A 55,528-nucleotide genomic window follows, 5' to 3' on the forward strand; every position below is an offset into this window, starting at 1 on the left:
GCATCAGCCTGCTGGCCGCCAGTCGGCCGCGACTGGCGGTGGCCAGCGACGCGATCTGCGCGCTGGTGGCGACTACCGTGGCCATCGTGGTGAGTGCGTTCGTGGTGCCGCTGGCGATCAAGTCGGTGGTGCTGGCCAGCCTTATCATCCTGATACCGGGCATGTCGCTGACCACGGCGGTGCGTGAGATCTCCGCCCAGCACCTGGTTTCCGGCATGGCGCGGATGGGTGGCGCGATGGCCACTCTGCTCAAGCTCACCTTCGGCACCATCGCGGCGACCCAGCTGTGCCGGGCACTGGGTATTACCGCGCGTGACTTTGCCTTGCCCGCGTTGCCGGGCTGGACCGACTACCCGGCGTTGCTGGTGGCCGCGGTAGCTTTCGCGATCCTGTTCCGCGCGGCGAAACGCGACTGGCCGGTGGTGATCGTGGCGGTGGTGGTGGGCTATCTGGCCACGCGTTGGGGCGGTCAGATTTCCAGTTCGCTGCCCGGTGCGCCGGTCGGTGTATTCGTCGGTGGCCTGTTGCTGGGCGGGCTGGCCAACGTGTACGCCCGCTATGCGCAACGGCCCGGTGCAGTCATCCGCGAGCCGGGCATCCTGCTGCTGGTACCCGGCAGCGTGGGTTTCCGCAGCGTGTCGTTCCTGCTGGAGCGCGATACCACGCTGAGCCTGGATACCGGCCTGCTGCTGATCACCCTGCTGGTGTCGCTGGTGGCAGGGCTGATGTTCGGCGACCTGCTGATTTCGCCACGACGATCCCTGTAAAACAAACGTGGCCGAAGTCGCAGACATCGAAGTGCCTGCGACCGACCCTGAAGACAAACCCGCACGGCACGATCGCCTCCTCCCCTGCAAGGCAAGGCAGGGTAGGGTTGGGGTGGGGTCGCTCTCAAAAGATGGAGCCGCCCGAAGTCCGCGGCCTCAAGCCCCGCCGACCCTCTCCGAAGACAAACCCGCACGGCACCATCGCCTCCTCTCCTGCAAGGCAGGGGAGGATTGAGGAGGGGTCGCTCTTGATCTGACCCCGCCAAGATCAAGAGCCACCCCCTCCCGACCTGTATTCGGGCCATCCATGGCCCTCACCCTACGGGCGGCTGTCGCCGCACAAATCGGCAATCCTGCCGATTTGTCCCTTGGCTTTGCAGGGGGAGAAGTCCCGTATCCCGAACAAAAAAACGCCGACCCAAGGCCGGCGTTTCCATTACCCGATGAAACCAGCGATCAAATCGCCAGGTCCTTTTCCTTCTTGCCGGCTTTCAATGCGTCATTGAACCAATGCGGACGCTTGCCGCGGCCTGACCAGGTCTGCGCGGGGTTGGCAGGGTTGCGATACTTCGGCGCCACCGTGCCGGTGGTGCGCTTGGCCTTGCCGCGCGCGCTGCCGAAGATGTCCTCGAAGGCATAACCTTCGGCCTTGATCATCGCATGCACTTTCTCGCGCAGCTTGACGACCTTTTCCTTGCGCAGTTCGTTCTGGCGGACCTGCGCCTTGGAGATGAGGTCGTTGAGCTGGTTGTGATTGAGGTTCTTGATATCGACGGCCATGCGTGACTCCCGGGTGGATGTCGTGAATAAATGATCTGGTTATGTTCCGGCCATTATGGAGAGCGGCGCCGGAGGCCTTGAATAGGTTGCGATTCTTATTCTCGCTGATTCACCGAATCCTTGTAAAGCACGTTATCCCCGTGAAGTCTTTCTTCACATTAAAAATTAATCATGCGGCGCGTCTCGAATGGACTGCCCAAAACAGAAACGGCCGCACTGGGCGGCCGTTTCGTTTAATGCGCAGTCGCTGGTTTCAGCCGAGCAGGGCAAACAGGTCAGCTTCACCCAGTGCGCGGCTGTCGCTGTCTTCGCGGCCGCGATATTCCAGCGTGCCGGCGGTCAGGCCGCGTTCGCTGACCACCACGCGGTGGGGAATGCCGATCAGTTCCATGTCCGCAAACATGCTGCCGGCACGCACGCCGCGGTCATCCAGCACCGCTTCGATGCCGCGCTCGCCCAATGCCTGGTACAACGCCTCGGCAGCTGCGGCGACTTCCGGCGAGTGCTTTGGGTTGATCACGCAGACCGCCACGCGCCAAGGCGCCATGGCTTCCGGCCAGACGATGCCGGCTTCGTCGTGCCGCTGCTCGATCGCCGCAGCCACGATGCGGCTGACGCCGATGCCGTAGCAGCCCATGGTCATCACCTGCAGTTTGCCGGCTTCATCGACCACCGTGGCATTCAGCGCTTCGGCGTACTTGCTGCCCAACTGGAAGACGTGTCCCACCTCGATGCCGCGGGCGATATGCAGCACGCCATTGCCGTCCGGCGAAAGGTCGCCGTCGACCACGTTGCGCAGGTCGGCAATGCGGGTGACACGCGCATCGCGCTCCCAGTTGGCGCCGGTGCAGTGCGTGCGATCGGCATTGCCGCCGCAGACGAAGTCGGCAAGCACGGCGGCGTCACGGTCGACGATCACCGGAATCGAAGCGGGCAGACCCACCGGTCCGATGAAGCCCGGACGGGTGCCGGTGGCGGCGAGGATTTCCTCTTCGCTGGCCAGCACCGATTCGTCGGGTAGCTCGGCCAGCTTGCCGGCCTTGACCTCGTTGATCTCGTGATCGCCGCGCAGGCACAGCGCCACCAGGCCGTGGCGCCCGCGCACCAGCAGGGTTTTCACGCATTGCTGCGGGCTGACCTTGAGGAAAGCGGAAACGTCGTCGATGGTCTTCTGGGTGGGCGTGTCCACGCGCTGCAATTCAGCTGCCGGTGCCGGGCGCGCGATGGTCGGCGCCAGCGCTTCGGCCTTCTCCAGATTGGCCGCATAGTCCGAACCGTCGGAGAACGCGATGGCGTCCTCGCCGGATTCGGCCAGCACCTGGAATTCATGACTGGCATTGCCGCCAATGGCGCCGGTGTCTGCCTGCACGGCGCGGAAGGTCAGGCCGAGCCGGGTGAAGATGCGCGAGTACGCCTGGTACATCGCCGCATAGGTTTCGGCCAGCGACTCCTGGGTCAGGTGGAAGGAATAGGCATCCTTCATCAGGAACTCGCGCGCACGCATCACGCCGAAACGCGGGCGGATCTCGTCGCGGAACTTGGTCTGGATCTGGTAGAAGTTGACCGGCAGCTGCTTGTAGCTTTTCAGCTCGTTGCGGGCGAAGTCGGTGACCACTTCCTCATGGGTCGGGCCGTAGCAGAATTCCTGGCCCTTGCGGTCCTTGATCTTCAGCAGCTGCCCGCCGAATTTCTGCCAGCGCCCGGTTTCTTCCCACAGTTCCTTCGGCTGCACCGACGGCATCAGCATTTCGATGGCGCCGGCACGATCCATTTCCTCGCGGACGATGCCCTCGACCTTGCGCAGCACGCGCAGTCCCAGCGGGCTCCAGCTGTAGAGCCCCGAAGCAAGCTTGCGGATCATGCCCGCACGCAGCATCAGCCGATGACTGGCGATTTCGGCGTCGGCAGGGACTTCCTTGACAGTGGCCAGGTGGAATTGGCTGAGGCGCATGCGGGTGATTCCGGCGTGGTGGAAACGCCTAGTGTAGCGGCGGGCCCATGCTCACGCCCGCCGCCTTGCGCCCACCCGATCGCCTCCCGGGGCGATGGCGGGCGGGGCGTCGCTCATCGGGCCTGCTGGCAGAACTGGTCGTACTGCGCCTGGGCCGAGGCGACCTGTTGCTTGCGCTGGGCGTCATCGAGAGCCACCGCCTTGCCGTTCTGCTGCATCACCACCGGGCCGCCGCCCTGCAGTGCGCTGATGTTGGACTTCAGCGTGGTGCACAGGCTGGCGCGATTTTCCGGCGTATCGGCGACGGGGCGGGCTGGCTGGGCCGGGGCCTGCCGACTTTCAGTCGGCTCGCTGGACGGCGGCGGCGCCAGCGGTTCCACGCTGCCGGTGGTGGTCACCTTCTCGAACTTCGTCCCCTGCGCCGGCGGCGCCTCGGAGTAGTGCACGGTGCCGCTGCCATCGGTCCATTTGTAGACCTGGGCGGTGGCCAGCGGTGCCAGCAGCAACAGCGCCACGGCGATCAGCGAACGACGCATGGTGTTCTCCATTTTCAGGGAATAATCAGGTTTACCTTGTTAACACTCCGCCGGTCCGGACTCAAGCGCCTGATGGTTTACACTGCGCGCATCCTGTCACGGTCCTGATTCATGAGCGAGCTTTCGCCCGTCCGACCGCCCCGTCACCGGGGTATTTACCTGCTGCCGAACCTGTTTACCACGGGTGCGATGTTCGCCGGCTTCTACGCGATCATCGCCAGCATTGGCGGTCGCTACTCCGAAGCGGCCGTGGCGGTTTTCATCGCCGCCGTGCTGGATGGCATGGATGGCCGGGTCGCGCGGATGACCGGCACCCAGACGGAATTCGGCGTGCAGTACGACTCGCTCTCCGACCTGGTCAGTTTCGGCCTGGCGCCGGCGCTGGTCATGTATACGTGGTCGCTGTCGGCCTTGCGCGAGGTTGGCCCGCTGTGGGGCAAGCTGGGCTGGGCCGCCGCATTCATCTACGCCGCCTGCGCCGCGTTGCGGCTGGCACGCTTCAATACCCAGGTCGGCGTGGCCGACAAGCGCTATTTCCAGGGGCTGGCCAGCCCGGCCGCGGCGGGAGTCTGCATGTCGTTCGTGTGGAGCGTGGACAAGTTCGGCCTGGCCGGCAGTGATTTCTGCTTCATCACGCCGGTGATCGCGATCGTGGTCGGCCTGCTGATGGTCAGCCGGTTCCGCTACTTCAGCTTCAAGTCGCTGCCGATGGGCGAGCGGCAGCGGGTGCCGTTCGGCTGGATGGTCGCGGCGGTGCTGCTGCTTGCCCTGCTGATCCTGGACACCGCACGGGTGCTGTTTGCCGGCTTCACGATCTACATGCTGTCGGGGCCGGTGCTGACCATCTGGGGCCTGGCCACGCATCGTCGTCGCGCGCGGCGCAACGCGGCATGAATCCGTCGGCGCAAGCACGGCAGCCGGGGAGTCATCGCGATCGTGTATTGCGCGCGCTGGGCGTGACGCCATGGGTGCGGCGATCCACGCCGGTTGCGACCGCTGACGCCGCAGCGGATCTCGCGTCGGCACTCGCCGACGGAGCGTCCCGCGTGGCCTGCGTGGTAGTCTTGCCGCAAGGCTGTGGCACGCGCGAACTGGACCTGATCGGCCGGGCGCTCAACGCCTGCGGGGCAGTGCTGGCGCGCGCGGCACGGGTCATCGTGCAAGATGGCCAGTTGTCCGACGATGTACCGGAGGCACAGGCCTACCTGGTGTTCGGCGAGGCGCAGGCGCATGCGCTGGGCCGTGCGTTGCCGGCGGCGGTGATGAACCAGGCGCAGATCGTGCTGGCCGATGAACCGGTCCTGGTGCTGACCCGCGCGGACGCCAAGCGACGCCTGTGGAATGCGCTGCGCAGCGTGCGCCGCGCGCTGGCCACGGCAGGCGGCTGAGCGTCGTGGTTGCGGTGATCAAGCCGGTGATCCAGGTGCGCGCGATGCGCGTCGACGACCTGGACACGGTCAGTGCGCTGGAAAACGCCTCCTACGAGTTTCCGTGGTCGCTGGGCATTTTCGGCGACTGCGTCAAGGCCGGACACTCGTGCTGGGTGCTCTGCGTGGATGCGGCGATCGCCGGTTACGGCATCCTGTCGATGGGTGCCGGCGAGGCGCACGTGCTGAACATCTGCATCGGTCCGGACTGGCGCGGCCGCGGACTGGGGCGGCATCTGCTGGGACGCCTGCTGGACATCGCGCGCTGGAACGGCGCCGAACGGGTGTTTCTCGAAGTGCGGCCGTCCAATCCGCTGGCGAAGTCGCTGTACGAGTCGGTCGGCTTCCGCGAGATCGGGCGGCGGCCGCGCTATTACCCGGCGCATGAGGGTCGCGAAGACGCGATCGTGATGACATTGGAGTTGGTCGCACGCTGACGGACCCTGTGTCTGCTTGAACCGAGTTAGTCAGGGCGTGTAGGGCGCGATGCTAGAATGAAGGTCATTTTTGCAGGAATATTTTGAATGGAGCGCACAGAGGGATTTTCAACGGACTGGTTCGACCAGAACATTCCGTACTGGGAAAAATGGCTCGAATCGAAACGCGGTGAAGCCGGCTTGCGCGCCCTGGAGATCGGCAGTTTCGAAGGTCGCTCGACCCAATGGCTATGCCGACACATTCTGACCGCTTCGGATAGTTCAATCGATTGTCTGGACTTCTTTCAGGTAGATCCAGTTTACGGTGACTATCACCAACGATTCCTGGTCAATACGGCACTCTGGCGTGATCGAATCACCGAATTTGCCGGCACAAGTTTCGATTCGTTGAGACGAGTCACGGGTCCCTACGACATCGTCTACATCGATGGCTGGCACTCCGCTTTCGGCGCCTTGACAGATGGTGTCATGGCATGGCCGCTGCTCAAGGTGGGCGGTGTGATGATTTTTGATGACTACTTGTGGGTTCCTCCAAAAATGGGGCCGCCCCCGCGTCCCGGTCGCTTGACTCGTAAATGGTTGCGTTGGACTGGCCGGCAGTGGTGGGTCGAGGGATTGAAAAAGCAGATAGCAAGCGTCAAGACGCAAACACCGAAACTAGGCGTGGATGGGCTATTAGCAACCATTGAGGGCCACTACGAATTGCTGGGCGTAAGCAACCAGTTGGCATTGCGCAAGACACGTGACTTTTCGGCTGGCCAAGTGGGTCACGATACCTGACAAAACGCACGCATACTTCGCGCTCCACAGGGGCGCCACTTGAGTGTCCTTGCATACGCCAATGCATGCGAGAGTTCTGGACCGTCTAATCCAGCCTATGCGCCTGCTCACGCAGCGCAGCCAACGTGGTGTTCCAGTCGGTGATGCGCTGACGTTCCTGGACAACGACTTCGGCGGGGGCGTTGGCGACGAAATTGGCGTTGCCAAGTTTGCCTTCGCACTTCCTGATCTCGACTTCGATGCGGGCGATTTCCTTGGTCAGGCGTGCCTTTTCGGCGCCCAGATCAATCAGGCCGGCCAGCGGGATCATCACGCGCAGCGTACCCACGACGGCCGCTGCCGCCGCCGGCTCGTCGGCGCCGCTGTCGATCCACTGCAGGGTTTCGGTGCGGGCCAGAAAGGCGACCTGCGCGGCGAACTTTGCCACCCGCGCGCGATCGCTGGCGTCGCCATCGGCGAACAGCAGCGGGATCACCTTGGCGGGTGAGATGTTCATCTCCGAACGGATCCGGCGGATGCCGGAGAGCACGCTCTTGAACCATTCGATTTCTGCGCTTGCTGCGTCGTCCGCAACCATGTCGTCCGCGCGGGGCCACGGCCGCTGCATCACGCTGCTCTCGATGAGGCCGAGCTTCGGTGCCACCCCCTGCCAGATCTCTTCGGTGATGAACGGGATCAACGGATGCAGCGCACGCAGCACGCTTTCGAGCACCACCAGCAAGGTGTGGCGGGTCGAGGCCGCTGCGGCTGCATCGTCGCCATTCAGGGCCGGCTTCGACAGCTCCAGGAACCAGTCGCAGTATTCATTCCAGACGAATTCGTACAGCGCCTGCGCCAGGTGGTCGAAGCGATAGCTGACAAAGTGTTGGTCGACCTCGGCCAGGGTTTGCTTGAGGCGGGTGAGAATCCAGCGCTCGGCTTCAGTCACGGGCTGGCCGTTCCCTGTTCCCCGTTCCCCGTTTCCTGCTTCATCCACATTCATCAACACAAACCGCGCCGCATTCCACAGCTTGTTGCAGAACGCCTTGTAGCCCTCGGCGCGCTTGATGTCGAAGTTGATCGTGCGGCTGTAGCTGGCCAGCGCGGCGAAGGTGAAGCGCAGCGCGTCGGTGCCGATCGCCGGGATGCCGTCGGGGTAATCCTTGCGGATGCGCTTCTCGACCTTGGCGCGTACCTGTGGCAGCAGCAGCGACCTGGTGGATTTCTCCACCAGCGGTTCCAGCGCGATGCCATCGATCAGGTCCAGCGGGTCCAGCGTGTTGCCCTTGGACTTGGACATCTTCTGGCCTTCCGCGTCACGCACGATGGCGTTGATGTAGACCTCGCGGAACGGGATACGGCCGGTGAAATACTTGGTCGCCATCACCATGCGCGCGACCCAGAAGAAGATGATGTCGAAGCCGGTGACCAGCACCGCGCTGGGCAGGAAGATCTGGTCCTGCTCCCAGTTGGCGACGACTTCGCCGCGCTCGTTCTTCACCGGGCCATCGGCCGGCCAGCCCAGCGTGGAGAACGGCCACAGCGCGGAGCTGAACCAGGTGTCCAGCACGTCGTCGTCCTGACGCAGCGCGCCGACCGGTGCGCTGCTGGCGGACTTGCGCGCATCGGCCTCGTCCTCGCCGACGAAGATGTTGCCGGCCTCGTCGTACCAGGCCGGGATGCGGTGACCCCACCACAGCTGGCGGCTGATGCACCAGTCCTGGATGTTGTCCAGCCACTGGGTGTAGGTGTTGGCCCAGTTCTCCGGCACGAAGGTGATCTCGCCCGAACGCACGGCGTCCAGCGCCGGCTGGGTGATCGCCTTGCGGCCGCCTGGACGTCCATCCGGTTGCACGTCGGAGGTGAGATCGACGAACCACTGGTCGGTCAGCATCGGCTCGATCACCGCATCCGAACGCTGGCTCACCGGCACCTGCAGCTTGTGTGGCCTGGTTTCGACCAGCAGGTCGGCGGCGTCGAGCTCGGCGAGGATGAGTTTGCGCGCGTCGTAGCGGTCCATGCCGCGATATTTTTCCGGCGCGTTGTCGTTGACCTTCGCATCCAGGGTGAAGATGGTGATGGGAGCCAGCTTGTGGCGCTGTCCGATGGCGTAGTCGTTGAAATCGTGTGCCGGGGTGATCTTCACGCAGCCGGTGCCGAAATCCTTGTCCACGTAGTCGTCCGCGATGACCGGAATCTGTCGGCCGGTCAGCGGCAGGGTCAGCATCCTGCCGACGAGATGCGCGTAGCGCTCATCCTCCGGATGCACGGCCACGGCGACGTCGCCCAGCATGGTTTCCGGCCGGGTGGTGGCAACCACCAGACTGTCATCGCTGCCGGTGACGGTATAGCGGATCGACCACATGTGCCCGTCGCGCTCGACATTGTTCACTTCCAGATCGGACACCGCGGTGCCCAGCACCGGATCCCAGTTCACCAAGCGGTTGCCGCGGTAGATCAGGCCTGCGCGATACCAATCGATGAACACCTTGCGCACGGCGGCCGACAGGCCCTCGTCCATGGTGAAGCGCTCGCGCGACCAGTCGGCGGCGGCGCCGATGCGGCGCATCTGGTGGGTGATGGTGGAGCCAGACTCCTCCTTCCACTTCCACACCCGCTCGACGAACGCGTCGCGGCCGAGGTCATGCCGCGTCTTGTCCTCGACCGCCAGCTGGTTCTCCACGATCTTCTGGGTGGCGATGCCGGCATGGTCGGTGCCGACCTGCCACAGCGTGTTCATCCCGCGCATGCGCTGGTAGCGCACCAGCATGTCCATCACCGTCTGCTGGAACGCGTGCCCCATGTGCAGCGTGCCGGTGACGTTCGGCGGCGGCAGCAGGATGCAATACGGCTCGCCCTTGCCCGATGGCTGGAACGCACCGCTGGCTTCCCAGCGCTGGTACCACTTCGACTCGATCTGGGCGGGTTCGAAACTCTTTTCCATGGGTACAGGCTCGGTGGCGCGTTTTTGTCGGTTGACCGGTGATTGTACGGGGTGGCGGCAGGGCTGCCAAAAAGCAGCGTCCCGCTTCCGCCAGTTTGTTGCTGGTCGGAAGGCAATGTCAGGCAGGGAGCCTCGGCCGGCGCAGGGATTCAGGGCGGGTCTGCACCACGGGCATCCCGGGGTCATCTGCCTGGTAGACATCCAGCGGATGCCCCGGGCGGCACCTTGGTGCTGCCGGGTGGTATGGCGCTATTCGCGCGAACGAGCCTGTCTTTCGCTGGAAAGCCGTTCGATGGACTGGGCGAACTGGGTTCTTTCCTTGTCCCTGCCCAGTTCGACGGCCAATTTTTCGGCACGCTGCAACGCCTGGACAGCTTCCGTTGTTCGTCCGCTCCGGCTGAGGGAGAAAGCCATGGCGTCCAGCCCACGCATCGTCCAGAACTTGTTGCCCGATTGCTCGGTCAGCGAAATTCCCTGCGCCAATTGCGGGATGGCCTGCGCGTAATCCGCCACGCGTCCGTACATGATGCCCTTGTTGATGCGGTGTATGCCCAGGTAGTCCAGATTGCGGGATGAAGTATCCAATGCGATGGATCTGTCGATGTAGCGCTGTGCCTGATCGAACTGTTGCATGGACAGGTAGGACATCGCGATGTTGTTGCAGGTCGCCGACGTGTCGCTGGAGCTCTTCAGTCCAGGCAGGGAGGCCAGGGACATGGCGATGGACTCCCGGAACTTGCCCATGTCGCCGTATACCGAGGCCAGTGTGGCGTAGGTCTGACTGCTTGACTCCTTGTCGCCAAGCGCCTCGTCGATCTTCAGCTTTTCCGTCAACGCGTCCACTGCTTCCTGCGGGTGGTTCAGGTACTTCACCGACGCTGCAAGGCCCTGCAGGAGGGTTTCGCGGTCACGCGGCGAGTCGGCCAGCGCCAGGGCCTTCCGGTACGCGCGTTCGGCGGCACTGAAGTCGCCTTCGCGAAACGACAGCCTGCCGGTGCATGTCAGCAGGGTGATGTCGCTTTGCCGCCCTTTCAGTGCGGCTGTCGCGTGCTGGATTTCCTGCGGGATATGCGCGGCATCGACCCCGGGATTGCAGGGCGTGTACTGATTGCACGCGGAGATCAGGGCGGTGGAAATCAGCAGGGTCGCGCACGCGAATGTTCCCGTCTTCTTCATGGCAAAACTGGTGTCCCCCGAGAAAGTGGAAGTGTTGCGTGCGGCGGTCGGAGCGAGGGTCGGGAAATTGGCGCAGGGCGTCGCCTTCTCCCGGGCGGCGGGATCATCCCGATCAGCCGATGTTGACCGATGGCAACCGCGCCATGTCGATATCCAGTGACGGAGGCAGGTCGGCTCGGCCGTGCTGTTCGATCTGCATGCGTGTCAGGCGCATGACGACCAGCAGGAAGCAGAGCTTCGCCGCGAGACCGAGAAGCTGGCTGAAAATGAGGGCCGATTCATTCCCGATCATCTCCGTGACAGTGTGATTTTCGCTGGTGATGCGGTAAACGAAGAATCCGAAGAAGCTCATGGCCAACCAGAGTGCCCACCAGCAACGCAGCAGAACGGGCGTCGGCAACTTCTGCCAGCGCAACGGCGACTGGCTGGCCAACCAGATCTGTTCCATCGCGCGGAACGGTCGCTGCAGGCTAAGAAACGGCACGAAATACCAGCCGACGGCCCAACCGGGGCTGTCGTCCAGCCCCTTGGCACCCAGTGCGCGCGCGTTGCAGGCAACACGGTAGATCCACATGCCACTGGCGATATAGGTGGCGAGCAGCACGAGCAGTTGCATGCTGCTCATGGCAGTCTGGAGCAGGCCCCGACGACGCAGTTCCGCCAACATGGCCTGCTGCGATACGAACTCGTGGCCTGCGGCCTGTTGCAACGCCTGCCTCAGATAGGCGATCACGATGATCGTGAGAAGCGAAGCCAGCGCACTGGCAATGACGAGGCCGACTACGGTATGGCGCAGTGACTGTGGTGACCGGAAGGTGTCGGCCTCAGGCACGCCAAGGTCAGCCACCACACTCAACGGTGCTCTGTAAGGATTCTCCAAGCTCATCGACCCATGCCCCCTGTGGCCCAGTCAAGCCGGAATGCCTTCCGACGTTGCGATCCTGCTGGAGAGGAGAAGGGATGGTCAAGTGAACACGGGAGTGGCGGTTTCAGTGCTCCGGCAGAGTCCATCCCCGTGTCGGTGCCGGGCAGCCTGGTCCAGGCAGTGGCGGCAGAGTCGCGGGCGTCGTATCAGGTGCCGGCAAACCTGGTGGCAGCGGCGGCGCCGACGCAGCCGGACGCGATGGGCGCCAACGGCGGTGGCTTTTTCGCCAGCGCCGGCATCCGGGTGCGCTGTCGGCGGCGTGCCGGCGAAGCGCCATCGATGGCAGTCGGGGTGACGGCCCGGTCAGCGCCATTGGCATGGCTACAGCAATTGGATCCCGAAGCGTCGAACCAGCAACGCAAACAGCCAGAAGCACGCCACCGTGATCAGCACGCAGGCCAGCAGGGTCGGCCAGAAGCCGAGGCGTGGCAGCAGGACCGGGAAGGCCAGGAACATCGGCAGCGTCGGCACCACGTACCAGAACGTGTACCAGGCGTGGTTGGCGATCTTCGCCTGTGGTTGGCGCTCGACGTACAGCCAGATCAGCGCCAGCACGGTGACCAGCGGCAGCGCGGCGAACAGGCCGCCGAGGCGATCGCTGCGTTTGGCGACTTCGGAGACGAGCACCACCACGGCGGCGGTGATCAGGTATTTGGTGACAAGCCAGAGCATTGGATGATTTCCTGAAGCGATGCGATCAGCTGCGCAGCGTGCGGCCGTAGGCATGCACTTCGTCCACCAGCACCTTGACGTGTTCCGGGTGCACTTCCGGGGTGATGCCGTGGCCGAGATTGAACACGTGGCCGGGGTGGTTGCCGTAGCTGTCGAGCACGGCGCGGGCTTCGCGGCGGATCACCTCGGGGCTGGCACGCAGGATGGCCGGGTCGAGATTGCCCTGCAGCGCGACCTTGCCGGCGACGGCGCGACGGGCATCGGCCAGGTCGATGGTCCAGTCCACGCCGAGCGCGGCGCAGCCGCTGTCGGCCATCTCGGCCAGGTGCGCGCCGGCGCCCTTGGAGAACAGGATCACCGGCAGTTCGTGCGCGATCGCGTCAGCTTTGACCGCGGCAACGATCTGCGCCATGTAGCGCAACGAGAATTCGCGGAACGGCGCCGGGCCGAGCAGGCCGCCCCAGGTGTCGAAGATCATCAGTGCCTGCGCGCCGGCAGCGGCCTGGGCGAGCAGGTAGGCGGTGACGGACTGGGCCAGCGTGTCGAGCAACTGGTGGGCGAGCTTGGGCTGGTTCCAGCACATCGCCTTGAGCGTGGCGAAATCCTTCGAGCCATGGCCTTCGACCATGTAGCAGGCCAGCGTCCACGGGCTGCCGGAGAAACCGATCAGCGGCACGCGGCCGTGCAGCTCCCGGCGGATCAGTCGCACCGCGTCCATCACGTAGCGCAGTTCGCCATCCATGTCGGGCACGGCAAGTTTCGCGATGTCGGCCGCCGTGCGTACCGGATGCGCGAACTGCGGGCCTTCGCCCTGCGCGAACGACAGGCCCAGGCCCATCGCGTCGGGGATGGTGAGAATGTCGGAAAACAGGATCGCGGCGTCGAGCTCGAAGCGTTCCAGCGGCTGCAGGGTGACTTCGCAGGCGTACTCGGGGTTCTGCGCCAGCCCCATGAAGCTGCCGGCGCGCTCGCGGGTGGCACGGTATTCGGGCAGGTAGCGGCCGGCCTGGCGCATCACCCAGATCGGCGTGGTGTCGGTCGGTTCGCGGCGCAGGGCGCGCAGGAAGCGGTCGTTCTGCAGCACATCATTCATTTCGTTCAACGTCCGTACGGGCCTTCCAGCCCCTGGGCAAACATCAGGCGGTAGCCGCGCTTGAGCTGGGCATCGCGGGCTTTCTCGAAGGCGGCAATCGCCTCGTCGCGCTCCAGGTACTGCTCGCGCTTCATGCTGGCGCGACCGCCCTGGATGCCGGATTCGCGGTACAGCGTCCAGCCACCGAGCAGGTCCTGCTCCAGCGTGATCTGGACGTAGCGTGGTGCCTCGGCGCTGCCGGGCACGGTTTGCAGATAGAGGCGCATGGGTTCCAGGGATGGAGCACGGCGGACAGCACAGTTTATAGGATTTGCGCCTGCGCACCCCGGCCGCGCGGTTTGTCCGTGTGCAGAAGCCCGGGCGATGCTCTTGCGAATCCCGAATCCCGCGAGAACAGCACCGCCCGCTCGCGGCTCCTACAGGACGGTGAGTACGTCGGTCTCGCTTACCCCACTGACGATTTCGGCCTGGCCGATGCCGCGCCACAGGATCAGCCGCAGCGTGCCGGCGGTGTTCTTCTTGTCAAGTCGCATCAGCGCCAGCAGTTGCTGCGGATCCATGCCGGGCGGAATCGTCACGGGCAGGCCGAGGGTTTCCAGCAGGCGTTGCAGGCGGCTGGTGGCGGCGGCGTCACTCATGCCCAGTCGTTCTGACAGGCGTGCCGCCAGCAACATGCCGACCGCCACACCCTCGCCGTGCAGCAAGGTGGTGTAGTGGCCGGCGGTTTCCAGCGCGTGGCCGAAGCTGTGGCCGAAGTTGAGCAGGGCACGTTCGCCCTGTTCGGTTTCGTCGCGGGCGACCACGCCGGCCTTGTACTGCACCTTGCGCGCGATCGCTTCCTGTACGACGACCGGTTCGCGCGCGGCGATTGCCTCGGCATGGCGTTCCAGCCAGGTGAAGAATGGCTCGTCGCCGATTGCCGCGCCCTTGATCACTTCGGCCAGACCGGCGCGGTATTCGCGGTCGGGCAGGGTGTCCAGGGTATCGATGTCGGCGATCACCGCGCGTGGCTGATGAAAGGCACCGGCGAGGTTCTTGCCGACCGGCAGGTTGACCCCGGTCTTGCCGCCGACCGAGGAGTCGACCATCGCCAGCAAGGTGGTCGGCATCTGGATGAAGTCGATGCCGCGCATCCAGCAGGCGGCGCTGAAACCGGCGAGGTCGCCGACCACGCCGCCGCCCAGCGCGATCACACAGGCATCGCGGGTGGCACCGAGCTGGCCCAGTGCCTCCAGCGCGCGGCCGACGTTGGCAAAGGTCTTGTGCGCCTCGCCATCGTCGAGCAGGAACGACGACCAGTGCAGACCGTCCAGTCCCGCCTCGATGCGCGGCAGGTACAGCGGCGCCACCGTGGTATTGCTGAGCACCAGCGCATGTCGGCCGCGCAGCCGCGCGCGCCAGCGGGCGTGATCGCCGAGCAGGCCGCTGCCGATCCAGACCGGATAGCTGCGCTGGCCGAGCGCGACATGGATGTGCTGGATTGCCGACGGGTTCATGCGTGCTGCCTGGATGGTGCGGATGGACGTTGCCAGTGCTGGTCGATCAGTGCGATGCAACGCTCGCTGGCGCTGGCGACGCTGCCGTGTTCGCCGGGAATGGCGAGGTCGGCCAGCTCGCGATAGAGCGGTTCGCGTACCTCGGCCATCGCCTGCAGCCGTTCGCGCCGATCGGGCACGTCCAGCAGCGGGCGACGATGATCGCGTTCGAGCCGTTCGAGCTGCTGTGCAATGGTGGTCTGCAACCAGATCACGTAGCCGCGCTCGCCCAGGTGTGTTCGATTGCATTCGGCCAGCACGGCGCCCGCGCCGGTGGCCAGCAATACGCCGGAGCGCCGGCTGATTTCCTCCAGCAGCGTGCTTTCGCGCTGGCGGAATCCCGCTTCGCCCTCGACTTCGAAAACCGTGCTCACGTCGACGCCGCAATGACGTTCGATCTCCTGGTCGAGATCGATGAAGAACAGGCCATAATGCGTGGCAAGCCGTCGCCCGATCGAGGTCTTGCCGGCGCCGGTCGGACCGATGATGAACAGGTTGTGCGACGGATTCATGGCTGAATGCTAGCAGGGCCGATCGGCCTGATTCGATGGGGCAACGTTGACCAGCCTCTCGCATCCGGACGGCGCGATCAGCTTGCTCCAGTCAGTTACGACGAACAGCGAGGAGGATAGTGGTGAGCGAACGTATCCTGTTGGCCGGATGCGGTGACCTGGGCGAACGCGTGGCGCAGCGGCTGCTCGCCGATGGCGCTGAAGTCTGGGCGCTGCGGCGGCATCCACCGGCACGCGGCACGGCGGGCATCCACTGGTTGCGCGGTGACCTGACCGACCCCGCCAGCCTGGGTGAATTGCCCGCAGGCATCACCGACGTGATCTATTTGCCGGCGCCCGACGTGCGCGACAAGGCAAGTTATCGGGCAGTGTACGTGGATGGCTTGCGCCACCTGCTGGAAGCGCTCGACCGCCGTCAGCTGCGGCGGTTGCTGTTTGTTTCATCCAGCGCGGTCCATGGCGAACATGATGGCGACTGGGTCGACGAGGCCACGCCCGTCGCTCCGCTAGGTTTCAATGGCGCGGTGCTGCACGAGGCCGAGCAATGGCTGGCGGAACAGCCGCTGCGTTCCGTCGTGTTGCGACTGGCCGGTTTGTACGGGCCGGGCCGGTTGCAATTGATCGAACGCCTGCGCACGGGGCAGTTGCGGGTGCCGCGCGAAGCGCCGCACTGGGCCAACCGGATCCATGTCGACGACGCCGCGGCAGCAATCGTGCATTTGCTGCAACTGGCCGACCCGTTGCCGCTTTACCTGGGCGTCGACGACACGCCGATGCCGCTGGACGAGCTGTACGATTTCCTGGCCGCGCTGACCGATGCGCCGCTGCCCGGCGAAGGGCCCCCACCGGTCGGCGTCGGCAGCAAGCGGCTCAGCAACGCCCGCTTGCGGGCCAGTGGCTGGGCGCCGCAATGGCCCGATTCGCGCGAAGGTCATGCCGCGCTGTTCGACAACTGATACCCACGGAGAAGCGTCATGGCGAGAACCATTCCACACCATCAGGTCAGCACCAGCAACGAGATTCCCGGTTGCCGCATCGTCCGTTCCTTCGGCATCGTGCGTGGCATCACCGTGCGTTCGCGCAGCGTGGTGGGCAACCTCGGCGCCGCGTTGCAGACCATCGTCGGCGGCAACATCTCGATCTATACCGAGCTGTGCGAGAAGGCGCGGGAGGAAGCCTTCGAACTGATGCTGCAGCATGCCGCGGCCTTGGGCGCGAACGGCGTGGTGGCGATGCGCTATGACGCAAACGAAGTGGCGCAGGGCGTCACCGAAGTGCTGGCCTATGGCACGGCGGTGCAGGTGGAGGCGTCAACGTAGCGTGATTTTGCACTGCGGCTTGTGGCTTTCGACAACCGCGGTCCAGACTGCAGTTTCGGGTCGGGGGAAGCGCAGCGTGCCGCTTGCACGAGTTCAATGGAGAGATGCCATGTCCGTAGCCAAGGTCATCGAAATCAATGCTTCGTCCGCCAAGGGTGTGGAAGACGCCGTGCAACACGGTCTGAAGAAGGCCGCCGAGTCGGTGAAGAACATCAAGGGCGCCTGGGTCAACGAGATCAAGGTGGTCACCGGCGACGACGGCACGGTGACCGAGTGGCGGGTCAACATGAAGGTCAACTTCGTGGTTGATTGATGAGGCGGAGAGCGGGGAACAGCGAACGGGGAACAAAACCGGAACCAGGGATCGCGGCAGCGCGATGCGTTTCCCGTTTCCCGTTCCCCGCGTCACCCGTGACTGAGGCCGGTCACGTGACGATCGTCGTCGTATTCCACGCAGGTATCCGACAGCGCCGGCAAGGTGGCCAGAGCGTGTCGACTCAGGCGCTCGAAGTGGGCGAGAAACCGCTCCATCGCCTCGGCGTCCATGGCCAGTGGTGCGTGGCGCGCCAGCAGCTCCTGTTCCTGTTCGCCACGCCAACGCCGCACGATCTCCCAGCCTGGCGCCTGCAGCACGATCAAGGCGTCGAACTTGCGCCATAGCGGCTGATAGCCGCGCAACTGTTTGTTGACCCAGTGCCGCCAGCTGCCGTCGGTGTCCTCGGTGCGCTCCAGTTCGTTGACCGGCCTGGCCAGGGCGGCCTGCAACTGCGGCCGGATGCCCAGCGCCCAGCCTTCCACGATCACCAGCTCCGGCGGCCTGACGATGCGCGGCCAGCGCGATGGCGGAAAGCGGGTATCGCGCCCCTTGTCGAAGCGCGGATGCAACACGGGCAATCGCTCCGAGGCATGCGGCAAGGCGGCCAGCACCGACATCAGCAATTCAATCTCGTGGGTGCCGGGCACGCCGCGCGTGCGCAGCAGCGGATGGACTTCACGCGCCAGTGCCTCGCGCTCGCTGCGGGCGTAGTAGAAGTCGTCCAGCGAGAGCACTTCGGTGGCCCAGCCACGTGCTTCGGCCTGTACCTTCATCACCCGCGCGAGCGTGCTCTTGCCGCTGCCCTGCAGGCCGGAGAGCCCGAGGATATATGTCCGGCGCGAGCGCGCGATGCGCCCTGCGTACTGGTCGAGCAGATGGCCGGCGAGGGCTTCATTGTGCAGGTCGGCGATGGACGTCATCCGCAAGACACCTTGGTTCCCGGAGCTACTCCCGCCATCGGCAGGCGGTGATCGGGCAGTATCCCCCAAACGGGTGCCTCCCCACCCCCTTCACGCGGAGCAGGGCAGGATGGCGCCGCCATCCGGGCTGGAGAGCTATTGGGGGGCTGGGACATTGCACTATCATTGCTCAGGTTCATCCGCACCATGATGGCGCGTGTCGGCCACGATGCAAAAGGAAAGTTTCAAACATCATGCTCAAACCCGAGATCCTGGACACCTTTCTGCGCTTGCTGGACGAGGCCAAGGCCAGTGGCGACCGCGAGCCGACGGCGATGAACCTTTCCACGGTCGACGCTTCCGGCCGCGTCGCCTCGCGCATCGTGCTGCTCAAGGGTGCCGACGAGCGCGGATTCCGCTTCTACACCAATTACCAGAGCGACAAGGGCGGCCAGCTCGAGGCGCATCCGCAGGTGGCGTTGTGCTTCCACTGGAAGCAGCTGCGCGAGGGCGTGCAGGTGCGCGTGGAGGGCGCGGCGCGGAAGCTGCAGGACGAGGAGTCCGATGCGTATTTCGCCAGCCGCCCGCGCGGCAGCCAGATCGGCGCCTGGGCCTCGCTGCAGTCGCAGACCTTGCCTGATCGCGAGACTTTCGAGCAGCGCGTGGCGCGCTTCGAGCAACAGTTCGAGGGGCACGAGGTCACCCGGCCGCCGCACTGGGGCGGCTTCGTGGTCGAGCCGGACGCGCTGGAGTTCTGGTACGGCGCCGAGTTCCGCCTGCACGAGCGGGTGCGCTGGGATCGTCACGGCCAGACCTGGACCAGTCGGCTGCTCTATCCGTGAGCCGGTCGCTGCCTGCCCAGCACGTGGCGCAGGACCGCTTCGTCGTGCACACCCGCGGACGCGGCTTCAATGACATCACCGCGCAGGTGGCCGATGCGCTGGCCAGCAGCCACGTGCAACTCGGCATCGCGAATGTGTTCACCGCGCATACCAGCTGTTCCCTGCTGCTCGGCGAGAACGCCGATCCGGCGGTGGGTAGGGACCTGGAGCGCTGGTTTGCCCGCGCAGTAGCCGACGGCGATCCGATCTTCGAACACGATGAGGAAGGCCCCGACGACATGCCGGCGCATATCCGCTCGATCCTCACCGGCGTCAGCCTGGTGGTGCCGGTACACGGCGGCAAGCTGCTGCTGGGAACCTGGCAAGGCATCTATCTGTGGGAACACCGGCTCGACCCGCACCAGCGCAGGGTGACGGTGACCGTGCTGGGGCATTGATGGATCGCCACGTGTCCGACCACTACCCGCAGCGCATCGTCTGCCTGACGGAAGAACCCACCGAGGTGCTCTACGCGCTGGGCGAGGAACACCGCATCGTCGGCATCTCCGGCTTCACCGTGCGACCGCCGCGGGCGCGCAGGGAGAAGCCCAAGGTATCGGCCTTCACCAGCGCCAAGGTCGGCGAAATCCTGAAACTGGAACCTGACCTGGCAATCGGTTTCTCCGATATCCAGGCGGACATCGCGCGCGAGCTGATCAAGTGCGGCGTGGAGGTGTGGGTCAGCAACCATCGCAGCGTCGACGGCATCCTGGCCTACATCCGGCGGCTGGGCGCGATGGTCGGCGCACATGAAAAGGCCGAGGCGTACGCGAAACGCGCCGAGCGGCACATTGCCGACATCCGCGCCGCCGTGGTGCAACTGCCGCGGCGGCCGAAAGTGTATTTCGAGGAATGGGACGAGCCGATCATCACCGGCATCCGCTGGGTCGCCGAAATCATCGGACTCGCCGGCGGCGACGACTGTTTCCCCGAACTGGCCCGCGAGCCGCTGGCGAAACAGCGCATCCTGCCCAACGGCGACGAAGTGGTGCGGCGCGCGCCGGACATCATCCTCGGCTCATGGTGCGGCAAGCGTTTCCGGCCGGAGAAAGTGGCGGCGCGGCCGGGCTGGGACACCATCCCCGCGGTGCGCAACGGCGACCTGTACGAGATCAAGTCGCCGATCATCCTGCAGCCGGGGCCGGCGGCGTTGTTCGACGGGCTGGATGCGATCCACCGGATCATCGCGGAGTGGGCGCTGCGCTGAGCTTTTTGTTGCTGAGAAAGCGGGTGCAGTCGCGGTGGTTTCACCCGGCTTTGATGGCTTGAAGTGCAGAGCTTTCACCCTCCTGCGGAGGGCGAGGTACTTCTCTTTTGCTTGTCCAAAAGAGAAGTACCCAAGAGAAAATGACCCCCCGCTTCCGCGCCTTGCGGACATCCTGTCCGCAAGGTTCGCGTGCGGGTTGCGGGGTTTGTCGACAGCCCATCCATGGGCTGACGCCAAACTGGCCGGCATCCATGCCGGCCACCCTGCGGGCTTTCCTCCACCCGCCCGCCGCTGCAGAGGGGCCCCGGGTAGAGCAACGCGCATCCTGCGCGTACTTTTCAGAACAGCCAGGTCAAGAGCGATGCAACAGCGGAGCGACGGCGTCGCTGTTGCTTTTCAGCTTCATCACCGAGTGCGGGCCACGATGGCCCGCTGCTCTACCGGGGTCCCTTGTGCGGCGGTGAGACGGGGTCGACAGGCTGCGCAGCGGGCATCGACATGGATGTCGATGCCTTTTCGCCAGGGCAGGATGCCCTGTCGAAAAGCCCGGCCCCGGCTCACGGACTTGGCGGGCAGGCGAGGGCATGGATGCCCGAGTTGAGGCAACGCAGGAGCGGTTGCCCGATGCCCGGCAAGCGCCAAGCGGGGTGGCCTTTCTCTTTGGTTAGCTTTCTCTTTGGCCACGCAAAGAGAAAGTAACTCGGCCTCCGCAGGAGGTCGAAAGCTCTTGCTTTTGATCAGGCATCACACGACAAAAGCCTCGCGACCGAAGTCGCTCCCACTACGGCAGGAAACTCAGGCCCCCAACGCCAACCGCGCCCCCAGATCAAGCAGCGGCGCGGCGATCAGCAGCCGCGCCAGCAGCAGCACAATCATTACGACCATCGGCCCGAAGTCGATCTGGCCGGCGACCAGCTTGCCGCGCAATGGGCGCAACAGCGGCGCGACCAGGACGCTCGCCAGTTTCAGCAGCGGGTGGCGCTGGTCGACCGAGAACATGCTCAGCAGCGACCAGCCGAAGATCAGCACCAGATAGAACAGCAGGGCGAAATCGAGCAGTTCGGCCAGCGACAGCACGAGCAGGCCCAGCGGGTGCGCATCACGCCGAGAAGGGCGAACAGCAGCACGCGCTTGAGCAGCATCGCCAGCCACGCCAGCAGCAGGGCAGACAGGTTGATCCGGCGCCAGTTCGGCAGCACTCGCCGGATCGGCGCCAGCACCGGATTGGTGTAGCGGTAGATGAGTTGGCTGAGCGGGTTGTGGAAGTCGGCCCGGCAGGCCTCGGCGGCCACGCGCAACAGCAGCAGGGTGACCGCGGCTTCGAAGGCCAGCTCGATCAGCATGGACACGGCATTCAGCAGGTAGCTCATGACAGCTGGTCCAATTCGGCGGCCAGTTCCACCCCGCGGCGGGTGGCGGCATCGACGGCGCGGGCCACGATGCGCGGCAGGCCGTCGGCGGCGAAGCTCTCCAGCGCGGCCTGGGTGGTGCCGTGGGGCGAGGTGACGCGCTGGCGCAGCACGGCCGGATCCTCGCCACCTTCGACCAGCATGCGGCCGGCGCCAAGGCAGGTCTGCGCAGCCAGCGCGCGCGCGGTATCGCGGGGCAGCCCCTGCGCCACGGCGGCCGCCTCCAGCGCTTCCACCATGGCGAAGAAATAGGCGGGGCCGGAGCCGGAGATGGCCGTGACGGTATCCATCAGCGCCTCGTCATCGATCCAGCGGGTGATGCCGGCGGCATCGAGGATGTGCTGTGCCTGCGCCTTCTGTGCCGGACTGACCCGGTTGTTGGCGCACAGGCCGGTGGCGCCGGCGCCGATCAATGCCGGCGTGTTGGGCATGCAGCGCACGATCGGCAGGCCGTTGCCGAACCAGCGTTCCAGCTGGTCGAGCCGTACGCCGGCGGCGATCGAGATCAGCAGCGGACGGTTGCGCTGGAGCGTCTCGCGCAGCTCGATGTGGATCGCCGGCATGATCTGCGGCTTCACGGCCAGCACGATCACCTCGGCTTCCGCCACGGCAAGCCGGTTCTCGGCATAGCAGGCAATGCCGAACTCGCGCCCCAGTGTCTGGCGCGCTTCCGCCAGCGGCTCGGCCACGCTGATCGTGGCCGGCGCCACGCCGGTCTTCAGCAGGCCGCCGATCAGGCTGCGCGCCATGTTGCCGCCGCCGATGAAGGCAAGTCGTGTCATGCAGGGCTCCTTAGAGAGTCATCCAGACCGCGTACCTTACCGGAGCGGGCGCGGTCCCGGCCGATTCCGCTCGCGGGAGCTGCCCGGTCGGGACTGGCATCGGGACGGCGGTGAGCCTCGGGCCGCGCGTTTTTCGACAGGGTGCCCAAACCGGGTCGACACTTTGCACCACGACGACTGGAAAGACTGGCCGCACAGCCGCTTGCGCGAGTAGTATCGGCCCGGCTACAGGGGATTCGGGTCGTTCCTCCGGAGGTGCTGGCGCCTTGCAACAGGCGTTTCGGCGCACCACGTCCGGGAGTGATCCGCGGTCCGGGTTGTGGCACACGAATTCATGCCATCCAGACGATCGGTTTAGGGGAAACGACTTCATGGACATTGCCGAACTGCTTGCCTTCTCGGTAAAGAACAAGGCCTCGGACCTGCATCTGTCCGCCGGCTTGCCGCCGATGATCCGCGTTGATGGCGATGTCCGCCGCATCAACATTCCGGCGCTTGAACACAAGCAGGTGCACTCGCTGATCTACGACATCATGTCGGACAAGCAGCGGCGCGATTACGAAGAGTTCTACGAAACCGACTTCTCGTTCGAGATACCCGGACTGGCCCGCTTCCGCGTCAACGCATTCAATCAGAACCGTGGCGCCGGCGCGGTGTTCCGTACCATTCCGTCCGAAGTGCTGACCCTGGAAGACCTCGGTTGCCCGCGCGTGTTCAAGGAACTGATCGAGCAGCCGCAGGGCCTGATCCTGGTGACCGGGCCGACCGGCTCGGGCAAGTCGACCACGCTGGCAGCGATGGTCGACCACATCAACAAGAACGAATACGGGCACATGCTCTCGGTCGAGGACCCGATCGAGTTCGTGCACACGTCGCAAAAATGCCTGATCAACCAGCGCGAAGTGCATCGCGATACGCTGGGCTTCAACGAAGCCTTGCGCTCGGCGTTGCGCGAGGATCCGGACTACATCCTGGTCGGCGAGTTGCGCGACCTGGAGACCATCCGCCTGGCGCTGACCGCCGCGGAAACCGGCCACCTGGTGTTCGCCACCGTGCATACCAGCTCGGCGGCCAAGACCATCGACCGCATCATCGACGTGTTCCCCGCCGGCGAGAAGCCGATGGTGCGCTCGATGTTGTCCGAGTCGCTGCGCGCGGTCATTTCGCAGTCGCTGCTGAAGAAGGTCGGTGGCGGCCGCATCGCGGCGCACGAGATCATGGTCGGCATCCCGGCGATCCGCAACCTGATCCGCGAGGACAAGGTGGCGCAGATGTATTCGTCGATCCAGACCGGCCAGCAGTTCGGCATGCAGACGCTGGACCAGTGCCTGCAGGACCTGGTCAAGCGCGGCCTGGTGACCCGTCAGGAGGCCTCGACGTACGCCAAGAACAAGGACAGCTTCAAGTGAAGCAGGGATTCGGGATTCGGGTGACCAGCCTTCGGCTGTTGAAAACCGGGATTGGCGATCGCCAGCGCCCGGCCCCGGTTCCCGACGGCGGTTTTTTGACGAATCCCGAATCCCCAATCTCGAATCCCTGAGGTAAAGCCATGAGCGACTTTGATTTCACCTCCTTCCTGAAGCTGATGGTGCACAAGAAGGCGTCGGACTTGTTCATCACCGCCGGCGTGGCGCCGTCGATGAAGGTGCAGGGGCGCATCGTGCAGATCACGCAGAGCCCGCTCAGCGTGCAGCAGTCGCGCGACATGGTGCTCAACGTGATGACGCCGAGCCAGCGCGAGGAGTTCGAGAAGACCCACGAGTGCCAGTTCGCGATTTCCGCGCAGGGCGTGGGCCGCTTCCGCGTGTCGTGCTTCTACCAGCGCAACTGCGTCGGCATGGTGCTGCGCCGGATCGAGTCGAAGATCCCGACGATCGAGGAGCTGACGCTGCCGCCGGTGCTCAAGCAGCTGGCGATGACCAAGCGCGGCATCATCGTTTTTGTCGGTGCCACCGGTTCGGGCAAGTCGACCTCGCTGGCAGCGATGATCGGCTACCGCAACCTGAACTCGACCGGCCACATCATCACCATCGAGGATCCGATCGAATACGTGCACAAGCACGAAGGTTGCATCATCACCCAGCGTGAAGTCGGCATCGATACCGACAGCTGGGACAACGCGCTGAAGAACACGCTGCGTCAGGCGCCGGACGTGATCATGATTGGCGAGGTGCGCACGCGCGAAGGCATGGATCACGCGATTGCGTTCGCCGAAACCGGCCACCTGGTGCTGTGCACCCTGCACGCGAACAATGCGAACCAGGCGATGGATCGCATCCTGCATTTCTTCCCGGAAGACCGTCGCCAGCAGTTGTTGATGGATCTGTCTTTGAACCTGAAGGGCATCGTGGCGCAGATGCTGATTCCCACTCCGGACGGCAAGGCCCGCCGCGTGGCGGTGGAAGTGCTGCTGGGTACGCCGCTGGTGCAGGATTACATTCGCCAGGGCGAGATCCACAAGCTGAAGGAGGTCATGAAGGAATCCACCCTGCTTGGCATGAAGACGTTCGACCAGAGCCTGGTCGAGCTTTACCACGCCGGCGAGATCAGCTACGAAGATGCCTTGCGCTACGCGGACAGCTCCAACGAGGTGCGCCTGCGCATCAAGCTGGCGCAGGGCGGCGATGCGCATACGCTGTCGCAGGGCCTGGACGGGGTGGAACTGGAGGAGACGCGCGACTCTAACAACCTCGGCGGCGCCAACTTCCTCAATCGCTGAAATCATCGCAGGATGAAGGAAAAGGCGCCCGGGAGGGCGCCTTTTCCGTTTCAACTGGCAGCATGGCTGCCGTCAGACGTGATGACCTTCCGCCGAATTACTTCTCGGCCATGCCGACGGTCAGGCCGCTGGCATCGACGCTCTTGACGCCTTTGACGCCCTTGGCGATGCGTTCGGCGGCGGCTTTTTCCGCCGCGCTCGTCACCGTGCCGCTCAAGGTCACCACGCCATCGCTGGTCGTCACCGAGATGTCTGTCGCCGAGACGCCCTTGGTGGTGCCGAACTCGGACTTCACCTTGGTGGTGATCCATGCATCGGCGGCCTTGTCGGGAACCGTCTGGTTGTCCGACGCCTTCTGCATGAAGCCAGCGCTGCCCTGCGCCATGACCTGGCCGAACGGGATGGCCGCGAAGCCGAACATCATGGCCGTGGCATAAAGGCTGGTGCGGATCTTGGAGTTTCGCATGTCGGTCTCCCTCACTGGGTGAAAGGGCCTGCCGGCGGCAGGCGGGGATGCCTTGAAAGTGGCTTCCGTGGAGACATGGCACCAGCCCGGGAGTGAAGGGCGTGTCGGCGCGGCGCGGCGTCGTTCAGCCTTCGATCACCGACGCAAACGCGGCGTCATGGAGATGTTCAATCGGCGCAGGGCACAAAAAAGCCGAGGCGCGATCGCGCCCCGGCTTCTGGCTGGCTTGAGCCTTTACTTGAGCAGGGTCTGGCTGGTGATCACCATTCCGTTCTTGTCCACGTGCATTTCGGCGTCGATGCTGTCGATCCGCTCGGCCTGGGCCTTCATCGCGGCGAACTGTGCCTTCGAGCGGGCCAGTTCGTCGGCAGCGGCGGTGGCATTGCCGTTGTCGTCCATCGACGGCTCGTCGCTCTTGCCGAGCGTCGCCGTGGCGGCGGCCAGTGTGTCCAGCTTCTGCTCCATCAGTTGCAGCCAGTTGACGTACATCGCGCCGCTGATGTGCATGCGCGTCATCTGGCCTGCGTCGCCGCCGGGATCTTTCAAGGTGTCCGTCAGGTGGCTGTCCTCGCCTGCGCCGACGCCGAGCGCCAGCGCCTTTTCGCTCATCGCAACCCATGCGGGTTGCCCCAGCATGCTGACCATGTCCTGCGGCAGCGGCTGCGGCTTGCCGTCACGGCCGGGTTTCACCTGGGCCAATGCGGGGACCATCATCTGACCCATGGCCAGCAGTCCTTCGGGGTTGCTGGTGCCAAGCACCACGCGCCCGGTGAACGAGGGCATGGCGGAGTCCTTGCCGGAAGTCAGCGAATCCAGCGCGATGCGCAGCCCGAGCATGTCGCCGAACGGCGGAATCGCTGCCTTCTGCATGGCCGGGCCCAACTTGGCGAAGCTGTCGTTGAGATCGGTCAGCGAGGCGCAGGTGAACGGCTTGGCCGCCACCGCATCGGCCTGGGCCATCCAGAACGTGCGCAGGCTGGCGATCGGCAGCGCGAAGCTGACATCGAACGGCGCGGCGCCGCTCTTGCCCAGACCCGGCAATTCGACCTTCAGGCCGGCGAAAGCCTGGCTGATGTCGTCGGCCAGGGCAATGTCGACGCGGGCGTCCTGGTGCTTCACGTCGAGCTTCGTGTAGCCGAAGCTGACGCGTGGAACCCGCGCGGCAATGCGGGCCGCATCCGTGCTGCAGCTGGGCGACGTCTGCAACTGGGTGGCCACCGGTTCGCCGGTCTTCGCCGAGACGGCCTGGGCGCGTGCCTTCTGGATCGCCTCCATCAGCGGATCCTTGCCGCTCACCGCCAACGGCAGTGCGCGGGTGAGATCGAGTTCGCCGACCAGCCACTTCCGGTAGCCCTTGTCCTTGGCCAGGGTGGCCAGACGACCATCGTCCTGCAGGTTCTTCTGCGGCCGGTCCAGACCGAGCGCCTGGCGCAACAGCGCCGGCGATGCATCGCTGGGCAACAGTGCGGCCACGGCCTGCTTGCCGACGGTGGCCAGGATCATCTGCGTGCCCGAGGCCACGGAGATGAAGCGGCGGTAGGCCTGCTTGTCGATGCTGGTCACTTCCAGCTTCTTGCCGTAGGCGGTTTCCAGCCGGCCGACGAAGGCATCGAACGCAGCGGTGTCACTCAGTTCGATGCGCGCGACCGGGGCGAGCCCGAGGCCGTAGAACGCGGAATAACCCTTGAGGTTGATGCCTGCGCCCTGGGCGAAGCTCTCGATCGTCTTGCCCTTGAACTCGGCACGCAGCGCACGCAGCAGGCGCGCCCCTTCCGGGTCCTTCGCGGCCAGCTTGTCGGCGGCGGCATCGAGTTGCGCCAGCTGCGACGGCAGTTGCGCATCGGCCTGCGCGAGCAGGGCGCCACGGGTGCTGTCGTCCATGGTGTCGAGATTGGCGATCACGTATGGCGTGTCTGCCGGCACGTAAGCCAGTGGTGCGTCCTTGTCCTTGTGCCCGCAGGCCGCCAGCATGATGCCGGCGAAGCCCAGCGCGATGTATCGCGTCGTCGATCGCATGGTGGTCCCCAGTGTGGTGAATGATGCGTCGGCCATTATGCCCGCTTGTCCCGGGCGTTGCTGCAGTGCCGTAGTCCGTCCGTTCAGCGCGCCAGCACTTCGTTCAGCACGGCCATGCGCACGAACACGCCATTGCCGACCTGCTCCAGGATGCGCGACTGCGCACCGTCGGCCACGTCCGAGGCAATTTCGATACCGCGATTGATCGGGCCGGGATGCATCACCAGGCAAGCGGGCGCGGCCCGCGCCAGACGCCGGCGGTCCAGCCCGTAGTGGGCGAAATAGGCCGCCTCGTCGGGCAGCTCGATGTCGACCATGCGCTCCTTCTGCAGGCGCAGCATGATGACTGCGTCGGCGCCTTCGATGGCCTCGTCGAAATCGGCATGACGCGTGCCCAGCGGGACTTCTTCCAGCGTCGGCATCAGTTCGGTCGGTCCGCACAGGCGAATCTGCTTCACGCCGAGTGCGGTGAAGGCGTTGATGTCCGAGCGTGCCACCCGCGAGTGCCTGATGTCGCCGCAGATGACGATGCGCAGGTTCTCGAAATCCGGCCGGTGCTGGCGGATGGTCAGCGCGTCCAGCAGGCCTTGCGTGGGGTGTGCCCGGTTACCATCGCCGGCATTGATCACCGACACTCCGCTCATGGCGTGGCGCACCAGTTCGTCCGGCGTGCCGGACTGTTTGTGGCGCACGACGATCGCGTCCAGATGCATCGCCTCCAGCGTGTGCAGGGTGTCGAACAATTCCTCGCCCTTGCTGGTGGAGGACAGGCCGAGGTCGAAGTTGATCACGTCCGCGCCCAGCCGCCGTGCGGCCAGCTCGAACGAGGTGCGGGTGCGCGTGGACGGTTCGAAGAACAGGTTCAGCACGGTGCGGCCGGCCAGCATGTCGAGCTTGCGAGTGCCGTGGGCGCAGGCGTCACGCAGCGCTTCGGCGCGATCGAGCAGGCGCTCGATGGTCTCGCGCGGGAGATTTTCCAGGGTGGTCAGGTGACGCAGGCGAGGACTCATGGCAGGCGGTCTGCAGGTGGGAAAGGGTTCAGTGATCGGAGCGGGTGACGCTGCCCACCGCGCCCGTGCCAAGCCAGCGCTCGAGCACGACCGCGGCGGCTTCGGCATCAATGGCGGCGGCATCGCGACGACGCTTCAGACCCAGCGCGCGGGCGCTGGCGAAACGCTGCGCGGCTTCCTGCGAGCTGTGGCGTTCGTCGACCAGAATCACGGGAAGCCCGTAGCGTTCCTGCAATTGCACCGCGAAGCGCCGCGCGCGCCGACTGGCTGCTTGCTCGGCGCCATCCAGGGTCAGCGGCAGGCCGACCACGAGGGTGTCCGGCTGCCACTCCCGGCGCAGCGCATCGAGCCGGTTCCAGTCGGGCGTGTCGTCATGCACGGCGAGCGTGGTCAGTGCGCGCGCGCTGGCGGTGAAGGTGTTGCCGATCGCCACGCCGGTGAGCTTGCTGCCGACATCGAAGCCGAAGGCGCAGCTCATGCGTGGCCCGCGTAGCCGGACAACTGGCGCGGATCGAATCCGACCAGGCCAGCCGCGGCGCTCCAGCGTTCCTCCAGCGGCGTGTCGAACACCACCCGGTCGCTGGCTTCGGCCGTCAACCAGGCATTCGCCATGATTTCCTGTTCCAGTTGCCCGGCCTCCCAGCCGGCATAGCCGAGCACCATGATGGCCTGGCGCGGGCCTTCACCGGCGGCCATCGCCACCAGGATGTCGCGTGAGGTGGTGACCGACCAATGGTCGTCGATGCGGTAGCTGGAGTCCCAGTTGCCAGGCTCGCGGTGCAGCACGAAGCCGCGCTCCTGCTGCACCGGGCCGCCGATCAGCACCGGCGCGTCGGCCAGTTCGCTGTCGGCGCACTCCAGTTTCATCTGCGCCAGCACGTCGCCGAAGCTGTATTCGGACAACTGGTTCACCAGCAGGCCGACCGCACCATCCTCATCGTGCTGGCACAGCAGGGCCACGCCGCGCGAGAACGGCGGCTCGGCCAGATTCGGCATGGCGATCAGGAAGTGTCCGGTGAGTGTCGATGGCTGCACGGCGGTCATGCACGCATTGTAAGCGCAGTGCGCGTCGTTCGCTTGCGCGGCAGTTCGTCGTATTCAGCGGGTCTGCAGGACGTTGTCGGGCTGGAAGCGCCAGGTGCGGGTAATGTTGAGCTGGTCGATGTGTTCGGCGCTTTTCGGGGCTGGCGGGAACGGAGCGGCCAGCCGCACGATGCGCTCGGCGGCGGCATCCAGCAACTTCTGGCCGGAGCTCTGGATGACCTCGATGCTCTTGATGCTGCCATCGAGGTTGAGCACCACGGTGAGCAGCACGTCGCCGTGCAGCCCCTGGCGGCGGGCTTCTTCGGGATAGTTCAGATTGCCGACCCGTTCGACGCGGTCGGACCAGCCGCGCATGTAGGCGGCATAGGCGTATTCGCGGGTACTCGCGGTGAGGTATTTCACTTTCGGTCGCTTGGCGTAGTCGACCTTCTTCTTGCGCAGTTCGGCGGCCAGCTGGGCAATCGCTTCGCGGCGCTTCAGTTCCTCGGCCGTCGGGGTTTGCTGCTGCGGATCCACCTGGCTACGCGCGGTGTCGCTGGCGACCTCGAAGTCGCTGGCGCGGCTGGTGGTGACCATGCGGGTCGGCGTGGCCTCGCGTGGCTGCGGCGTGGTCGCATCGACCGGTTGCGCGGCAATGCCGGGGTCGGGCTTGGGGATCGCGCCGGAAAACAGTTCCGACGGGCGCGCGGCACGATCGCTCCGGCCACCGCCGGTGTTGTTGGCCTGGGCCAGAAAGTCCGCCTTGTCCGGCGCCTGCCGATTGGCCACGTTGACCAGGGTGACGTCCAGCGTGGGCAGGCTGGGCGAGGGTTTCACGAAGTGGAAGGTGATGCCGAGCAACAGCACGCCATGCAGGAGCAGCGAGAACAGGAACGTGGCGCCGATCGGATCGGGTGGGGAGTTGACGGTGGCAGTGTGGCTCACGCGGCGCGGTTTCCGATGACATGCTGTTCGATGACGTCGAACAGCTGGCCGGCAATGTTAAGCCCGAACTGGGCGTCGAGTTCACGCACGCAGGTCGGGGATGTGACGTTGATCTCGGTCAGGTAGTCGCCGATCACGTCGAGCCCGACGAAAACCAGTCCGCGCCGGCGCAGTTCGGGCGCCACCTGCTCGACGATCCAGCGATCGCGATCGGACAGCGGGACGCCCTCGCCGCGACCGCCAGCGGCCAGGTTGCCGCGGAACTCGCTGCCCTGCGGGATGCGCGCCAGCGCGTAGGGAACCGGCTCGCCATCGATGACCAGGATGCGCTTGTCGCCTGCGGTGATCTCCGGGATGTATTTCTGCGCGATCGCGAACTGCTGCCCGCCGCCGTGGGTGTCGCCGCCCAGCAGGGTTTCCAGCATCGAGTTGAGGTTGCTGTCGCCAGCCCGGGCCCGGAAAATTCCGCGGCCGCCCATGCCGTCCAGTGGCTTGAGCACCACTTCGCCATGCTCGGCGGTGAACCGGCGCAGCTCGTCGGCATCGCGCGCGACCAGGGTGGGCGCGATGCATTGCATGAACTGCAGGGCAAACAGCTTCTCGTTGCAGTCGCGCAACGAACGCGGGTCGTTGATGACCGCGACGCCTCCGCGCTGAGCGGCTTCCAGCACCATCGTGTCGTAGATGAACTGCGCGTCGACCGGTGGATCCTTGCGCATCAGCACCACGTCGAGCTCGCGCAGGTCATGCCACCTGGCGTTGCCCAGGCGATGCCAGTGCTGCGGATCGTCATGCACCTGCAGCACCGCCGAGCGCGCCCATGGCTCGCCGTTGCGCAGCGCAAGGTCGCCCTGTTCGAGGTAATGCAGCGAATGGCCGCGGCGCTGCGCTTCCAGCAGCATGGCAAAGCTGCTGTCCTTGGCCACCTTGATTGCGCCGATGGGGTCCATCAGCACGCCGACCGAGAGGGTCATCGCGATTCTCCGTGAGGGGCAGTCCCGTGGGGGTGAGCGGGTCATCAGGCCGCTATACTAAGATGGAAGACCGGCCAGGCGGTCGAATTGCGTCGAGGCTGTCGTGAGTGGCCCGATGGTGCCACTATGGGTCACCTTGTGCGGTCGTCAGGCAGCACGGGTGATTACTGCTTGACAGTCTCGGCGGGCAGGCAGTAAACAGCAAAGCCATCGGATTCACCGTCCCAGAGCGGTTGCCGATGGCTCGATGAAGAATATTTTTGCATGCGCACCGTCCGGCATGGCTGTTGCATGACGTGGTGCCTATCCTGAGCTCGGGGCGGGCCGCAGGGGGAGTGAGTGAATTTGAACGTGAGTGCTAACGACTTGGCTGGTCTCAAGGTCATGGTGATCGATGACTCCAAGACCATCCGCCGCACGGCGGAAACCCTGCTCAAGAAAGAGGGTTGCGACGTGCTGACTGCCGTGGACGGATTCGAGGCCCTGGCCAAGATCTCCGACCAGAAGCCGGCGATCATCTTCGTCGACATCATGATGCCGCGACTGGATGGCTATCAGACCTGCGCGCTGATCAAGAACAATCCGCAGTTTCGCGCCACGCCGGTGATCATGCTGTCCTCCAAGGATGGTCTTTTCGACAAGGCGCGCGGGCGCATCGTGGGTGCCGAACAGTATCTGACCAAGCCGTTCACGCGGGACGAGCTGCTTGGTGCCATCCATCGCCATGTCAGTTCGGTAGCGAGCCACTGACTGCAGATTCTGAGGGGGACCTGTGGCCAATATTCTCATCATCGACGACTCGCCGACCGACGTTCGCGTGTTCACCACCCTGCTTGAGCGGGCGGGACACCAAGTGACGGCCGTCAGCGCGGCCGAGGACGGTATCGAGCGCGTGCGCGCCGATCTGCCCGACCTCGTCATCATGGACGTCATCATGCCCGGCATGAACGGGTTCCAGGCAACGCGCACGCTGACGCGCGACCCGAAGACCCAGAACGTGCCGATCGTGATGATCACCACCAAGTCGATGGAAACCGATCGGGTATGGGGCCTGCGCCAGGGGGCGCGTGCCTTCATCACCAAGCCGGTGAACGAAAAAGAGCTGCTGGCCTGCATCAACGAATTGTTGCCGAGCGAGAAATGAACCAATCCGTCAACCGCACTCCTTTCGAGATCCTTGCCCAGTACGAGCGACTGTCGCTGGCACACGCGTCGGACACGCAGGAGAAATTCGAGGCGCCCGGACTCTGGCGCGGGATCGGCTTCCGGGTGGGTTCGCGCCTGCTGGTCAGCAGCATCGACGAGATCAACGAGCTGCTGGCGGTGCCGGTGCTGACGCCGGTACCCGGTACCCAGCCATGGCTGCTCGGCGTGGCCAACGTGCGCGGCAACCTGGTGCCGGTGATCGACTTCGGTCGATTCCTGTTCGGCGACCGCACGCAACATACGGATCGCACCCGACTGCTGGTGGTACGCCAGGGCGGCGGCAATGTCGCGTTGCTGGTGGACGAAGTGTTCGGTCAGCGCACGGTGGACGAAGAGCAGCGGCGCGACGCCGGGCACGAAGAGGATCCGCGACTGACCCGCTTCGTTGACAGCCGGGTGGGCGAGCAGCAATTGGCGATTTTCAGCATGAACCGGCTGGTGCGTGCGCCGGATTTCCGCCAGGCCGCCGCCTGAGCAAGAACGGGCGGGAGCGGCATGGAGGGGCCGGCGCCGGGATGGGTCGGGAATTTGGGACAACATTCCCTGGCCGGTCTCCGCTGTGCGGGGTCGGCAACGTAAACAGTTAGACGGATGAGGTGAACATGAGCACTACAGGGGGCGTCAGCAGGGAACGCGGTTACACCGCACTCATTGTCCTGCTGCTGATTGCGATCGGTTTCGCGGCACTGGATTTCTTCCTGCTCAACCAGAAGAACGGTGAAGATCGCCAGGCGATCGCGCTGACCACGCAGATCCAGGTGCTGTCGCAGCAGACGGCGAAGTTCGCACTGGAATCGGCAGACGGCAACACCGACTCCTTCAAGGAGCTCGAGTCCACCCGCAACGCGATTGATGCCGCGGTGCAAAGGCTGAACAAGGGCGACGCGAAGAGCGGCATGCAGCCGTATGCGGACAACAACGCCACCCCTGCGGGGCGGGCCGTCAATGCGCTGGACGCCTCCTGGAAGCAGCTTGACGCCGACATCGGCAAGATCCTTTCCAACAAGGCCGTGGTGCTCGACTCCGGGCAGCGCGCTGCGACCCTGTCGCAGCAGATGCCCTTGCTCAACTCGAGCATGGAGCAGGTGGTCAACATCCTGCAGCAGCGCAACGGCAGTTCCGAGCAGATGCTGGGCACCTCCCGCCAGATGCTGTCGGCTGACCGCATCATCCGTCGCGTGCAGGAGGTCCTGCAGGGTGGCGACTCGGCCCAATCCGCGGCCGACGGCCTGTTCCGTGACGCGCAGTTGTACGGCAGCGTGCTCAAGGGCCTGATCGAGGGCAACCCCGACAGCGGCGTGAAGCCGATCAATGACGCGAACGCCCGCAAGATCCTCACCGACATGGACACCAGCTGGAGCCAGCTGGCCGATCCGGTGTCCAAGCTGGTTGCCGCTGCCGGCAACATCGCCGACGTGAAGCGCGCCGGCAACCAGGCCTCGCTCGATTCGCAGACCGTGCTGCTGCGTGCAAACGACTTGTCCGAGCAGATCGGCAAGCTGCCGTTGCGCCGCCTGTTCCCGAACGTGTGGTGGGGCCTGCTCGGCGCGATCGCCGCGGTGGCCTTCGCCCTGTTGCTGGTCATCACCCTGGTACGCGACCAGCGCAAGCGGTTCGCCCAGAGTACCGAGCTGAACCAGCGCAACCAGGAGGCGATCATGCGCCTGCTGGACGAGATGGGCTCGCTGGCGGAAGGCGACCTGACCGTGAAGACCACGGTGTCCGAGGACATCACCGGCGCGATCGCCGACTCGGTGAACTACGCCATCGACGAGCTTCGCTCACTGGTGACTACCATCAACGAGACCTCCGAACAGGTCTCTTCGTCGGCGCAGGAAACCCAGACCACCGCCCGTCATCTGGCCAACGCGGCGGAGCAGCAGGCGCAGCAGATCAGCTCGGCCACCTCGGCCATCAACCAGATTGTGACCTCGATGGACACGGTGTCCAGGGATTCCGCCGAATCGGCCGACGTGGCAGAGCGCTCGGTGAAGATCGCCTCGCACGGTGCCGAAGTGGTACGCGAGACCATCTCGGGCATGGACTCGATTCGCGACCAGATCCAGGAGACCTCCAAGCGCATCAAGCGCCTGGGTGAGTCTTCGCAGGAGATCGGCTCGATCGTGGAACTGATCAATGACATCGCCGAACAGACCAACATCCTGGCGTTGAACGCGGCGATCCAGGCGGCCTCGGCCGGTGAGGCGGGCCGCGGCTTCGCGGTCGTGGCGGACGAAGTGCAGCGACTGGCCGAACGTTCGACCAGCGCCACAAAACGTATCGAAACGCTGGTGCAGACGATTCAGTCCGATACCAACGAAGCGGTGAACTCGATGGAGCAGACCACCGCCGAAGTGGTTGCCGGTGCACGCCTGGCCGAGGATGCCGGTAGCGCGCTGGGCGACATCGAGCGCGTTTCGCACGATCTGTCCGCGCTGATTCAGAACATCTCGACTGCAGCGCGCGAACAGTCCGCTGCGGCAACAGATGTTTCGGTGTCGATGAACGCGATTCAGGAAATTACTTCGCAGACTTCGCAAGGTGCCAGCCAGACAGCCGACTCGATCGGTACGCTGGCGCAGCTGGCGAGCGATCTGCGGCGCTCGGTAGCGCATTTCAAGCTGCCGGGTTGACATCGGCCGTGCCGATTTTTGGCGCGATTGAGAAAAGCACAAGACAGGGGGCAGTCTCGATGGTTGCAGGATGCTGGCGTTGTGCAACCATTGAGAGAGGCGCATGAGACTTCAAGACCACATCGATTTCACGACGCTGCAATGGGTCAAGCCGGAGCTCGACGATACCTTGTCGATTGCCCGCGAGGCGCTGGAGTCCTACGTCGACAATCCGGGCAAGCGCGATTTCATGCGCACCTGCGCGGATCATCTGCATCAGGTGCAAGGCACCTTGCAGATGGTCGAGCTGTATGGCGCGGCGATGGTTACAGCGGAGATGGAGACGCTCGCCATCGCCCTGCTCGAGGACCATGTCGGCCAGCGCGAGGAAGCCTATGCCGCGCTGATGCGTGGCTTGATGCAACTGCCCGATTACCTTGAGCGTTTGTCCAGCGGTCACCGCGACGTGCCGGTGGTGCTGCTGCCGCTGCTCAACGACCTGCGGGCAAGTCGCGGTCTGGAAGCGCTGACCGAGTCGGCGATGTTCCACCCCAATCTCGACGCGTTCCTGCCCGAGCAGGCACCGGCGGCGATGAGCGAGGCCTATGCCGAGGCGCATCGCGCCGAGCTGGTCGAGCTGCGCCTGCGCTTTCAGCAGCAGTTGCTTGGCTGGTTCCGCGGCCAGAATGCCGCGGTGCAGTTGGTCAACATGCGCAAGACCCTGCTGGCAATCACGGCACGCTGCTATCACGTGCACGGCCGGCGCCTGTGGTGGATTGCCGCTGGCGTGCTCGAAGGTCTGGAGCAGGGCGCATTGAAGGGATTTGCGGGCGAAGTGCGCCAGTTGATCGGCAAGGTCGACCGCAACATCCGCCTGCTGATCGAGCAGGGCGAGCACAGCCTGCGCGGTGGCGAGGCGGATGATGTCGCCTGCAAACTGCTCTACATCGTGGCCCAGGCCAAGCAGCGCAGCCCGCAAATGGAGCTGCTGCGCAGCACTTACGGACTGGACGCGCTGTTGCCGGACGCCGGCGAGCTCGAACACGCGCGCGGCTCCATGGCCGGGCACAACCGTGCGCTGCTCGATTCGGTTTCGCGTGCGCTGAAGGATGACCTGTTGCGCGTCAAGGAAGCGCTGGACCTGTTCCTGCGCCAGCAGAATGCCGACCCGGCCCAGCTGGCCGCGCAGGGCGAAGTGCTCGAGCGTGTCGGCGATACCCTGGGCATGCTGGCGCTGGCGGTGCCGCGTCGCGTGGTCACCGAGCAGCGGCGCGTGCTCGACGAGATCGCCAATCGCATGCGCGCGGTCGATGAGGAGACCCTGCTCGACGTTGCCGGCGCACTGCTGTACGTCGAAGCTTCGCTCGACGATCACATCGAGAGCCTGGGCTCGGACGGTGAGTCCGATGCGGGCGAAGGTATGCAGTCGCTGCCACGCAGTGAGGCGCTTGGCGTTGTCACCACCCTGATGCAGGAAGCGATCGCCAATACCGGCCGGGTCAAGGACGCGATCGTGGCGTTCGTCGAGTCCGGCTGGGAGCACGAGCGCCTTGCCGGCGCGCCGTCACAGATGGATGAAGTGGCAGGCGCGATGCGCATGCTGTCTTCGCCTCGTCCGGCCGAACTGGCGCAGGGCGTGGGTCGCTTCATCGATTACGAGCTGTTGCAGGATCGGCGCGTGCCCAGTGGCGCGCAGATGGATCATCTCGCCGATGCGCTGGCTGCGCTGGAGTATTACCTCGAGGCCGCTCGTGAACATCGCGGCGGTCTGGAGCACATTCTCGACGTGGCAGAGCACAGTCTCGGCTTGCTCGGGTACTGGCCGGTGCCTGCAGCGCGCGAGTTCGCTGCCGCCGCCAGCCCGGTGGAAGCTGTCGCGCCGGCGATCGCTGCGGCCGGTGATGTCGACGATGAGGTCCACCCGGAGCTTTCCGAATCGGTCAGCCTGCTGCCGGGTGAGGATCTCAGCCAGCTTTTTGTCGGCGATCGTGGTCCGGCCGCGACTGCCGCGCATGATCTCGACGGCTTGCGGTTGGCTCAGACCGAGGCCACTGCGCCAGGCATGTTCCAGGACGGCGACGTCGAGGATCAGGATGGCGACTGGATCGAGGAAGAGGTGGACGAGCAGGTGCCAGTGCGTGATGCGCTGGCCGAGAATACTCAATTCAACTTCAACGCTGAAGGCATCGACGACGACATCCGGGAGATCTTCCTGGAGGAAATGCAGGAAGAGATCGACAACCTGCTGGGCGCCGAGAAAACCTGGCTGGCCGATCCGGCGCAGACCCCGTCGCTGATCAGCATCCGCCGTTCGTTCCATACCTTGAAGGGTTCCGGTCGACTGGTCGGTGCCGGCGTGCTGGGCGAGTTCGCCTGGAAAGTCGAGGACATGCTCAATCGCGTGCTCGACAACAGCATCCAGCCCGATGCGAACGTGCAGGCGCTGGTGCGTCACGCCATCGATGCCCTGCCGCAATTGCTTGCCGCACTCAAGGGTGAGGGCCAGCCGACCGCTCCGCTCAGTGCGATCATGCATACTGCCGGGCAACTGGCAGCAGGCAACCCGGCACGTCTGGAAGATCAGGCCTCGATGGGCACCGAAACGGTGCGTCGCACCGTGCGCCGTCGCGTGCCGCGTCTGGACATGGCCGCCGATGCCGTCCCCACGGCGGGGCTGACCGGGCTGGCGCCCGAAATCGCCGCGGACGAACCCGTCACGACGGATCACGTCATCCCGATGCCGGTGATGCCGCCGGTCGATCCGGTGTTGCTGGAAATCCTGCGCAGCGAAGTGGCGCAGTATCTGCAAACCATTCGCGGGGCAATCCAGCGTACCGATGGCGACATGCCGATCGGCGAAGAACTGCTGCGCGCCGTGCACACCCTGCACGGTGCCATCGCGATGGTCGACATCCCGCTGCTGACGCAGTTGCTGTCGCCACTGGAGGGGCTGTTCAAGCGTCTTCGTGCGGCCAACCTTCCGCTTACGTCCGCAGGTGTCCGTCTGTTGGGGCAGTCCGTCGATGTGGTCGACCACGTCATGGGCCAGTTCGACGCCAGCGAACCGCAGCTCCCGAACGCGGACGCGCTTACAGCGCAGATCGTCAACATGCGCGACGACTATCCCGAGTCGCGGGTGGCCCACGTCGTGTTCGAGCCGCAGACCGACGAGGTGGAATCGGCGCCGTCGATGGCAGCGACCGATCATGCCGGAGTCGACGAAGCGATCATGGCGGCCTCGCTGGAAGCCGGCATGGCCGAAGCCGCAGCCGCACAGGCCGCAGCCGAAGCCCAGTTGGCATCGAATGCCGAGCGGGAAATTCATCCGGATGAAGCGCACCAGGCCGAGGTGACCGCCGAGTTTGCTGCCGCGCTCGATGCGTTTGAACCCCAGGAAGCCGCTGCCGAGCGGGCTGCCGCGGAACAGGTTGCGGCGGAGAAGGCTGCCGCCGAGAAGCTGGCTGTCGAGCAGGCTGCAGCGGAACAGGCAGTTGCCGAGAAACTGGTGGCCGAGCAGGCTGCAGCGGAACGGGCTGCCACCGAGAGGCTGGCCATCGAGCAGGCTGCAGCGGACCAGGCTGCCGCCGAGAAGCTGGCAGCCGAGCAGGCTGCGGCGGAGCAGGCCGCCGCCGAGAAGCGGGCTGCCGAGCAGGCCGCAGCGGAACAGGCCGCCGCCGAGAAGCTGGCTGCCGAGCAGGCTGCAGCGGAACAGGCTATCGCCGAGAAGCTGGCTGCCGAGCAGGCTGCAGCGGAACAGGCTGTCGCGGACAAGCTGGCTGCCGAGCGGGCTGCGGCGGCACAGGCAGCTGCCGAGAAACTGGCTGCCGAGCAGGCCGCCGCGGAACAGGCGGAAGCCGAAACAACAGCAGAAGCCGGCCCCGCGCCGTCGCCGGCTTACGCCTTCGCCGGTTCAGCTCATATCGATGCCGACCTGCTGGAGGTCTTCATCGACGAAGCGCGCGAGATTCTGGACCACGCCGATGGCGTGCTTGCCCAGTGGCATGCCGATCCTGCTGACCTGGCGCATATCGCCGAGTTGCAGCGAGACCTGCACACACTCAAGGGTGGCGCGCGCATTGCCGGGCTCATGGCTGTGGGTGACCTCAGTCACGCCATCGAGACCCTGCTTGAAAAGCCGATCCGCGACACGGCCAAGACCGGCCCGCTGATCTCCGCGCTGGAAGCGAGCTTCGACCAGTTGCACTCGATGGTGCAGCAGGTTTCGCAAGGCCAGCCGTCGGACTATCCGCAGGGCATGATCGATCACCTGCTGGCGCTGGCTGGCGAAACCACGTTTGCCGACGACGCCTCGCTGGCGGCTGCCGTGATGGCGGCTCCGGCAGCCATCGCGGCGGCATCGGCGCCGCAGCATGTCAAGTCGGACCTCGATCTGCCCGAGCTCCTGCCCGAGGCCGAAGAGGAAGTGCGGTCCTCGCAGGAACAGATCCGCGTTCGCGCCGATCTGCTCGACAACCTGGTCAGCCATGCCGGCGAAGTGGCGATCTATCGCTCGCGGCTGGAGCAGCAGGTTGCCGGCTATCGCTTCAACCTGGTCGAACTGGAACAGACCGTGGCCCGTTTGCGCAGTCAGCTGCGCATGCTGGAAATCGAGACCGAAGCGCAGATCATCGCGCGCTTCCAGCGCGAGCATCGCGAGGCCGGTCTGACTGTCTTCGATCCGCTCGAGCTCGATCGCTACTCGCAGTTGCAGCAGTACTCGCGTGCACTGGCCGAGTCCGTATCCGATCTGGTGTCCATCCAGAACATGCTGGACGAACTCACCCGTCAGGCCGAAACCCTGCTGATCCAGCAGTCGCGCGTCAGTACCGAGTTGCAGGATGGCTTGTTGCGTACCCGCATGCTGCCGTTCGACACGATGGTGCCGAACCTGCGCCGCACGTTGCGCCAGGCCGCACAGGAAGAGCACAAGCAGGCCCAGCTCTACGTGGACGGTGCCCACGGTGAAATGGACCGCAACCTGCTTGACCGCATCAAGGCTCCGTTCGAGCACATGCTGCGCAACGCGATTGCGCATGGCATCGAAAGTCCGGCCGAGCGTCGCAAGGCGGGCAAGCCCGTCGAGGGTTCGGTGAACATCACGGTGGCCCGCGAAGCCACCGAGGTGGTGGTGCGGGTGAGCGACGATGGCCGCGGCCTGAATCGCGAGGCGATCCGCAAGCGCGGCATCGAGCGTGGCCTGCTGCGCGCCGAGACCCGGCCCACCGACAACCAGCTGCTTTCGCTGATCACCCAGCCGGGCTTCTCCACTGCCAGCAAGGTGACCCAGCTGGCTGGCCGCGGCGTCGGCATGGACGTGGTGGCCAACGAGATCAAGCAGCTCGGTGGTTCGCTGTCGATCGAATCGGAAGAAGGTCAGGGCAGCACCTTCATCCTGCGTCTGCCGTTCACCCTGGCGGTGACCCAGGCCATCCTGGTGCGCATCGGCGAGGCGACTTTCGCGATCCCGATGACCTCGGTGCAAGGTGTGGCCCGGGTCAATCCGGAAGAGCTGACCGCCTTGATGGCGCAGGACGAACCGTCGTTCCAGTACGGCAACGAGGCCTTCGGCATTCACGACCTGGCCGAGTTGCTTGGTCTGCCGCCGGGCCTTCCGGCGGAGGACGAGCAGCAGCCGCTGCTGCTGACCCGCGCCGGCGACCTGCGTGCGGCGATCCGCATCGACGCCGTGCTGGGTTCACGCGAGATCGTGGTGAAGTCGGTGGGTCCGCAGATCAGTTCGGTACCCGGCCTGCTTGGTGCGACGATCATGGGCGACGGCTCGGTGCTGATCATTCTCGATCTGGCCCCGCTGGTGCGTCACGGCATGATTCGTCGCGACCAGCGCCTTTCCGAAGGCCTCAGCGCGGTGCAGGCGCCGGTGGTCGAGGAAGTGCAGGTGCGCCCACTGGTCATGGTGGTCGACGACTCCATCACCATGCGCAAGGTCACCGGGCGCGTGCTGGAGCGTCACGAGTACGAGGTAAGCACGGCAAAGGACGGCGTGGATGCGCTGGAGAAGCTGCACGAGCGCGTGCCGGACCTGATGCTGCTGGACATCGAGATGCCACGCATGGACGGTTACGAGCTGGCGACCCACATGAAGGCCGACCCGCGACTGCGCGATGTGCCGATCATCATGATCACCTCGCGCAGCGGCGACAAGCATCGTCAGCGAGCGTTCGACATCGGCGTGGATCGTTACCTCGGCAAGCCGTACCAGGAGGCGGAGCTGCTGGTGCAGATCGGCGAAGTATTGGAACAACGAGCAGCGGAGCCTGTTCATGAGTGAAATGGCGCCCGCGGTTGCCCTGCTGTTTGACGATACCGAACTGGTCGGCCAGCTGCGCGAAGCGCTGCACGAACGTGGCGCCCGCATCGTGCACGAGGGCGGCGTTTCCGGCCTGAGCAGGGACCTGTTGCAGCGGGTGGGTGCCGATGTCCTGGTGATCAACCTCGACGATGGCGCCGACGATGCGCTGGATCATTTGTACGAAGTGATCGACGGCGAGCGCCCGCGCGTGGTTTTCAATGACGCACAGGCCAGCCGTTCGCTGGCCGGCTGGGATCGCGCGCGCTGGGCTCGGCACCTGGCGGTCAAGGTGCTGGCGATCGGCGATGTCGATCCACCGCGCCCCGATGACTCGCGCATGGTCATCGCCTCACCGGCGGATCGGGCGATTGAAGTCGAACCGCCTGCTGCGCCACTGGCGGCAACGCCGGAGCCGGCGCCGCCAGCCGAAGTCGTGGTGGCGAATGAGGCCGTCGTGGAGGCTCACTCGCTGGCTGCGGACGTCGTCGAGTCCGACGCGGATGCCGACTTTCTGCCCCTGCATGACGATGCCGATGGCCAGCACGAACAAATCGCTGCCGCGGAGTCGGAGAACCTTGCGGCGGAACTGGAGGCCTTGCTGGCGTCCGGCGAGCTGCCGGCGGAAGACGAACTTGGGTCAGGCCTGCGCTTCGCCGGTGACGTCGAGCCGCCGCCGTTGCATGACGGCAACTTCGGTGAGCAGTTGGCTGAGTCGGACGTACTGCACACGGGCGAGCCGCCGCTACGCGCTGGCGTCGCGCCGCCGACGTTCCAGACCGCTCATCTCGAACTGTCTGCGCTGACTGATGCCGACGTGGCCACCACACCGGCTGCTGCGGCGCACCCGGTCATGGTCGAAAGCACGCAGACGGTGCGCGCACCGGACGACTGGGCGCTGGTCGACGAGGACGCGCAGCACGCGGTGGCGGAGCCGGAGAAGCCCGATGCCGGCATGTTCGGCATCGAGAAGATGAGTGCGGCCGACTTCCTGGCGCCGGAGGCCGATGCGGATGCGGCCGATGTCGAGCCGCTGATGAGTCTTGAGCTGGTTTCGATGGAAGAGGCGGTTGCGCCGCAGCCCTACGCACGTGTTGAAGACCATGAGATGGTGCTCGACGAGCTGGGCGGCGCCTTGAGCCGGCTGGTGCTGTTGGGTGCTGCCACCGATGGCATCGATTCGGTCTGCGCATTTCTGGCGCTGCTGCCTGCGGCCACGCGCCTGACGTTCCTGCATACCCAGCATATGGGCGAACAGTCCGATGTGGCCTTGGTGGCGAAGTTCAGGGCGCAGTGCGCCTTGCCCGTGCGCCTGGCGGAACAGGGCGGGCGTGCGAAACACGGTGAAGTATTGATGGTGCCGGCCGGTCAGCAGGTGCGTTTGCGCCGGGATGGCAGCATCGAGCTGCAGCCGGTCGGCGATGAGTCCGTCGACGGCCCGTCGATCGACGCCAGTCTGACCATGGCAGCGAGCGTGTTTGGCCGCGATGCGCTGGCCATAGTATTCGCGGGGCGCGGCAACGACGCGGTAGCTGGTGCGCAGGCGGTCCACGATCGCGGCGGCCAGGTCTGGGTAGAGTCGTCGTCCGGGGAACATTTCGCCGACATGGTCAGCGGAATCTTTGCCGAACGACTGGTCAGTTTTTCCGGCACGCCGAACGAGTTGGCGGCGCGCCTGATCGAGGTGTTTCCATGAGTGATCCGTTGCCGCGTGAAATTCGCTGCGTGCTGGTGCCGGTGGGCAACCTGCGTCTGCTGTTGCCCAACGCAAACATTGCCGAAGTGATCACCCAGAGCAAGCCGGAGCCGCTGGCCGGCGCACCTGACTGGATGCTGGGGCGGATCCAGTGGCGTGGCTGGCGCGTACCGCTGATATCGTTCACCGTGCTGGCGGGCACCGAGCCGGGGGACGCTGATCTGAGCGTGCGCGTGGCGGTCCTGAAGGCGCTCGGCGGTAATCCGAAGTTGCCCTTCATCGCGGTGCTGACCCAGGGCTTTCCGCGCCTGACCACCCTGAACGCCGAGCTGATCATTCCCACCCATGACGGCAAGCCATTGCCGCCGGGCGTACGCGCCCACGTGCTGGTGCGTGATGACGTGGCGATGATCCCGGATCTCGAATGGATCGAGGCCACCTTGCTCGATCTGTACGACGATTCCGGCTTGATGGAGTCCACCGAGTCGGTGGAAGCCGGCGAGTCGACCCACCGCGACGAGTGAACCCGGTCGCGCGACGGCGAGCTAGCCGTCGCCGTGCAACGCCTGCAGTGCCGCCATGGCGGCCAGGCCCGCGGTTTCCGTGCGCAGGATACGCGGACCCAGTCGCAGCCCTTCGAAGCCTGCCTGGGTCAGTGCGCCAATGTCGCGTTCGCCCAGTCCGCCTTCCGGGCCGACCACCAGCAGACCGCCGGCAGCACCGAAGCGCAACTCGCGTGCCGAGCGCGTGGCTTGCGGAAGCAGGGCCAGCCGCAAGGCACCGTCATCGGCCAGGCTTTCCAGCCAGCTAGCCAGCGGCTGCGCCGAGGTGATCTCGGGCAGCCGCGCGCGGCCGCATTGTTCGCACGCGCTGGCGGCCACCGCACGCCAGTGGGCCAGGCGCTTTTCGGCACGGGCCGGATCGAGCTTCACCTCCGAACGTTCGGTCAGCAGCGGCACGATGCAGACGGCGCCGAGCTCGGTGGCCTTCTGCACGATCAGATCCATCTTCTCGCCGCGGGCCACACCCTGCGCCAGCGTCAGCGGCAGTGGCGACTCGTTCTGCACGGCCAGCCTGGCGTCGATCCGCACCCGCAGTTCGCGCTTGCCCAGCGCCACGATCACCGCGGCGTAGTCGTTGCCGTCGCCGTTGAACAAGGTGAGGGCGTCGCCGGCACTCATGCGCAACACGCGTCCGGCATGTTCGGCGGCCTGGGCCGGCAGCGCCAGCTCATTGGCAATGCCGAGGGGTTGGTCGACGTGGATCCGGATCGTGCGCATGGAAACGGTTTGGTATGGAACGGTCGCCCAGCATAACGCGGGGCGTCGATCCGGCGTCATGATCGCGTTGCCGGCTAGTCGGCGACGGCGCGTTCGATCCCGCTGATCGCGGTGTCCACCAGCAGGTCGAGTTCCGCCTCGCTGACCACGTAGGGCGGCATGAAGTAGATCACGTCGCCGAGCGGACGCAGCAGCACACCGTGTTGCAGGCCGTGCAGATAGACGCGCAAACCGCGCCGCTGCGCCGCCGGGTACGGCCGCTGGCCAGCCTTGTCGGCCACCAGTTCAACCGCCGCGATCATGCCGGTCTGGCGTACCTCGGCCACGTGGGGGTGGCCCCGCAGCGCGTCCAGGCGCCGGCCCAGATGCGCGGCAAGCTGGCGATTGCGTTCGAGCACAGGTTCATCGCGGAAGATTGCCAGGGTTTCCAGCGCCACCCGACAGGCCAGCGGGTTGCCGGTGTAACTGTGCGAGTGCAGGAACGCCTTGCCGGCACTGTATTCGGCATAGAACGCCTGATAGATCGTCTCGCCGGTCAGCACCGCCGAAAGCGGCAGGAAGCCGCCGGTGAGTCCCTTCGACAGGCACATGAAATCCGGCGACACGCCGGCCTGTTCGCACGCGAACAGCGTGCCGGTACGGCCGAAGCCGACCGCGATCTCGTCGGCGATGAAGTGCACCGCGAACTCGTCGCACAAGGTGCGCAGGCCGCGGAGATAGGCGGGGTGGTACATGCGCATGCCGCCGGCGCACTGCACCAGCGGTTCGACGATCACCGCACAAGTCTCGTGCGCATGCCGCTCGAGCAGCACGCGCATCGCACCGAGGCAGCGCGTGGCGACCTGTTCGGGTGACTCGCCGGGATGCCCCTGGTAGGCGTCCGGCGAGGGCGCCAGGAACGGCGTCAACAGCAGTGGTGCATACGTCTTGCGGTACAGCGCCACGTCGCTCACGGAGAGTGCGCCAAGGGTTTCCCCGTGATAGCTGCCGGTCAGTGCGATGAAGCGGGTCTTCGCGCCATGACCGCGGTTGAGCCAATAGTGGAAGCTCATCTTCAAGGCCACTTCGATCGCCGCCGAGCCGTTGTCGGCATAGAACACGCGGTCGAGTCCGGGCGGGGTGATCCGTACCAGCTCCTCGGCCAGCGCGATGGCCGGCTCGTGGGTGAAGCCGGCGAAGATCACGTGTTCCAGCGTACGCGCCTGCGCGGCCAGCACCTCGGCGATGCGCGGATTGGCATGGCCGAACAAGTTGGTCCACCATGAGCTGATGCCGTCGAGGTAACGCTTGCCATCGGCATCGATCAGCCATGCGCCCTCGCCGCGCACAATCGGCAGCATCGGGACACCGGCAGTACCGGCCGGGTCGTGGTCGTGCATCTGGGTGCAGGGGTGCCAGACATGGCGCAGGTCACGTGCGGCGAGTGCGCTGTTGGCGCTTGCGGGATTGTTCATCGGGCTATCATCGGTGCAGCGCGACGGTCGCTCAAGTCCGCTGTGTCGTTCATTCCGGGATTCCACGCTTGAAGTCATTGCGGATCAGCCTGATTGCCTTCGGTGCGCTTGTCGCGATCGCGGGCACCTTGCTGTGGTTTCTGCCAGCGCGCTGGATACTGCCGTGGCTCGAACCCCGCCTGCATGGCCTACAGTTGCAGCAGGTCAGCGGCAGCGTGTGGGACGGCCGTGCCGACGCCGTGGTGGCTGCGGACGCACAGACGCTGGGCCAGTTGCAATGGCAGTTGTCGCGGCGGGCACTATTGGGCCAGCCACGCATGCGAGTGCAGTTCACCGGTCCGCAGCTGGCCTTTTCGGGCGAGTTGGCGCGACTGCCGAACGGCGACATGCAGGCGCGCGATGCGCACATCCACGCGGCCCTGGCTACCCTCGGTGGCGCATGGAATACGCCGTGGGGCCAGCCGCGCGGCGAGCTGCAAGTGGCGGTCGTCCACGTCGTGCTGCATGGCGGCTGGCCGATGCAACTGGATGCGCAGGCGACCTGGCGCGATGCCGCGGTGCGCACCACCCAGGGTGACCTTGCGCTGGGCGAGGTACGCGCGCGTGCCCAGGCCGAGCAGGGAGTGATCCGGGCGCAACTGCACGATGCCGGCGGCGGCCCGCTGCAGCTCGCCGGCGCCCTGCAACTCAGCCCGCTGGGCTGGCGGCTGGACGCCACGCTGCGCGCCCGACAGACTGATCCGGCGCTGCAGCGCTGGCTGGCCACGCTCGGCACGCCGGCCGCCGATGGCAGCGTGCATATCCAACGTCACGGCGGACTGGCTGGTATCGCGCCGGCGCCGCCCATCCACTGAAGGACGCGAGACGAAGATGACTCCTGATATCGCCGCCATGGCCCTGACTGCCGCCCGTGAAGCCGCCGCAGCGGCAGCCGAGGTGATCCGCCACTACTGGCGCCGTGGCGTGGAGGTGGAGCTGAAGGCCGACGCCACCCCGGTCACGGTGGCCGACCGTGAGGCCGAGCAGGCGATCCGGAAGATACTGCAGGCGGCCCTGCCGCAAGCCTCGATCTATGGCGAGGAGTTCGGCCTGGATGGCGAGCGCGGCGGCCTGCTGTGGCTGGTCGATCCGCTGGATGGCACCAAGAGCTTCGTGCGCCGCACGCCGTTCTTCTCCACCCAGATCGCTCTGATGGACGGTGATGCGCTGGTGCTGGGCGTGTCCAGTGCACCGGTCTATGGCGAAACCATGTGGGCCAGTGCCGGCCAGGGTGCGTGGCTCGATGGCGAGCGCGTGCGCGTGGCCGCCACCGACGAGATCGGCGAGGCGTCGATCTCCACCGGCAACATCAGGACCCTGACCGGCGACTCGCGCTGGGATGCACTGGGCGCGCTGATCCGTGACAGCAACCGAATCCGCGGCTACGGCGATTTCTGCCACTACCACCTGCTGGCACGCGGCAGCCTGGACCTGGTGATCGAGTCGGACGTGAATATCCTCGACATTGCCGCGCTGGCCGTGATCGTGCGCGAAGCCGGTGGGGTGTTCAGCGACCTGGACGGCGCGCCGCCGACCCTGGACACGCGCAGCGTGCTGGCGGGCACGCCGGCCATCCATGCCCAGGCCCTGCAGCGCCTGCGGCGTTGAGCGCGGCGAGCTAGAATGATCCGATGCGCAAATTACCGATCGTCCATGCCATCCGTGATGTCACCGACAGCCACTTCCTGCACGTGGAGCAACTCGACCTGGAGTTCTCCAACGGCGAGCGCCGCACCTACGAGCGACTGAAGGGCAGCGGCCTGGGTGCGGTGATCATCGTGCCGATGCTGGACGACGACACGGTGCTGCTGGTGCGCGAATACGGTGGTGGCGTCGGCCGTTACGAACTGGGCCTGCCCAAGGGCCGCCTGGATCAGGATGAGACGGCTGAGCAGGGCGCCGAGCGCGAGCTGAAGGAAGAGGTCGGCTACGGTGCGCGCAAGTTGCAGATCCTGCACAACCTGTCGCTGTCGCCGTCATACATGACGCACATGGCGCACGTGGTGCTGGCACAGGATCTTTACCCCGAGAAACTGGTTGGCGACGAGCCGGAAGAACTCGAGGTGGTGCCGTGGAAAATGTCCGAGCTGCACACCTTGCTGGGCCGCGATGACGTGACCGAAGGGCGTTCGATCGCTGCACTGTTCATGGCCCGCGAGTACCTCGCCGGGCGTTTCCAGCGGTCATGAGCATGCCACCGGAACTGGCGCGCCGGATCGGTGCGATGGCGCGTGCCGCCGGCGCGGCGATCCTTGAGGTCTACCACGGCGATTTCGCCGTGCAGACCAAGGCCGACGCCTCGCCGCTGACCGCCGCCGACCTCGCCGCCCAGCAGGTCATCATGGCCGGGCTGGCCACGCTGGACGAGCAACTGCCCGTGCTGTCGGAAGAAGCCAAGGCACTGCCCTGGACGGAGCGCCAGCACTGGTCGCGCTACTGGCTGGTCGACCCGCTCGACGGCACCCGTGAGTTCGTCAAGCGCAATGGCGAATTCACCGTCAATATCGCGCTGATCGACGATCGCCACAGTGTGCTCGGCGTGGTGCTGGCGCCGGTGACTGGCGAACTGTATGTGGCGACGCAGGGACGCGGCGCGTGGCTGCAGAGCGCAGCGGACGGTCCGTGGCAGCGCATCCATGCGCGTCCGCTGAGCAAGCCTGCCACGGTGGCCGGCAGCCGCTCGCATGGTGGTGCGCAGAGCGAAGCCTTGCAGCAGTTGATCGGCACCGATTACCAGATGATCCCGCTCGGCTCGTCGCTGAAGTTCTGTCTGATCGCGCGCGGCGATGCGGACGTCTACTTGCGCCTTGGCCTCACCAGCGAATGGGATACCGCCGCGGCGCAATGCGTGCTGGATGAGGCCGGCGGCGCGGTGCTCGACCTGGCTGGCCAGCCGTTCCGTTACAACCGCGGCGAGTCGCTGCTGAATCCGGAGTTCATCGCGGTGGGCGATCGCACGATCGACTGGGCCGAACGGTTGCGCGCGCTGTGAGCGATACGCCGCGTCACAGCCTCGATGACCTGCTCGCGATCATGGCGCGCCTGCGTGATCCGCGGCGGGGCTGTCCGTGGGATGTGCAGCAGGATTTCGCGTCGATTGCCGCCTATACGATCGAGGAGGCCTACGAGGTGGCCGACGCGATCGATCGCCAGGACTGGACCGACCTGTGCGACGAACTGGGCGACCTGTTGCTGCAGGTGGTTTTCCACGCGCAGATGGCCTCCGAGCAGGGCCTGTTCGAATTCGCCGATGTCGCCCATGCGATCAGCGCGAAGATGCTGCGACGCCACCCGCATGTGTTCGGCGATACGCGCTATGCCGACCTGGCCGCGCAGATGCAGGCATGGGAACAGATCAAGGCCGGCGAGCGCGCGCAGAAAGGCCAGCTGGCGGACGCCAGTGCGCTGGCCGGGATCTCGTCCGGCCTGCCGGAGTGGAAGCGAGCGCACAAGCTGCAGCAGCGCGCCGCCGCCACCGGCTTCGAGTGGCCGGGCCCGGCACCGGTGCTGGAAAAGCTGGTCGAGGAAGTAGAGGAGGTGCGCGTCGAGTTCGCCAACGGCGCCGACCCGGCACGCTTGCAGGATGAGATCGGCGACGTACTGTTCGTGATGGTGAACCTGGCCCGTCATGCCGGCGTGGATTTTTCGCAGGCCCTGCGGCATGCCAACGCGAAATTCGAGCGTCGCTTTCGACAGATGGAACAATTGGCGGCGGCCGATGGCGGGGCATTCGCCGACTGCACGCTGGAGCAGCAGGAACTGCTCTGGCAGCGCGCCAAGCAGGCCGAGTCATGGAATTGATGCGGCGCGACGGCAGAAGCCACCGCGCCGCCGGTCGTGCGTTGCCGTAGAAGTTACTTCGCCGGCGGGGCCGGCTGGTCAGCTCGCTGCTGCCACTGGGCGCGCATCTTTTCGCGCTCGGCCCGCATCTTCGCCTCGTTCGCCAGGTTCTCGTCCAGCCCCTTGCGCAGGGTGGCGATGGCCTGATCCACATTCGCCGGCTGCGCCTGCAGGCGAGCCAGGCGGTGATACACGTAGTCGCGTACGCGTGGATCCTGCGACTTGGCCAGTACGTCGTTGTAGACCGCGGTCATGTCCTTGCTGCGGCCGGACTGCATGTACAAGCGCTCCAGTCCGCGCAGGTCGCCGATCACGCCGCCGCGCTGGCGATCGCCGTGGTCCCGATGCATGCCATGCCCGTGCTCGCCATGGGCAGAGTGCATGTCCTTGCCGGCCATGGCATGCGGTGCTGGCGGCGGTGTCGGCGCGTTCTGGGCTATGACGAACGAGGTGGATCCGGCGATCAGCAGGGCCAGCGTGGAAGCGAGCAGGGTCTTGCGATGCATGGTGAGTCTCCTGGATGGGTAAGCTGTAGAACGCGATGGCACCGGTAGGGTTGACTTGTGCGTTCACGCCTTGCTCATGCTTGCAACCCTTTGGCTGGCAGCTGCATCCCAGCTGATGCCGACCACTCGGGTCGATTTGCTCAGGAGAGTTCCATGCGTCGCCTTCTTACCGCAGCACTGCTGCTCGCCCCGATCGCCTGCTTCGCCGCCAGCCCGTGCAAGTACCAGGCGCCGCGCAACCTGCAACTGGATCTGGCTGGCGTGCACGGCATCCAGATCGATGTACACAGTCAGGATCTGCACCTGACTGGCAGCGACAGCGGCAAGGGCCTGAGCCTGACCGGTCGCGCCTGCGCGTCGAGCCAGGCCGTGCTGGACAAGTTGCAGGTCAGCCAGCGCCGCGAAGGCGACCAGTTGCTGATCGACATCGGTGGTGATGGCGGTTTCAACTTCAACCTGTTCGGCGACAGTTCCTACGCCAGCCTCGAAGTGACCATGCAACTGCCAACCGACCTGCCGGTAACCTTGCGCGTGGGCTCCGGCGACGCCGATGTCAGCGGCGTGCAGCAACTGGAGGCCAGCGTGGGTTCGGGGGACCTGCACGTGCGTCAGCTGCCAGGCAAGCTGGCGGTCAGCGTGGGCTCGGGCGACATCGATGCCACCGACATCGGCAGCCTCGACCTCGGCTCGGTCGGCTCGGGCGACTTCAAGGCGAAGGGCATCAAGGGCGACGCCCGCGTGGGCAGCATCGGCTCGGGCGATGTCACCCTGGGCCGGGTCGGCGGAAGCGTGCAGGCCGATACGCTGGGCTCCGGCGATCTCGACGTCAGCGACGTGGCGGGCGACTTCAGCCTCGGCGCCAAGGGCAGCGGCGATGTGAACCATGCCGGGGTGAAGGGCAAGGTCAGCGTGCCACGCGACGACGATTGACCGCAGTCAGCCCAGCCAGCGCCACGCCAGGTAAACCAGCGGCGCGCAGATCAGCAGGAACGGTATCGATACCCGATGCAGCAGCCGCACACCGTGCGGCTGTTTCGCCAGGCGCAAGGCGATCAGGTTCGCCAGTGAACCGATCGCCATGCCGAAGCCGCCCACGTTCACCGCGACCGCCAGCGCGATCGGATCCGGGGCGCGCTCCAGCAGCAGCACCGTCGCCGGCACATTGCTCATCAGCTGTGCGGCGACGATGCCACTGGCGTACACGGTCAGCGGCTGGTGGAAGTCGAGCCGGTCCAGCGCCTGCCGCACCAGCGGCAGTTCGGCGAAGTGACCCAGGCCGAGGAAGATCGCGGCGAACGTCGCCAGCAGCAACCAGTCGATCCGGGCCAGGCTCGAACGTGCCAGCAGCGCGAACAGCACCAGCAGCAAGCCGGCGCCCAGCGGCGCCTGGCCGTATTCCATCAGCAGCACCATGCCGGTGAGGGCGGCCATCGACCACGCGCCCAGGCGGGTCGAGGTTACTGCGCCATCGATCCGCTCCGCCGTCAGCGCCACGCGATCGCGTGGCAACCACAGCCAGGTGAATGCGGCGACCAGCGCCAGCATCATGGCCGCCGCCGGCAGCATCGCCGCGACGAAGTGCAGGAATGGCATTCCCGAGTGCTGCCACAGCAGCAGGTTCTGCGGGTTGCCGATCGGACTCAGGGTCGAACCGGCATTCACCGCCAGCGCTTCCAGCACCACCATGCGCAGCACCGGAAGGTTGGAGACGTTGCCGATCGCCAGCGTCAGCGGCACGATCAGGAACAGGCTCACGTCGTTGGTCAGCACCATCGACAGCACGGCCGTCGCCGCGACCAGCAGCAGGCCCAGGTTGCGCAGCGAATGCGCCCGCGCCACCACGGCCACCGCTGCATGCTGGACCAGCCCGCTGTCACGGATGCCCTGGATCGCGATCAGCAAGCCGGTGAGGCCCGCCAGGGTGGGCAGTTGCAACCAGCGTCGATAGCTGGCCAGTGGCTGCGGATCGATCACCGCCAGGGCGATCGCCAGGCCCGCAAACAGCCATAGCAGCCACTCCGCGCGGAGGCGCTGGCGGATCGGGTTGGCAATCATGGGCGGTCCGGCGGCAGAGTGACGGCGCAACTTTATCAGCCGCGCCGCGAACACCGAATCAACCTTCGCGCAACAGCCGCATCGGCGGCGTACGGCTGACCTTGCGCGTGCCGGCCAGGCCCAGCAGCATCACCACGAAGGCCGCCGCCAGCGCCGCCAGTGCCAGTGGCACGAGCGGCGGCACGAAGCGCTCGACATGGAATACGGCGCGGCCCAGCCACAGCCCGGCGCCGGCCGCGCCCAGTGCCGCGGTCAATCCGGCGACCAGGCCGAGCAGCGCGAATTCGCAGGCAGCGGCCACCCGCAATTGCGCGCGACGTGCGCCCAGCGTGCGCAGCAGGGCGGCTTCGTGACGCCTTTCCGCCGCGCTGGCGGCGAGCGCCGCAGCCAGCACCAGCGCGCCGGCGAGCAGGCTGAAGCCGAGGATCCAGCGCACCGCGTTGCCGACCCGGTCGATGATTTCGCGCACGCGGTCGAGCAGCGAATCGACATCGACCAGGCTGAGGTTGGCGTAGTCGCGCGACAGTTGCGCCAACTGCGTCGCGTGCCCGCGCGACAGGTGGAAGCTGGCCAGCCAGCTGTGCGGCAATTGGCTGGCGTGGGCCGGATCCAGCAGCAGGAAGAAGTTGACCCGGAACGAACTCCAGTCGACCTTGCGCACGCTGGTCACGGTGGCATCGATGCGTCCCTCGCCCACCTCGAAGCTCATCGTGTCGCCCAGCTTCAAGCCGAACATGTCGCGCCACATGGTGTCGATGGAAACTTCCGCGCGGGTCGGGTGTGCGCCTTGCCACTTCCCGGCAACCACCTCGTTCGCTGGTGGCAGTTCGGCGGACCAGGACAGCCGCAACTGGCGGTCGGCCCACTCCTTCGCCCGTCCGTCCTCGAAATGCAGTTGATCAATTGGCCGTCCGTTGATCGCGCTGAGTTTGCCGACGGCCAGCGGCAGCATGTTCAACTGGTCGCCACCGCTGGCGGCGAGCGCCTGCGCAAAACCGGTGCGCTGGTCGTCCTGCAGGTTCAGCGCGAACCAGTTCGGCGCATCCGCCGGCAGCTCCTGCCGCCAACCCTGCAGCAGGGCCGGTGCCACCACGGCCAGCAACAGCAGCGCACACAGGCCGAGGCTGAGCGCCGTGGCCTGGATCACGCTGAGCGCGGGACGTCGCGCCAGCGCCGACAGGCCCAGCCGGAGAGCGGGGTGTACGCCCGGAGCGATGCGCCGGGCCAGCCACAACAACGCGGCGGCCAGCAGTGCCGCGATCAGCGCCACGCCGAGCAGGCTGGCGGCGAGGATGCCGGCCAATTGCAGCGAGCTGCTTTGCGTCCAGATCAGGCCCAGCGCGACCAGCAACGGAATCAGATACAGCGCATCGAAACGCCGCACCCGGCGCCGCACGCTCTGCCGGAACACCGCCACTGGCGGCACCTCGGCCAGCCGCGCCAGCGGCGGCAGGGCGAAGCCGATCAACACCGCGATGCCCATCGCCGCGGCAGCCAGCGACGGCATCAGCGGCAGCACGGTGGGCACGTTGCCGAACAACTGGCTGGCCAGCAACCAGGCCAGTTGCGACAGCCCGAGCGCGAGCCCGATGCCGAGCGAGGTTGCCGGCACCGCCAGCGCAGCAAGCGTGCCGAGCAACAGCGCCAGCACGCGTCGGCGCGGCGTGCCGAGGGCGCGCAGCAGGGCGACTTCGGCGGTCTTGCGGCGCGCATAGCGCTGCGCCGACAACGCGATCGCGATGCCGGCCAGCAAGGCGGAGAGCAGGGCGGTAAGACGCAGGAACGCCCCGGCGCGGTCGAACGCGTTGCGCATCCGCTGCTGGGTCTGCTCGGGGGTGATCCATTGCGCGCCTTGAGGCAGCGTGATCGATTGCGCCCAGTCGCGCCAATGCTGCACGGCGTTCGGCGTGCCAGCCAGCAGCAGGCGATGGCGCGCGCGACTGCCAACGCCGAGCAGGCCGGCCTGTTCGGCGTCGGCGAGATTCATCAGTGCACGTGGTGCCAGCGCCAGCAGTTCGCCGCCATCGGGTTGCCGGACCAGTTCGGCGGCGATGGTCAGTGCGCGTCCGCCCAGCTGCAGTGGCTGGCCCACCTTCAGGCCCAGCGCGGTCAGCGCGCGGTGGTCGAGATAGACCTCGCCGGGTGCGGGACCCGAGTTGCCGGGCTTGGTGGTACCGGCGAGTTCCAGCGTGCCGCGCAAGGGATAACGGGCATCGACCGCCTGCACGTCGAGCAACTGGGTCTGTTCGTGGGCAAACGCCACACTGGGAAAACTGGCGGTGCGGGCGAGCTGCAGGCCGTCTTCGCGCGCCTTGGCGGCGAAGATCTCCGGCAGTTTCTGCGGCGAGGAAATGCCGAGGTCGCCGCCGATCAGCTCGGCGGCGCTGGCCAGCATGCCGCGTTCGATCCGGGTGGCCAGTGTGGCTACCACGCCCAGCGCGACGACAGCCAGCACCAGCGATGCGGCCAGCGTGCGCAGTTCGGGCAAATGCCATTCGCGGCGCAGGCTGCGCAGGGACAGACGCAGCAGGTTCATGGCTTTGCTCCTGCGCTTGCACACAGCTTGAGGTAGGCAAGAGGGCGCTCAGGATCGCGGCAAAGATCAAGAGCACCCCACCCCAACCCTCCCCTGCGAGCAGGGGAGGGAGAAAGGTGTTGAGGCGTCGGGAGGTCCATGTTCATGCGCTGGCTGCCGTGCCGGAAAGCAGCATGCGGCCCTCTTCCAGTTCGATGCGGCGATCACAGCGCGCGGCGAGGCTTGCGTCGTGGGTGACCAGCACCAGGGTGGTGCGATGGTCGTGGTTCAGCGCGAACAGCAGGTCGCAGATGTGGTGGCCGGTGCGCTGGTCCAGATTGCCGGTCGGTTCGTCGGCGAACAGCACGCGCGGGCGATGCACGAAGGCGCGGGCGATCGCCACGCGCTGCTGCTCGCCGCCGGAAAGCTGGGCCGGATAGTGCCGGCGACGCGCGCCCAGGCCCACCGCCTCCAGTGCCGCGCGCGCACGCGAGCGCGCATCGCTGCTGCCTTCCAGTTCCAGCGGCAGCATCACGTT

Annotated in this window: 54 protein-coding genes (2 of these 54 running past the window's edge); 26 read left to right on the forward strand and 28 right to left on the reverse strand. The window is 65.8% G+C overall.

Annotated elements, in window-relative coordinates:
- A protein-coding gene (locus tag ACQGNJ_RS09005; RefSeq protein ID WP_426688904.1) for a threonine/serine exporter family protein crosses the window boundary here: on the forward strand, nt 1–767 show its 3' portion. The gene continues 520 nt to the left of window position 1, outside the view; 767 of the gene's 1,287 nt are visible here — the last part of the coding sequence; its start codon lies off the left edge, out of view; it ends in the stop codon at nt 765–767.
- Nucleotides 768–1,223: 456 nt separating this feature from the next.
- Here ACQGNJ_RS09005 and ACQGNJ_RS09010 read toward each other — a convergent pair whose 3' ends face one another.
- From ACQGNJ_RS09010 to ACQGNJ_RS09020, 3 genes are all read right to left on the reverse strand, one after another.
- A complete protein-coding gene (locus tag ACQGNJ_RS09010; RefSeq protein WP_426688905.1) occupies nt 1,224–1,547 on the reverse strand; it encodes an H-NS histone family protein in 324 nt (107 codons plus the stop codon).
- Between the two features lie 253 nt (nt 1,548–1,800).
- Nucleotides 1,801–3,498, reverse strand: a complete 1,698-nt coding sequence (locus ACQGNJ_RS09015) for a proline--tRNA ligase (RefSeq protein ID WP_426688906.1) — start codon at nt 3,496–3,498, stop codon at nt 1,801–1,803.
- Nucleotides 3,499–3,611: 113 nt separating this feature from the next.
- Complete coding sequence (locus ACQGNJ_RS09020; RefSeq protein ID WP_426688907.1) at nt 3,612–4,034, reverse strand: DUF4124 domain-containing protein; 423 nt, start codon at nt 4,032–4,034, stop codon at nt 3,612–3,614.
- Nucleotides 4,035–4,145: 111 nt separating this feature from the next.
- Between ACQGNJ_RS09020 and ACQGNJ_RS09025 the strand changes: the two genes are divergently transcribed.
- The 4 genes from ACQGNJ_RS09025 (at nt 4,146) to ACQGNJ_RS09040 (ending at nt 6,678) form a co-directional block, all read left to right on the forward strand.
- Nucleotides 4,146–4,928 carry a CDP-alcohol phosphatidyltransferase family protein gene (locus tag ACQGNJ_RS09025; protein ID WP_426688908.1) on the forward strand — a complete coding sequence of 261 codons (783 nt, stop codon included), beginning with the start codon at nt 4,146–4,148 and terminating at the stop codon, nt 4,926–4,928.
- 152 nt (nt 4,929–5,080) lie between these two features.
- Nucleotides 5,081–5,422 (forward strand): hypothetical protein, encoded by a 342-nt coding sequence (locus ACQGNJ_RS09030; RefSeq protein ID WP_426688909.1) that lies wholly within the window; start codon nt 5,081–5,083, stop codon nt 5,420–5,422.
- A gap of 5 nt (nt 5,423–5,427) precedes the next feature.
- A complete protein-coding gene (gene rimI / locus ACQGNJ_RS09035; protein ID WP_426688910.1) occupies nt 5,428–5,898 on the forward strand; it encodes a ribosomal protein S18-alanine N-acetyltransferase in 471 nt (156 codons plus the stop codon).
- An 87-nt stretch (nt 5,899–5,985) separates the two neighbouring features.
- Nucleotides 5,986–6,678, forward strand: a complete 693-nt coding sequence (locus tag ACQGNJ_RS09040) for a class I SAM-dependent methyltransferase (protein ID WP_426688911.1) — start codon at nt 5,986–5,988, stop codon at nt 6,676–6,678.
- A gap of 85 nt (nt 6,679–6,763) precedes the next feature.
- Here ACQGNJ_RS09040 and ACQGNJ_RS09045 read toward each other — a convergent pair whose 3' ends face one another.
- The 8 genes from ACQGNJ_RS09045 to ACQGNJ_RS09080 form a co-directional block, all read right to left on the reverse strand.
- Nucleotides 6,764–9,601, reverse strand: coding sequence for a valine--tRNA ligase (locus ACQGNJ_RS09045; protein WP_426688912.1), 2,838 nt, complete (start codon nt 9,599–9,601; stop codon nt 6,764–6,766).
- A 249-nt stretch (nt 9,602–9,850) separates the two neighbouring features.
- A complete protein-coding gene (locus ACQGNJ_RS09050) occupies nt 9,851–10,777 on the reverse strand; it encodes a tetratricopeptide repeat protein (RefSeq protein WP_426688913.1) in 927 nt (308 codons plus the stop codon).
- 112 nt (nt 10,778–10,889) lie between these two features.
- Complete coding sequence (locus ACQGNJ_RS09055) at nt 10,890–11,663, reverse strand: DUF4328 domain-containing protein (RefSeq protein ID WP_426688914.1); 774 nt, start codon at nt 11,661–11,663, stop codon at nt 10,890–10,892.
- A 360-nt stretch (nt 11,664–12,023) separates the two neighbouring features.
- Nucleotides 12,024–12,374: a DUF3147 family protein gene (locus ACQGNJ_RS09060; protein ID WP_426688915.1), complete on the reverse strand. Its 351-nt coding sequence runs from the start codon at nt 12,372–12,374 to the stop codon at nt 12,024–12,026.
- Between the two features lie 25 nt (nt 12,375–12,399).
- Entirely contained in the window at nt 12,400–13,467 is a 1,068-nt protein-coding gene (hemE, locus tag ACQGNJ_RS09065; protein ID WP_426688916.1) for a uroporphyrinogen decarboxylase, read from the reverse strand.
- Between the two features lie 5 nt (nt 13,468–13,472).
- Nucleotides 13,473–13,733: a WGR domain-containing protein gene (locus tag ACQGNJ_RS09070; RefSeq protein ID WP_426688917.1), complete on the reverse strand. Its 261-nt coding sequence runs from the start codon at nt 13,731–13,733 to the stop codon at nt 13,473–13,475.
- Nucleotides 13,734–13,883: 150 nt separating this feature from the next.
- Complete coding sequence (gene aroB, locus ACQGNJ_RS09075) at nt 13,884–14,963, reverse strand: 3-dehydroquinate synthase (protein ID WP_426688918.1); 1,080 nt, start codon at nt 14,961–14,963, stop codon at nt 13,884–13,886.
- Entirely contained in the window at nt 14,960–15,514 is a 555-nt protein-coding gene (locus ACQGNJ_RS09080; protein ID WP_426688919.1) for a shikimate kinase, read from the reverse strand. The genes aroB and ACQGNJ_RS09080 overlap by 4 nt, the downstream gene beginning before the upstream one ends.
- 122 nt (nt 15,515–15,636) lie before the next feature.
- Here ACQGNJ_RS09080 and ACQGNJ_RS09085 point away from each other — a divergent pair, with 122 nt between their 5' ends.
- The 3 genes from ACQGNJ_RS09085 (at nt 15,637) to ACQGNJ_RS09095 (ending at nt 17,146) form a co-directional block, all read left to right on the forward strand.
- Nucleotides 15,637–16,470, forward strand: coding sequence for an NAD-dependent epimerase/dehydratase family protein (locus tag ACQGNJ_RS09085; protein WP_426688920.1), 834 nt, complete (start codon nt 15,637–15,639; stop codon nt 16,468–16,470).
- Between the two features lie 18 nt (nt 16,471–16,488).
- Nucleotides 16,489–16,833, forward strand: coding sequence for a YbjQ family protein (locus tag ACQGNJ_RS09090; protein WP_426688921.1), 345 nt, complete (start codon nt 16,489–16,491; stop codon nt 16,831–16,833).
- Nucleotides 16,834–16,942: 109 nt separating this feature from the next.
- Nucleotides 16,943–17,146: a dodecin family protein gene (locus ACQGNJ_RS09095; RefSeq protein WP_426688922.1), complete on the forward strand. Its 204-nt coding sequence runs from the start codon at nt 16,943–16,945 to the stop codon at nt 17,144–17,146.
- A 92-nt stretch (nt 17,147–17,238) separates the two neighbouring features.
- On the opposite strand, the gene ACQGNJ_RS09100 is transcribed toward ACQGNJ_RS09095, so the two are convergent.
- The gene (locus ACQGNJ_RS09100; RefSeq protein WP_426688923.1) at nt 17,239–18,069 is read right to left on the reverse strand and encodes a kinase; all 831 of its coding nucleotides are present in this window, start codon (nt 18,067–18,069) and stop codon (nt 17,239–17,241) included.
- Between the two features lie 233 nt (nt 18,070–18,302).
- Here ACQGNJ_RS09100 and pdxH point away from each other — a divergent pair, with 233 nt between their 5' ends.
- The 3 genes from pdxH to ACQGNJ_RS09115 are packed head-to-tail and all read left to right on the forward strand — an operon-like array spanning nt 18,303 to nt 20,136.
- On the forward strand, nt 18,303–18,890 hold the full coding sequence (pdxH, locus tag ACQGNJ_RS09105) for a pyridoxamine 5'-phosphate oxidase (protein WP_426688924.1): 588 nt from the start codon (nt 18,303–18,305) through the stop codon (nt 18,888–18,890).
- The gene (locus tag ACQGNJ_RS09110; RefSeq protein WP_426688925.1) at nt 18,887–19,327 is read left to right on the forward strand and encodes a secondary thiamine-phosphate synthase enzyme YjbQ; all 441 of its coding nucleotides are present in this window, start codon (nt 18,887–18,889) and stop codon (nt 19,325–19,327) included. The genes pdxH and ACQGNJ_RS09110 overlap by 4 nt, the downstream gene beginning before the upstream one ends.
- A complete protein-coding gene (locus ACQGNJ_RS09115; protein WP_426688926.1) occupies nt 19,327–20,136 on the forward strand; it encodes a cobalamin-binding protein in 810 nt (269 codons plus the stop codon). Before ACQGNJ_RS09110 ends, ACQGNJ_RS09115 begins: the two co-directional genes overlap by 1 nt.
- Before the next feature lie 795 nt (nt 20,137–20,931).
- Here the strand turns inward: ACQGNJ_RS09115 and ACQGNJ_RS09120 are convergent.
- The 3 genes from ACQGNJ_RS09120 to proC are packed head-to-tail and all read right to left on the reverse strand — an operon-like array spanning nt 20,932 to nt 22,327.
- Complete coding sequence (locus ACQGNJ_RS09120) at nt 20,932–21,213, reverse strand: YggT family protein (protein WP_426688927.1); 282 nt, start codon at nt 21,211–21,213, stop codon at nt 20,932–20,934.
- Nucleotides 21,159–21,506 carry a YggT family protein gene (locus ACQGNJ_RS09125; protein ID WP_426688928.1) on the reverse strand — a complete coding sequence of 116 codons (348 nt, stop codon included), beginning with the start codon at nt 21,504–21,506 and terminating at the stop codon, nt 21,159–21,161. Before ACQGNJ_RS09125 ends, ACQGNJ_RS09120 begins: the two co-directional genes overlap by 55 nt.
- The gene (gene proC, locus ACQGNJ_RS09130) at nt 21,503–22,327 is read right to left on the reverse strand and encodes a pyrroline-5-carboxylate reductase (RefSeq protein ID WP_426688929.1); all 825 of its coding nucleotides are present in this window, start codon (nt 22,325–22,327) and stop codon (nt 21,503–21,505) included. The genes ACQGNJ_RS09125 and proC overlap by 4 nt, the downstream gene beginning before the upstream one ends.
- Before the next feature lie 371 nt (nt 22,328–22,698).
- On the opposite strand from proC, the gene ACQGNJ_RS09135 reads away from it, so the two are divergent.
- The gene (locus tag ACQGNJ_RS09135) at nt 22,699–23,736 is read left to right on the forward strand and encodes a type IV pilus twitching motility protein PilT (RefSeq protein WP_426688930.1); all 1,038 of its coding nucleotides are present in this window, start codon (nt 22,699–22,701) and stop codon (nt 23,734–23,736) included.
- 140 nt (nt 23,737–23,876) lie between these two features.
- A complete protein-coding gene (locus tag ACQGNJ_RS09140) occupies nt 23,877–25,046 on the forward strand; it encodes a PilT/PilU family type 4a pilus ATPase (RefSeq protein WP_426688931.1) in 1,170 nt (389 codons plus the stop codon).
- A gap of 97 nt (nt 25,047–25,143) precedes the next feature.
- On the opposite strand, the gene ACQGNJ_RS09145 is transcribed toward ACQGNJ_RS09140, so the two are convergent.
- From ACQGNJ_RS09145 to gshB, 7 genes are all read right to left on the reverse strand, one after another.
- On the reverse strand, nt 25,144–25,512 hold the full coding sequence (locus ACQGNJ_RS09145; RefSeq protein ID WP_426688932.1) for a BON domain-containing protein: 369 nt from the start codon (nt 25,510–25,512) through the stop codon (nt 25,144–25,146).
- A gap of 234 nt (nt 25,513–25,746) precedes the next feature.
- The gene (locus ACQGNJ_RS09150; RefSeq protein ID WP_426688933.1) at nt 25,747–27,528 is read right to left on the reverse strand and encodes a hypothetical protein; all 1,782 of its coding nucleotides are present in this window, start codon (nt 27,526–27,528) and stop codon (nt 25,747–25,749) included.
- Between the two features lie 83 nt (nt 27,529–27,611).
- Entirely contained in the window at nt 27,612–28,538 is a 927-nt protein-coding gene (locus ACQGNJ_RS09155; RefSeq protein WP_426688934.1) for an aspartate carbamoyltransferase catalytic subunit, read from the reverse strand.
- Between the two features lie 28 nt (nt 28,539–28,566).
- Entirely contained in the window at nt 28,567–29,016 is a 450-nt protein-coding gene (gene ruvX / locus ACQGNJ_RS09160) for a Holliday junction resolvase RuvX (protein ID WP_426688935.1), read from the reverse strand.
- Entirely contained in the window at nt 29,013–29,582 is a 570-nt protein-coding gene (locus tag ACQGNJ_RS09165; protein WP_426688936.1) for a YqgE/AlgH family protein, read from the reverse strand. Before ACQGNJ_RS09165 ends, ruvX begins: the two co-directional genes overlap by 4 nt.
- Nucleotides 29,583–29,636: 54 nt before the next feature.
- Entirely contained in the window at nt 29,637–30,506 is an 870-nt protein-coding gene (locus ACQGNJ_RS09170) for an energy transducer TonB (protein ID WP_426688937.1), read from the reverse strand.
- Entirely contained in the window at nt 30,503–31,480 is a 978-nt protein-coding gene (gene gshB / locus ACQGNJ_RS09175; protein WP_426688938.1) for a glutathione synthase, read from the reverse strand. The genes ACQGNJ_RS09170 and gshB overlap by 4 nt, the downstream gene beginning before the upstream one ends.
- A 384-nt stretch (nt 31,481–31,864) precedes the next feature.
- Between gshB and pilG the strand changes: the two genes are divergently transcribed.
- The 7 genes from pilG to ACQGNJ_RS09210 all read left to right on the forward strand — a co-directional run bounded on the left by pilG (nt 31,865) and on the right by ACQGNJ_RS09210 (nt 43,825).
- A complete protein-coding gene (gene pilG, locus ACQGNJ_RS09180; RefSeq protein WP_426689067.1) occupies nt 31,865–32,230 on the forward strand; it encodes a twitching motility response regulator PilG in 366 nt (121 codons plus the stop codon).
- 22 nt (nt 32,231–32,252) lie between these two features.
- A complete protein-coding gene (locus tag ACQGNJ_RS09185; RefSeq protein WP_426688939.1) occupies nt 32,253–32,624 on the forward strand; it encodes a response regulator in 372 nt (123 codons plus the stop codon).
- Nucleotides 32,621–33,160 (forward strand): chemotaxis protein CheW, encoded by a 540-nt coding sequence (locus ACQGNJ_RS09190; protein ID WP_426688940.1) that lies wholly within the window; start codon nt 32,621–32,623, stop codon nt 33,158–33,160. The genes ACQGNJ_RS09185 and ACQGNJ_RS09190 overlap by 4 nt, the downstream gene beginning before the upstream one ends.
- Before the next feature lie 128 nt (nt 33,161–33,288).
- Nucleotides 33,289–35,319 (forward strand): methyl-accepting chemotaxis protein, encoded by a 2,031-nt coding sequence (locus ACQGNJ_RS09195; protein WP_426688941.1) that lies wholly within the window; start codon nt 33,289–33,291, stop codon nt 35,317–35,319.
- Between the two features lie 103 nt (nt 35,320–35,422).
- Nucleotides 35,423–41,587 carry a FimL-related protein gene (locus ACQGNJ_RS09200; RefSeq protein ID WP_426688942.1) on the forward strand — a complete coding sequence of 2,055 codons (6,165 nt, stop codon included), beginning with the start codon at nt 35,423–35,425 and terminating at the stop codon, nt 41,585–41,587.
- The gene (locus tag ACQGNJ_RS09205) at nt 41,580–43,301 is read left to right on the forward strand and encodes a chemotaxis protein CheB (RefSeq protein WP_426688943.1); all 1,722 of its coding nucleotides are present in this window, start codon (nt 41,580–41,582) and stop codon (nt 43,299–43,301) included. The genes ACQGNJ_RS09200 and ACQGNJ_RS09205 overlap by 8 nt, the downstream gene beginning before the upstream one ends.
- Nucleotides 43,298–43,825, forward strand: coding sequence for a chemotaxis protein CheW (locus tag ACQGNJ_RS09210; RefSeq protein ID WP_426688944.1), 528 nt, complete (start codon nt 43,298–43,300; stop codon nt 43,823–43,825). The genes ACQGNJ_RS09205 and ACQGNJ_RS09210 overlap by 4 nt, the downstream gene beginning before the upstream one ends.
- A gap of 21 nt (nt 43,826–43,846) precedes the next feature.
- Here ACQGNJ_RS09210 and ACQGNJ_RS09215 read toward each other — a convergent pair whose 3' ends face one another.
- Both ACQGNJ_RS09215 and ACQGNJ_RS09220 read right to left on the reverse strand, forming a co-directional pair.
- Nucleotides 43,847–44,581, reverse strand: a complete 735-nt coding sequence (locus ACQGNJ_RS09215; RefSeq protein ID WP_426688945.1) for a 16S rRNA (uracil(1498)-N(3))-methyltransferase — start codon at nt 44,579–44,581, stop codon at nt 43,847–43,849.
- A gap of 74 nt (nt 44,582–44,655) precedes the next feature.
- Entirely contained in the window at nt 44,656–46,035 is a 1,380-nt protein-coding gene (locus ACQGNJ_RS09220; RefSeq protein WP_426688946.1) for an adenosylmethionine--8-amino-7-oxononanoate transaminase, read from the reverse strand.
- Between the two features lie 68 nt (nt 46,036–46,103).
- Here ACQGNJ_RS09220 and ACQGNJ_RS09225 point away from each other — a divergent pair, with 68 nt between their 5' ends.
- From ACQGNJ_RS09225 to mazG, 5 genes are read left to right on the forward strand one after another with little or no spacing between them, the layout of a single operon-like run.
- Nucleotides 46,104–46,889: a type II secretion system protein N gene (locus ACQGNJ_RS09225; RefSeq protein WP_426688947.1), complete on the forward strand. Its 786-nt coding sequence runs from the start codon at nt 46,104–46,106 to the stop codon at nt 46,887–46,889.
- A 16-nt stretch (nt 46,890–46,905) separates the two neighbouring features.
- The gene (locus ACQGNJ_RS09230; RefSeq protein WP_426688948.1) at nt 46,906–47,682 is read left to right on the forward strand and encodes an inositol monophosphatase family protein; all 777 of its coding nucleotides are present in this window, start codon (nt 46,906–46,908) and stop codon (nt 47,680–47,682) included.
- Nucleotides 47,683–47,705: 23 nt separating this feature from the next.
- The gene (gene nudE, locus ACQGNJ_RS09235) at nt 47,706–48,263 is read left to right on the forward strand and encodes an ADP compounds hydrolase NudE (protein ID WP_426688949.1); all 558 of its coding nucleotides are present in this window, start codon (nt 47,706–47,708) and stop codon (nt 48,261–48,263) included.
- Nucleotides 48,260–49,066, forward strand: a complete 807-nt coding sequence (cysQ, locus tag ACQGNJ_RS09240) for a 3'(2'),5'-bisphosphate nucleotidase CysQ (RefSeq protein WP_426688950.1) — start codon at nt 48,260–48,262, stop codon at nt 49,064–49,066. Before nudE ends, cysQ begins: the two co-directional genes overlap by 4 nt.
- On the forward strand, nt 49,063–49,875 hold the full coding sequence (mazG, locus tag ACQGNJ_RS09245) for a nucleoside triphosphate pyrophosphohydrolase (RefSeq protein ID WP_426688951.1): 813 nt from the start codon (nt 49,063–49,065) through the stop codon (nt 49,873–49,875). The genes cysQ and mazG overlap by 4 nt, the downstream gene beginning before the upstream one ends.
- Before the next feature lie 53 nt (nt 49,876–49,928).
- Here mazG and ACQGNJ_RS09250 read toward each other — a convergent pair whose 3' ends face one another.
- Nucleotides 49,929–50,420 (reverse strand): YfgM family protein, encoded by a 492-nt coding sequence (locus ACQGNJ_RS09250; protein ID WP_426688952.1) that lies wholly within the window; start codon nt 50,418–50,420, stop codon nt 49,929–49,931.
- Between the two features lie 153 nt (nt 50,421–50,573).
- On the opposite strand from ACQGNJ_RS09250, the gene ACQGNJ_RS09255 reads away from it, so the two are divergent.
- Complete coding sequence (locus tag ACQGNJ_RS09255) at nt 50,574–51,350, forward strand: DUF4097 family beta strand repeat-containing protein (RefSeq protein ID WP_426688953.1); 777 nt, start codon at nt 50,574–50,576, stop codon at nt 51,348–51,350.
- A 6-nt stretch (nt 51,351–51,356) separates the two neighbouring features.
- Here the strand turns inward: ACQGNJ_RS09255 and ACQGNJ_RS09260 are convergent, their stop codons facing one another.
- From ACQGNJ_RS09260 to ACQGNJ_RS09270, 3 genes are all read right to left on the reverse strand, one after another.
- On the reverse strand, nt 51,357–52,475 hold the full coding sequence (locus ACQGNJ_RS09260) for an SLC13 family permease (protein WP_426688954.1): 1,119 nt from the start codon (nt 52,473–52,475) through the stop codon (nt 51,357–51,359).
- A gap of 58 nt (nt 52,476–52,533) precedes the next feature.
- On the reverse strand, nt 52,534–55,011 hold the full coding sequence (locus ACQGNJ_RS09265; protein WP_426688955.1) for an ABC transporter permease: 2,478 nt from the start codon (nt 55,009–55,011) through the stop codon (nt 52,534–52,536).
- Nucleotides 55,012–55,153: 142 nt separating this feature from the next.
- Nucleotides 55,154–55,528: the 3' portion of an ABC transporter ATP-binding protein gene (locus ACQGNJ_RS09270; RefSeq protein WP_426688956.1), read on the reverse strand. 327 nt of this gene lie beyond the right edge of the window; only the last 375 of its 702 coding nucleotides appear in the window; its start codon lies off the right edge, out of view — the gene reads right to left on this strand; the stop codon is at nt 55,154–55,156.

The sequence above is a fragment of the Rhodanobacter ginsengiterrae genome (assembly GCF_050026815.1).
Taxonomy (GTDB): domain Bacteria; phylum Pseudomonadota; class Gammaproteobacteria; order Xanthomonadales; family Rhodanobacteraceae; genus Rhodanobacter; species Rhodanobacter ginsengiterrae.

Bases quoted from the DNA above. Each gene is read 5' to 3' on its own strand.
- ACQGNJ_RS09015 (WP_426688906.1), bottom strand. From the start codon at position 3,498: ATGCGCCTCAGCCAATTCCACCTGGCCACTGTCAAGGAAGTCCCTGCC.
- ACQGNJ_RS09045 (WP_426688912.1), bottom strand. From the start codon at position 9,601: ATGGAAAAGAGTTTCGAACCCGCCCAGATCGAGTCGAAGTGGTACCAG.
- ACQGNJ_RS09250 (WP_426688952.1), bottom strand. From the start codon at position 50,420: ATGCATCGCAAGACCCTGCTCGCTTCCACGCTGGCCCTGCTGATCGCC.
- ACQGNJ_RS09165 (WP_426688936.1), bottom strand. From the start codon at position 29,582: ATGACCGCCGTGCAGCCATCGACACTCACCGGACACTTCCTGATCGCC.
- ACQGNJ_RS09215 (WP_426688945.1), bottom strand. From the start codon at position 44,581: ATGCGCACGATCCGGATCCACGTCGACCAACCCCTCGGCATTGCCAAT.
- ACQGNJ_RS09195 (WP_426688941.1), top strand. From the start codon at position 33,289: ATGAGCACTACAGGGGGCGTCAGCAGGGAACGCGGTTACACCGCACTC.
- ACQGNJ_RS09010 (WP_426688905.1), bottom strand. From the start codon at position 1,547: ATGGCCGTCGATATCAAGAACCTCAATCACAACCAGCTCAACGACCTC.
- nudE (WP_426688949.1), top strand. From the start codon at position 47,706: ATGCGCAAATTACCGATCGTCCATGCCATCCGTGATGTCACCGACAGC.
- ACQGNJ_RS09100 (WP_426688923.1), bottom strand. From the start codon at position 18,069: ATGACGTCCATCGCCGACCTGCACAATGAAGCCCTCGCCGGCCATCTG.
- ACQGNJ_RS09220 (WP_426688946.1), bottom strand. From the start codon at position 46,035: ATGAACAATCCCGCAAGCGCCAACAGCGCACTCGCCGCACGTGACCTG.
- pilG (WP_426689067.1), top strand. From the start codon at position 31,865: ATGGTGATCGATGACTCCAAGACCATCCGCCGCACGGCGGAAACCCTG.
- hemE (WP_426688916.1), bottom strand. From the start codon at position 13,467: ATGAATGATGTGCTGCAGAACGACCGCTTCCTGCGCGCCCTGCGCCGC.
- ACQGNJ_RS09205 (WP_426688943.1), top strand. From the start codon at position 41,580: ATGAGTGAAATGGCGCCCGCGGTTGCCCTGCTGTTTGACGATACCGAA.
- ACQGNJ_RS09145 (WP_426688932.1), bottom strand. From the start codon at position 25,512: ATGCGAAACTCCAAGATCCGCACCAGCCTTTATGCCACGGCCATGATG.
- ACQGNJ_RS09230 (WP_426688948.1), top strand. From the start codon at position 46,906: ATGACTCCTGATATCGCCGCCATGGCCCTGACTGCCGCCCGTGAAGCC.
- ACQGNJ_RS09050 (WP_426688913.1), bottom strand. From the start codon at position 10,777: ATGAAGAAGACGGGAACATTCGCGTGCGCGACCCTGCTGATTTCCACC.
- ACQGNJ_RS09135 (WP_426688930.1), top strand. From the start codon at position 22,699: ATGGACATTGCCGAACTGCTTGCCTTCTCGGTAAAGAACAAGGCCTCG.
- ruvX (WP_426688935.1), bottom strand. From the start codon at position 29,016: ATGAGCTGCGCCTTCGGCTTCGATGTCGGCAGCAAGCTCACCGGCGTG.
- ACQGNJ_RS09115 (WP_426688926.1), top strand. From the start codon at position 19,327: ATGGATCGCCACGTGTCCGACCACTACCCGCAGCGCATCGTCTGCCTG.
- ACQGNJ_RS09155 (WP_426688934.1), bottom strand. From the start codon at position 28,538: ATGAGTCCTCGCCTGCGTCACCTGACCACCCTGGAAAATCTCCCGCGC.
- ACQGNJ_RS09260 (WP_426688954.1), bottom strand. From the start codon at position 52,475: ATGATTGCCAACCCGATCCGCCAGCGCCTCCGCGCGGAGTGGCTGCTA.
- ACQGNJ_RS09125 (WP_426688928.1), bottom strand. From the start codon at position 21,506: ATGAGCTACCTGCTGAATGCCGTGTCCATGCTGATCGAGCTGGCCTTC.
- ACQGNJ_RS09150 (WP_426688933.1), bottom strand. From the start codon at position 27,528: ATGCGATCGACGACGCGATACATCGCGCTGGGCTTCGCCGGCATCATG.
- aroB (WP_426688918.1), bottom strand. From the start codon at position 14,963: ATGAACCCGTCGGCAATCCAGCACATCCATGTCGCGCTCGGCCAGCGC.
- ACQGNJ_RS09090 (WP_426688921.1), top strand. From the start codon at position 16,489: ATGGCGAGAACCATTCCACACCATCAGGTCAGCACCAGCAACGAGATT.
- pdxH (WP_426688924.1), top strand. From the start codon at position 18,303: ATGCTCAAACCCGAGATCCTGGACACCTTTCTGCGCTTGCTGGACGAG.
- ACQGNJ_RS09055 (WP_426688914.1), bottom strand. From the start codon at position 11,663: ATGAGCTTGGAGAATCCTTACAGAGCACCGTTGAGTGTGGTGGCTGAC.
- ACQGNJ_RS09020 (WP_426688907.1), bottom strand. From the start codon at position 4,034: ATGCGTCGTTCGCTGATCGCCGTGGCGCTGTTGCTGCTGGCACCGCTG.
- ACQGNJ_RS09140 (WP_426688931.1), top strand. From the start codon at position 23,877: ATGAGCGACTTTGATTTCACCTCCTTCCTGAAGCTGATGGTGCACAAG.
- ACQGNJ_RS09190 (WP_426688940.1), top strand. From the start codon at position 32,621: ATGAACCAATCCGTCAACCGCACTCCTTTCGAGATCCTTGCCCAGTAC.
- ACQGNJ_RS09255 (WP_426688953.1), top strand. From the start codon at position 50,574: ATGCGTCGCCTTCTTACCGCAGCACTGCTGCTCGCCCCGATCGCCTGC.
- ACQGNJ_RS09060 (WP_426688915.1), bottom strand. From the start codon at position 12,374: ATGCTCTGGCTTGTCACCAAATACCTGATCACCGCCGCCGTGGTGGTG.
- ACQGNJ_RS09200 (WP_426688942.1), top strand. From the start codon at position 35,423: ATGAGACTTCAAGACCACATCGATTTCACGACGCTGCAATGGGTCAAG.
- proC (WP_426688929.1), bottom strand. From the start codon at position 22,327: ATGACACGACTTGCCTTCATCGGCGGCGGCAACATGGCGCGCAGCCTG.
- ACQGNJ_RS09210 (WP_426688944.1), top strand. From the start codon at position 43,298: ATGAGTGATCCGTTGCCGCGTGAAATTCGCTGCGTGCTGGTGCCGGTG.
- gshB (WP_426688938.1), bottom strand. From the start codon at position 31,480: ATGACCCTCTCGGTCGGCGTGCTGATGGACCCCATCGGCGCAATCAAG.
- ACQGNJ_RS09095 (WP_426688922.1), top strand. From the start codon at position 16,943: ATGTCCGTAGCCAAGGTCATCGAAATCAATGCTTCGTCCGCCAAGGGT.
- ACQGNJ_RS09080 (WP_426688919.1), bottom strand. From the start codon at position 15,514: ATGAATCCGTCGCACAACCTGTTCATCATCGGTCCGACCGGCGCCGGC.
- ACQGNJ_RS09070 (WP_426688917.1), bottom strand. From the start codon at position 13,733: ATGCGCCTCTATCTGCAAACCGTGCCCGGCAGCGCCGAGGCACCACGC.
- cysQ (WP_426688950.1), top strand. From the start codon at position 48,260: ATGAGCATGCCACCGGAACTGGCGCGCCGGATCGGTGCGATGGCGCGT.
- ACQGNJ_RS09025 (WP_426688908.1), top strand. From the start codon at position 4,146: ATGAGCGAGCTTTCGCCCGTCCGACCGCCCCGTCACCGGGGTATTTAC.
- ACQGNJ_RS09265 (WP_426688955.1), bottom strand. From the start codon at position 55,011: ATGAACCTGCTGCGTCTGTCCCTGCGCAGCCTGCGCCGCGAATGGCAT.
- ACQGNJ_RS09040 (WP_426688911.1), top strand. From the start codon at position 5,986: ATGGAGCGCACAGAGGGATTTTCAACGGACTGGTTCGACCAGAACATT.